The following is a 57671-nucleotide window of genomic DNA, read 5'->3' as shown; positions in this document are numbered from 1 at the left end:
GTCCCCCAATAAAAGTTGGCTTTGAAACCATTGGAAATGCTGTTGATTCTTCAGCAATAGTTTGAACATCAGGAAATGATTTATAAACTTCTTCGTTTAATTCTTTTAAAAAAGAAACAGCATCTAAATTCTCGTTTCCTCCATACTGATTTGGCTCCCACTCGCCTTCTTCTCTTGAATAATCTAAAAACAACATAGATGCTACCGCATCAACCCGTAAACCATCAGCATGAAATTGGTCTAACCAAAATATTGCATTACTTATTAAAAAAGCACGTACTTCATTTCTACTGTAATTAAAAATCAAACTTTTCCAATCAGGATGATAACCTTTTCTAGAATCGGGATGTTCATATAAATAAGAGCCGTCAAATAACCCTAAACCATGTACATCTTCAGGAAAATGCGATGGTACCCAGTCTAAAATTATACCTATACCATTTTGATGCAATTTATCTACTAGATATTTAAATTCATGTGGATAGCCAAAACGAGATGTTGGAGCAAAATATCCTGTAATTTGATATCCCCAAGAAGGATCGTAAGGAAATTCCATAACAGGCATTAATTCTACATGAGTAAAATTCATTTCCTTCACATAGCTAACTAACTCATCAGCAAGTTCTAAATAAGATAAAAATCTATTTTCTTCAATCTTTCTTTTCCATGAACCCAAATGTACTTCATAAACAGAATAAGGAGCGTCAAGTGCATTATTCTTCTTTCTGTTTTTCATCCAATTTGAATCTTCCCACTCATAATCATCTTCCCAAACAACAGATGCAGTTTTGGGCGGATGTTCAGATCTTCGGGCAAAAGGATCAGCTTTTTCAGTAACTATATTATCATGAAAACTTTGAATTTTATATTTGTAATGTGTTCCTTTTCCAACATTTGGAATAAAACCTTCCCAAATACCACTTTCATCCCACCTAACATTTAGCACATGTTCACCTTCTGTCCAATAATTAAAGTCTCCTATTACAGAAACTGATTTGGCGCTTGGAGCCCAAACTGAAAAATAAGTACCTTTTACACCATCTAATGTAATAATGTGTGCTCCAAACTTTTCATAAAGTCTAAAATGTTTTCCTGATTTAAATAGGTTTATATCAAAGTCTGTAAACAGACTGTAAACTTTTACTTTCGTCATATATTATATCATAAACCCATCTGGGATTACGGCTCCTTTTTTAATTATTACAATACCGTCTCTAACTGTATATGTATCGGTATCAATATCTTTTAAATGTTTTCCACCATGAATTTTAACATCATCTCCTATGCAGCAATTTTTATCTAAAATAGCATTTTTTATAAAACAACGAGACCCAATTCCAATTGGTATTATATTTTCATCTATAACTTGTTCTAATTTTTGATAAAAATCTGCTCCCATCATATAGGTATTAAATACTTTTGAATCTTTACCAATTCTAGAGCGGATTCCAATAACAGAGCGTACAATTTCGGCTGCATTAATTATACAACCTTCAGCAATCACAGTTTTTTCCAATAAAGTGCCCTCTATTTTTGTAGTGGCTAACATACGAGCTCTTGTATAAATTCGCTTATCTCTACTATACAAATCAAACTTTGGAATATCATCTGTTAAACCAATATTTGCTTCAAAAAATGAATGAATAGTTCCTATATCTGTCCAATAACCTTCATATTGATAACTTACAACACGATGCTTATTTATTGATTGTGGAATTATTTCTTTTCCAAAATCGATAGTATTTGGGTCATTCATTAATTCAATTAATAAATCTCTATTAAAAATATAAATTCCCATAGACCCCAAATAATTTCTGTTTTCAGCTTTCATTTCATCACTAACTTCAGATGTCCAGTCGGGTAATAAATCACTCGAAGGTTTTTCGATAAAAGAAGTAATTACATTATCTTCATTACTTTTTAAAATACCAAATGATGTAGCGTCTTTTGCATTTACAGGAATTGTAGCTAAAGTAATATCCGCTTTACTTTCAATATGAGCTTCAATCATTTCATTATAATCCATTTGATACAATTGATCTCCTGATAAAATTAACGCATACTCAAAATTATAACGTGAAAAATGATGCATACTTTGACGAACTGCGTCTGCAGTACCTTGAAACCAAGTGTGATTTCCCGGTGTTTGTTCTGCTGCAAGAACATCTACAAATGCTGAACTAAAAAAACTAAAGTGATATGTATTTTTAATATGACGATTTAAGGAGGCTGAATTAAATTGTGTTAAAACAAACATACGCTTAATATCCGAATTTAAACAGTTCGAAATTGGTATGTCTACTAATCTGTATTTCCCGGCAATTGCAACGGCAGGCTTAGATCTTGCCTGTGTTAGCGGGTATAATCTTGATCCTTGTCCACCTCCTAATATTATTGCCAGAACGTTATTGTTAACCATAATTATGAATTTATTGTTTTGTATAAATTAATGTATTCTTGAGCAGATTTATTCCATGAATGGTCTAAACCCATTATATATTTTCTTAGTTCTTTAAATTTTGATTGATCTTGATAAAGTTCTACCGCTCTTTCAATTGCATGAGTTATATCTGAAACAGTTACACTATCAAAACAAATTCCATAACCATTTTCTTCCGAAATATCAATAACTGTATCTTTTAAACCGCCTATACTTCTTACAACAGGAATTGTTCCATATCTCAAAGCATACATCTGATTTAAACCGCATGGCTCAACACGAGATGGCATTAATAAAAAATCTGCACCTCCGTAAACTACATGAGCCAATTCTTCATCATACCCAATAAATGAATTGTATGTTCCTTTATATTGAATGCAAAGTTCATTCAATTGATTTTCAATAATTTCTAAACCAGACCCTAACAAAAGGATAGCACACTCATTCTTTTGTAATGTTTTTTTAAATGATTCCGGTAATTTATCAACTCCTTTTTCTCCAACTAATCTTCCAATAAAAGTAAACAGAGGTTTATCAAACTCCAAATCAAATTTATCACACAACCATTTTTTATTATTTAAGTGCCCTTGAAATACATCATCTGCATTAAAATTATCTATCAAAAAACTATCTGTTTCCGGATTCCAAATTTCACTATCAATACCATTTAAAATACCAACACATTTTGCGCTTTCATGGCTAAGTAAAACTTCTAAACCATTGGCCGAACTTTTCAATTCTTCCATATAAGTTGGAGAAACTGTTGTAACTCTCCATGCGCATTTTATAGCTGCAGCTAACGGATTTATAACTCCTCCCCAATCTAACAAACCTACATTATTAAAATTAAATTCAGGAACCATATACACCTTATCATGTGAGAACCAGCCCTGATATTGTGCATTATGAATAGTTAAAACAGATGATACCTTTTTTAATGCATTATATTTATATGCCTCTTGCATCATAAAAGGTATAAGCCCTGTATGATGATCATGGCAATGAACTACCGTTGGTTTGTCTTCCCAAGTCAATATCCAATCTAATACAGCAATTTGAAATGCTAAAAATCGATCTGTATCATCAGAAGAGTACACATAATTTTTAAATAATAGTTGCGGTACATCAACTAAAAATAAATCGAATCCTAACGATGAAGCTTTATAGTTTACAATTCGAAAATCATAGGTTGTTTTTCCTAAATTTAAGGATGATTCAAATACTACCGAAAATTCGTTATTACGTGTAAATTTATTATCATAAAAAGGCATTATAACCTGAGCTAAGCAATTTAGATTATTTTGATATTTAGGTAAAGAACCTACAACATCAGCCAATCCTCCAACCTTTGCAACAGGGTAACATTCTGCACTAATATGAAGTATTTTCATGGTTTTTTATTTAAATAGAAATTTACAAAAAATAATTCATAAATCTTATGATTTAAACGTTTAAATTTCTGTTAATTCCCAATAAAATAGCAATGCTTGAATATGTTTCAAAAAAAAGAGGAGCTTTAAATAACTCCTCTTTTTTAACATTCTAATTTTCAGTATCTCAAAATAAAAAAATAATATTCTTAATTAAAATTATCTATGTTTTTAGCTTTTTATTTCTAAACACTTTTTATTCAACATCTAAATAAACCCAACAGCCTTATTTTATAATTATCTATTTTTTTATTGCATAAATACTACAGGACAATTAACTGTTGCTATACCACTTGCTAAAATATTTGACGAAGTAGCCGAAGATAAATCATTTACATTATTAAAGTCAGCATTATCATAAACATTCACCGACCATAAAGGTGAATAGAAATCATCTACCGGTACCGATGCAATAACATTATGTGTTTGAGCTGTTCCCATTTCAGTCATAAAGCCAGAAGCTGGCCCACTATTTGCATTATTATCGTCAGGATTCACATTAAAACTTACAAAAATTGGAGAAATCGGAGTCATACCATTATTGGCTTCTAATATTTTTTCAAAGAATGAAAAGTAAAATACAACTTTATCTTTGTACCAACCTCTATTCAATTCATTACTTTCAGTACCTAGTCTTTTTAAAGCAATAGATCCTTCTGGAACAATTGGACAATTTACAATTGTTGTTGTAGTTTCTACCAAATAGCCAGAAGATATAATATCATCCATACTGGTGATGGTATTAGGCACATATTTCTCTGGAACTGTAACCATGTTTACTTGCCAAAAATCATTATACCCAACATCACCCGGAATAACATTAACCACATTTATCTGACCTTCAACACTATTACCATCACTATCAATAAACAAGAAAATAGGTGCTGGAGTTGTGGTTTGTACGTCAAAGTTGTAATATTGAACTACAGAACCATCAGGTGAAAAACCTTGAGTTATAAAAGGTTCACCACTATCATAATCAATAGGCTGATTTTCTTCTGGCAATCCATTTGAACTTGTTCTAACCATTAATGTTCCTGAGCTAGAACTAAATCTATCAATACTGGCTCTTTCAGCAGTATCAGGATTCAACGGTAAATTTCTTGGATTATCATCTTCATTACACGAAACTGTAAAAAAACCTAAAGTAAACACTGCAAATAAATAAACTTTTTTCTTCATAATTATAATTTTAAAATTAATATTACGACAAATATAAAGTTGACAATATGCAGAAAATGTTAGGAAGCTAACACTTCAAATTATTTTTTAAAAAGTTTGATACTCTTTCTATCAAAATCAATGATTCCATCTTCTTTTAACTCATTCATAATAATGTTTAAAGTTGGTCTAGAGGTACCTATTAAAGTAGACATATCTTTCTGTGTGTAAGGATGTTGAATAAGTATGTAGTTCGTTTTATTTGGTGTTATTCCAAATTCTTCACTTAATTCATTGATAAACTCTAAAAAACGTGTCTTAGTATCTTTAAATAATAATAATTGTAACTGGCGTTCTAGCTTTTTTATTCGAAAATTAATAAACTTATAAAAACCAAGAGCAAATTTTTTATTATCTAAAATTAAATTCTGCAATGTGTTTGAATCAATTGGACAAATAGAAGTGTTGTTATTTATAGATTGTGCAAACTCGTTCCGTTTTACCTCTCCTAAAATTGCTTTTTCTCCAAAAACTTCTCCTTTAGAAAGTATTGCTTTTACAATTTCTTCTCCACTTTCAGTATAGTAACCCAATTTAACTTTTCCTTCATTAATTAAGTATACTTTATTAGCTGTATCATCAGTAAAGTAAATATAATCAGTTTTATTATAGGTGTTAAAAGCATGAGTAGCTTTATATTCCGAAAATTTATGCGGACATAAAATCTTAAAAAGATTTACACTCTCTAGATACCAAATACTACTCATAAAAAAATCTTTTGTATAAAAATAAAAAAACTCACAATAAGAATTGTGAGTTTTAATAAATTATATTTTAAAATATTAAGAAACATTTTCCTTTTTAATTAAATTTAATGCCGAACCTTCATTAAACCAATCTATTTGACTTTGATTATATGTGTGATTTAATTTAATGATGTCCTTTGAACCATCAGCATGAACAATTTCTAGAGTTAATTGCTTACCCGGTGCAAATTCATTTAAATCCAAGAAGTTAAAAGTATCGTCTTCTAAAATTAAATCATAATCTGCTTCATTAGCAAATGTTAAACCTAACATTCCTTGTTTTTTAAGATTTGTTTCGTGAATACGTGCAAATGATTTTACAATTACGGCAGCAACTCCTAAATGACGTGGTTCCATTGCAGCATGCTCACGTGAAGAACCTTCTCCATAATTATGATCACCAACAACAATTGAATAAATCCCTGCTGCTTTATAAGCTCTTGCAGTATCCGGTACAGCACCAAACTCTCCTGTTAATTGATTTTTAACTTTATTAGTTTCTTTACCAAAGGCGTTAACAGCACCAATTAAACAGTTGTTGGAAATATTGTCTAAATGACCTCGAAAACGTAACCAAGGTCCTGCCATTGAAATATGGTCGGTAGTACATTTACCATAAGCTTTAATTAGTAGTTTAGCTCCTTTTATTTCATTACCAATAGGTGTAAATGGTGTTAATAACTGTAATCTTTCAGATTCAGGACTTACAATTACTTCTACTCCAGATCCATCTTCAACAGGGGCATCGTACCCTGCGTCTTCTACATCAAATCCTTTAGGTGGTAACTCAAAACCAGTAGGTTCTTCTAACATTACTTCTTCTCCATTTTCATTTATTAATTTATCCGTTATTGGATTAAAATCTAACCTTCCTGCAATTGCTATAGCCGCAACCATTTCAGGTGAAGCTACAAATGCGTGTGTATTTGGATTACCATCAGCTCTTTTTGAGAAGTTACGGTTAAATGAGTGGATAATTGTATTCTTTTCTTGTTTATCTGCTCCTTCTCTGGCCCATTGTCCTATACAAGGTCCACATGCATTAGTAAATATTTTAGCATCTAAATCTTCAAATATTTCTAAAAGACCATCTCGTTCTGCAGTATACCTAACCTGTTCTGAACCTGGATTAATTCCAAATTCAGCTTTTGCTGTTAATTTTTTATCAACCGCTTGTTTTGCTACTGAAGCTGCCCTTGATAAATCTTCATAAGAAGAGTTAGTACAAGAACCTATTAATCCCCATTCTACTTTTAATGGCCAATCATTTTTTGTAGCTTTTTCAGTCATTTCTCCAACCGGCGTAGCTAAATCAGGTGTAAAAGGTCCGTTTAAATGAGGCTTTAATTCCGATAAATTAATTTCAATAACCTGATCAAAATATTTTTCAGGATTTGCGTATACTTCATCATCTCCAGTTAAATAGGAAGCTATTTTATTTGCCTCTTCAGCAACTTCATTTCTACCTGTGGCACGTAAATAACGCTCCATAGATTCATCATACCCAAAAGTTGAAGTTGTAGCACCTATCTCTGCTCCCATATTACAAATAGTACCTTTACCTGTTGCCGACATAGATTTTGCTCCTTCTCCAAAATATTCTACAATAGCACCGGTTCCGCCTTTTACAGTTAAAATATCTGCAACTTTTAAAATAACATCTTTAGGAGCAGTCCAACCAGAAAGTTTACCGGTTAATTTAACACCTATCAGTTTAGGAAATTTTAGTTCCCAAGGCATCCCAGCCATAACATCAACAGCATCAGCACCACCAACACCTATTGCTACCATTCCTAAGCCACCTGCATTTACGGTATGTGAATCCGTTCCAATCATCATTCCTCCTGGAAAAGCATAATTTTCCAATACTACTTGATGAATAATTCCTGCACCCGGTTTCCAAAAACCAATTCCATATTTATTAGACACAGATGCTAAAAAATTAAAAACCTCACTACTGTTATTTAGCGCATTTTGTAAATCTTTATCAGCACCTATTTTAGCTTGGATCAAGTGATCACAGTGTACAGTTGTAGGAACAGCTACTTTTGATTTACCCGCTTGCATAAATTGCAATAAAGCCATTTGTGCAGTTGCATCTTGACAAGCAATTCTATCAGGCGCAAAATCAACATAATCTTTACCTCTTACAAAGGCAGTTTTTGCTTTTCCGTCCCATAAATGATTGTATAATATTTTTTCAGCTAAAGTTAAAGGTTTACCAACAACAGCTTTTGCAGCATCTACTCTATCTGCCATTCTGTTATACACCTCTTTAATTATTTCAATATCAAAAGCCATATCTATATAATTTTTTTTTAGTTATTTTAATTTAGCGAAGTTACAAAAAATGAAGTTTTTAACTAGCATACAATACCCTATCAAATGTATTTTTAAATATATAAATGTGATTGACAACTATTTTTTTTAAAAACACAAATAAAGCTAGCGAAAACGTTGTAAATATTAAGAATATGATAAAAATTAAGCAGGTCTGTAAGCCGGATTTTGTATTTACCGAAGTAAATTCTTATCATTTATCTAGGCTATAAATTACTTTATAGCTCAATCTGCCTACCCCTTGAAATAGAGCGAGTAACTCTAAAATTTCAATATACATGGCATTGCACCGCATAGAGTTTACCTGTTTTCACTACAGCCGAACTGTACTTGCTTTCTGTTGCACTTGTCCTCGATTTTCACCGGACGGATGTTATCCGTTATGCTACTCTGTGGTGTCCGGACTTTCCTCTTCTTATGAAGCGATAAGACGACCTACTTAATTTTCCAAAAATAAGCTAATAATTCTGTATAAAAAAACCCACTCAAAAAATTGAGTGGGAAAATTGCTATGAAAAAGAAAAAGTGTTATCAGATATTTCTAATAACTTGAACAAAAATAAGTTAATTATATTTATTTAAAAAATATTTTAACTTTTTTTTTACGTAAACATATCTTTTACTTTTTCAAAAAATGATTTATCAAATTTTGAAGGGTTCGGTTTAAAATTTTCATCATTTTTCATCATTTCAAAAAACTCTTTTTGAGTCTTCGATAAATTTTGTGGTGTCCAAACATTTACATGAACTAATAAATCACCATTTCCATAATGATCTATACTTGGCAATCCTTTACCTCTTAATCGTAGAATTTTTCCTGATTGTGTACCCGGATCAATCTTAATTTTAACTTTTCCGGAAACTGTATCAATATTTTTTGCAGCACCTAAAACAGCTTCTGAAAAATTAATGTATAAATCGTAATGTAAATTTGTTCCTTCTCTTTTTAACGTACTATGTTCAACTTCTGAGATTACAACTAATAAATCGCCATCTAAAGAATTATTACCCGGTGCAGCATTACCTTTCCCATTTACCTTTAGTTGAACCCCTTCTGTTACACCTGCCGGTATTTTAATTGAAACGGTTTCTTCTTTTATTTCAAGACCATCACTATCTGCTCCTTTTGGTTTTCTGTCTATAACTTCTCCCGCACCATGACACGTTGGACATGTAGAAGCTGATTGCATACGGCCTAGAATAGTATTAGTTACACGCATAACCTGACCTGTTCCGTTACAACTCGAACATGTTTTATATGTAACACCTGCTGCCTTTACCTTTCTACGAACTTTTACTTTCTTTTCTACACCATTAGCTATCTCTTCAAGAGTTAATTTTACTCTAATACGTAAATTACTGCCTTTAACACGAGTTCTTCCTCTTGAGCCGCCGCCAAAGCCGCCAAAGCCACCACCACCAAATGCACTACCAAATATATCTCCAAATTGGCTAAAGATATCCTCCATATTCATACCTCCGCCACCAAAGCCTCCAGCGCCTGCACCTTCAAAAGCTGCATGACCATATTGATCATATCTCGCTTTTTTGTTTTCATCGCTTAAAACTTCATAAGCTTCTGCAGCTTTTTTGAAATTTTCTTCTGCTTCTTTATCTCCGGGATTTTTATCAGGATGATATTTTATAGCCATCTTTCGATAGGCTTTTTTTATTTCGGCAGGTGTAGCATTTTTAGAAATGCCCAATATTTCGTAATAATCTTGCTTCATTTTTTTATTGCTTATTCTTATTGTCCTACAACCACTTTAGGATATCTTATTATTTTTTCGCCTAACTTATAGCCTTGTTCTATAACATCAATAATTTTCCCCTTTAAATCATCTGATGGTGCAGGAATTTGTGTAATTGCTTCGTGCAACTCAACATCAAAAGCGTCTCCCTGATCAACTTTTATATGGTTTAGACCTTTTTGTGTTAAAGAATTTTTTAATTTATTATTAATTAATTCCATTCCTTTTAACAACTCTTTGTCCTTCGCTTTTTTTATTTCATTTAAACCTCTGTCAAAATCATCTAAAATTGGCAATAAAACTGTCATTAATTCCTCATTGGCAGTTTTAAATAGTTCAATACGCTCTCTCGAAGTACGTTTTTTATAATTTTCAAATTCAGCAAACAAACGTAAAAACCTATCTTTTTCTTGTGCTAACTCTTTTTGTAACTCCTGTTCAACGTTTACTTCCTGAATTTCCTCTTGTTTTACTTCCTGATCTTTTACTTCTTCTTTTTTACTTTCCTTCTTTTTGCTCATAATTTTTCATTAAAAAAATTTCATAATAATAGTTAGCAAAAGTATTGCCATTTTTTGAAATATGCCAATATGACACTATATAAAAAATCCCGCTTAATGCGGGATTCCATAATTATATAAATATTTTACTCAACTCTCGTAATTTTAGCACCAATTGCCTGCAATCTTTTATCAATATGCTGATATCCTCTATCGATTTGCTCAATGTTATGAATTGTACTTGTACCTTTAGCTGAGAGTGCCGCTATTAGCAATGATATTCCGGCTCTAATATCAGGTGAAGTCATAGTTGTAGCTTTTAAGCTCGATTCGTGGTTCATACCTATTACAGTTGCTCTGTGAGGATCACATAGAATTACTTTTGCGCCCATATCAATCAATTTATCAACAAAGAATAAACGACTTTCAAACATTTTTTGATGAATCAAAACACTTCCTTTTGCTTGAGTAGCAACTACCAAAACAATACTTAGCAAATCTGGAGTAAAACCCGGCCAAGGAGCATCTGATATGGTTAATATTGAGCCGTCAATAAAGTTTTGTATTTCGTAGCTGTCTTGTTCCGGCACAAAAATATCATCACCTTTTCTTTCTAAGTTTATACCTAATTTTTGAAAAACACGAGGAATTAAACCTAAATCGTCCCAACTTACATTTTTTATAGTTAATGAAGATTTTGTCATAGCAGCCATCCCAACCCAGCTACCTATTTCAATCATGTCAGGTAAAATTCTATGAGAGCAACCTTTCAACTCACTAACACCTTCAATAATTAATAAATTAGAGCCAACTCCATTAATTTTTGCTCCCATACTATTCAACATTTTACATAATTGTTGAATATATGGTTCGCAAGCAGCATTGTAAATACTTGTAATACCTTTGGCCATAACAGCTGCCATAATAATATTTGCTGTTCCGGTAACAGAGGCCTCATCTAACAACATTTTTGTTCCTGTTAGCTGTTCTGCTTCTACACCATAAAACCTTTCATCTTTATTGTATCTAAAATTAGCTCCTAATTTTATAAAACCATCAAAATGAGTATCTAACCTTCTTCTTCCTATTTTATCACCTCCCGGACGCGGAATATAACCTTTTCCAAAACGCGCTAACAATGGCCCAACTATCATTATTGAACCTCGTAAAGAACTACCATCTATTTTAAACTTTTCAGATTCTAAATATTCTAAATCTAAATCATCTGCCTGAAAAGTATAAGTATCTTCGTTTACTTTAGTTATTTTTACTCCTAATTCTCCTAAAATAAAAATCAGTTTATTAACGTCTCTTATATCAGGTATATTACTAATTGTAACTTTTTTTGCTGTTAATAAGACTGCGCAAATGACTTGTAGTGCCTCATTTTTAGCTCCTTGAGGAATAATTTCTCCACTTAATTTATGGCCTCCTTCAATTACAAATGTTGCCATTATATATTAATTATAGTTGATTATTTTTTTTTCTTTTGACGAGGCTTATTTCCTGTTGGTTTTCTTTTCCTCATTAAGTCTTTAACTTCTGATAAAGATTCTTCTTTTTTTGTTAAATCAATTTTTCCGTTAGAAAGTTCAGAAAGGTGGTTAAAAATAATTTGATCTTCAACGGTATCTTTATTCCAATTCAAATAACATTTTTTCATGTGATTTGCAATAACATAATACAATGCTTCTCGTGCTTCTCCTTCTTCCCAAGTTAAAGCAGTATCAATCATAGTTTGAATATTTCTACCGTAAAATTTATATTTTGAAGATGCTCTCGGATATGCCAAGGGCTCCGGTTTTGCTTGTAATACTTCTTTTTCCGGTTTTTCGTAAGGTGACTCTACATCTAATCTAAAATCAGACATAATAAATAATTGATCCCATAATTTATGCTTAAAATCGGGCACATCACGTAAATGAGGCTGCAAATTTCCCATAACATCAACAATTGCTTTTGCCATTTTATTGCGCTCTTCAATATCTTGTAAAGCTACGCAATGATTGACTAATTTTTGTATATGACGACCGTATTCCGGGATAATTAAATGAGGTCTTTCCGAATTGTATTCTAAATCAAATTCCATGTATCTGTTCTTCTCTTTTATTTTATGCAAATTACAACTAAAATATTGGTTTTACAATCTTATTTCAGCTTATAATTGTAAGTTTTGCAAATTGTAATAATAACTTTTTAACACCTACAGTTTCAAATTTAATTTCAGCTTTTTGGTTAACTCCTGTACCTTCTAAATTTAAAACTTCACCTTTACCAAACTTTTTATGCTCAACAATATTTCCAACTGTCAAATTTATATCGAATAAGTTTGAATTTTTAGTTGGAATATTTGGTACTTTTTTAAATTTTTTTGGTGGCTGAAATGTTATTTTTGGTTCTTCCTTTTTCTTAACTGGTGTTCGAGGTATTGGTTTTTTAAATCTTATTTTATTTTGTGGTACACTTCCAAAAATATCTTCATTTATAAATTTACTTTGTTTTGGTTGTACCATTTTCTCAGTTAAATTTTCTAAGTATTTCTCATCTATTTCTTCTAAAAATCTGCTTGGCTCACAGTCTATTAATTTTCCCCAACGATATCTGGTTTGCGCATACGTTAAATAAGCTTGTTGTTCAGCTCTTGTTAAAGCCACATAAAATAAACGACGCTCTTCTTCTAATTCGCTTCGTGTATTCATACTCATTGCTGAAGGAAATAGGTTTTCTTCTAAGCCAACAATATAAACATAAGGGAATTCCAAACCTTTTGCTAAGTGAATTGTCATTAACGAAACTCTTGGCTCATCATCTTTCTTTTCACTATCAAAATCGGTTGCTAAGGCTACATCCTCTAAAAAAAATGCTAAAGAATCATCTTCTTCTTTTTGCTTTTGTATTTCTATAAAATCCTTAATTCCATTCAGTAATTCTTGCACATTTTCTACTCTACTAACTCCTTCTGGTGTTCCATCTTTTTCTAAATCTTTAATTAACCGTGTTTGCTTCACTACAAATTCTGCAACTTCAAACGCATTTTTAGTTTGTGCTTCAATTTGAAAGTGTTGTATCATGGTTACAAAGTTGTTTAACTTTATTTTAGTGCCTGAATTCAAATTCAGATTAACTTTGTCAAGATTTAAAAGCAGTTCAAAAATTGATTTTTTATAATGATTTGCTGCAACTGTAAGCTTATCAACAGTTGAAGCTCCAATACCACGCATTGGATAATTTATAACACGTTTTAATGCTTCTTCATCTTTCGGATTGATAAGCAAACGTAAATACGCTAGAATGTCTTTGATTTCTTTCCGTTGATAAAAAGACAAACCCCCATAAATTTTATACTTTATATCTTTTTTTCGAAGCGCATCTTCAATAGCTCTCGATTGTGCATTTGTACGATATAAAATTGCAAATTCATCATTTTTAAGTTGCAAATTCATTTTATTATCAAAAATAGAATTTGCAATAAATCTACCCTCATCGGCTTCCGTAAAAGTTCTCATTACTTTTACTTTAGATCCTGCAGTGTTCTCAGTCCAAATTTGCTTATCAAGTTTTGTTTTATTTTTTTCAATAACACTATTTGCCGCTTCAACAATATTTTTAGTAGAACGGTAATTTTGTTCCAATTTAAAAATATTTACATTTTCGTAATCGCGCTGAAAGTTTAATATATTTTGAATATTTGCTCCTCTAAACCCATAAATACTTTGAGAATCATCACCTACTACACAAATATTTTGAAATCTGTCGGCCAATGCACGAACAATTAAATATTGCGAATGATTGGTATCCTGATACTCATCAACCAAAATATATTTAAATCGATCTTGATATTTTGCTAATACTTGTGGAAAACGAGTTAAAAGCTCGTTGGTTCTTAATAATAAATCATCAAAATCCATTGCTCCAGCTTTAAAACAACGCTCAACATATTGATGGTATATTTCACCCATTTTTGGACGTTGTGCCATTTTATCAGCCTCAATTAATTCCGGATTAGCGTAATAAGCTTTAACGGTAATTAAACTGTTTTTAAAGGAAGAAATTCTGCTTAAAACTTGTTTTGGCTTGTACTTTTCCTTATCCAACTCCATTTCTTTTATAATGGAAGTTAACAACCTAACAGCATCTTGCGTATCGTAAATAGTAAAATTTGAAGGAAAACCTAATTTATCACCTTCTGATCGTAAAATACGAGCAAAAACCGAGTGAAAAGTACCCATCCATAAATTTTTTGCTTCAGAAGAACCTACAACACCCGCTATACGATCTTTCATTTCACGTGCTGCTTTATTGGTAAAAGTTAATGCTAAAATATTGAACGGATCAACATTTTGATTCATTAAATGGGCTATTCTATACGTTAATACGCGTGTTTTTCCTGAACCGGCACCGGCAATAATTATCATGGGGCCATCTTTATGTAAAACGGCTTCTCGTTGAGATTCATTAAGGTTTTTTAAGTAACTAGTCACAGGAATTCTTTAAAAATTCAAAAGTACTATTACAAATTAAGTTAAGCAATAAAAGTTATTGACAATGTTTTTACACGTTATTTTTTCGGCTTAAAACAAAAAAACGGCTTCGAATTGAAGCCGTTTTTTTAGTTTTTTTTCTTTTAAACTTATTTACTAAAAGTATAAGTTACACCTACCATTGCCATATCGGTAGTCATTTCATAACCTACTTTAGTTCCAGGCATTGCTCCATAAGGGTTTTGAGGTGAAGCCATCATTGGGTTTAGCATAGGACCTTCTGTTTTGTCTCCACTATCTCCATGGTGGTATACTCCATTTAATGTAAAGTTATCATTTATGATATAGCTAAATCCAAATTGCATGGCATTTTTAATAACAGCAGTTGCAGGCATTGAAAAGAATGCTAATTCTTCATCAATAGGATTACTACTAGTAAGTATAACCAACTCTTAAAGGTAGTCTTTCAATTCCTTTATATTGAATACCAGCCGATAATACGTTTACATTTTTCCAACCAAATCCTTTTACAGAACCTGTTTGAGTCCAACCCTTTTTAATAAAACCATCTGTATTTTCATAATCAATCAATCTATAGTCAACAGCAAAATCAAAATCTTCTATAGAATATCCCAAACCAAATGATAAAATTGAAGGATAATTCATTTTAAAATCAGCTCCCGGAGCTTCAGTACCATCTAAATATTTGTTATCAAATTCTAAATCACCAAATTCTTGTTCTGTTTTATAAGAAGCTCCAATTTTAACTCCTTCTTTTGAATCATAAAATAAACCTATTTGTCCTCCAAAACCTATTGCAGATGCATTATCACTTTTTGGATAACCGGCAGCACCTGGAGATGCTATTGGGTTTGGTTCCATTTTTAAAGCTCCATAATTAATAGTTGGTTGAATACCAATTGAAAATTTTTCTGTTATCTCATACGCCCACGTTACTCCAACTTGTAATAGCATATAGTTTGATTCAAAATGCCCAAAGCCTCCCATATTTTGTGCATAGCTTATAGGGTTTGAATTCAGTGTAGGATTGAAAGTAGGACTCATTGGATTGTTTTTCTCTTCAGGAAATGTAACTCCAAAACCACTAATACCAAATACTGAAACACCAAACGTGTGTTTGCTGTCTTCTTTTCCCCAAACCATGGCTAAAGCAGGCATTGGTGAAACTCCTTTATCATCTTTTGTAATACCTGAAACTGCGGGAGAACCTTCTCCCATCATTCCGGCAGGTAAACTAGCGCTTAATTCCGGCGATGAAAAGAATAACCCAATATCAAAATTTATTATTTTATCATCAAAAACTGAAATCGCTGCAGGATTCCATTGTAAAGCACCACTTATATCTAATGGTTGCGCAGTTGCAGCTCCACCCATTGACATATTTACAGATCCAATACCCTGCATAACATGGCCAACTTGAGCAAAAGTTACTGTTGTTAAAAACAATACTGCTAATTGTAGTAATTTTTTCATAATCTTAATTTTCATTTAATATTTTGTTATTTATATTTGAATTACGGATATTTTTATCTGTTTTTCATTGACAAAAATAATTTGTTTAATACATAGAATAACTGACAATTGTCAGGAATTAGGTTTTACAAATGTAACATAGGTTACAAATAAAAGGAACAAAATTTTATTTTACTAATAAAAGTTTAAATAATTATATTTTCAATAAAATTTAATTATAAATTGTGTGTTAATTTTACAAAATATATTTTTGAACGAAATAAGTTATTTATGGACATAGAAAAAATTATAGATTTATTAAGTTACACAATACCATCAATTATAACCGGATTAGTTGCTTATTATTTTTTTGTAAATCATACCAAAAATGAAGAACGTAAGATGCAGTTGAACATACTTAAAGAAAATAGTAAACACACATTTCCTATAAAACTTCAGGCATACGAGCGTATGACATTATTTTTGGAACGGATAAACCCTTCAAACCTTTTGTTAAGGGTTACATCTGTTAATAATGATAAATTTGCTTACACACAAAGCCTTATAAACACTATTGAGCAAGAGTTTGAACATAATATAGCTCAACAAATTTATATTTCTGAAAAGTGTTGGAATGTTATTATAGCATCAAAAAATTCTACTATACATATTATAAAAAAAACTTCTGAAGATGAACTGATTACCAATGCGCAAGAACTACGAGAAGCGATATTAAAAAGAATGCTTAACAGTTCTCCTCCTTCAACCACAGCTTTAGCTTTTATAAAAGATGAAGTAAGAAACTTCATATAAAAAAAGATTAATTAAAAACTGTCATTGTAATGACAAATAAATTATGTTTTTAATTAACCTTTTTCTATTTTCTTAAAATGTAAAATCTAATCCCACTTTAAAATTTCTACCTTTTGTTGTATAACCTATAGTTTCTACGTAATCTTCATTAAAAATATTAGTCACATTTACAAAAACGGTTAGTTTATCTTTTATCAAAGTATGATTTGCATTAAAATCTACTAAATTATATGCATCTAAATTTATTGTTGAGCCTGTGCCCCACTGATCAAAATAAGTTCTTTTTGAAATATTTTTAAACAATAATGACAGGTAGGTGTTTTTGATACTATTTGTTTCCAACAAAGCTGTAAATTTATTTTTTGGAATATAATCTAAATCTGAGCTTTTGTGAGTGTATGTATGTCCTAATCTAAAAGTAAAATCTTTTAAAATATCTATTTGAACTTCTGTTTCTACACCTTTTGCATTAAGAGTTTCTTCAGAATTTACATACGTTACGTAATCAGGTAAAATAATAGCGTTATCTTCTTCTCTGTAAAAGAAAACTGAATTTATTTCAAATTGCTTATCCTGCGAAAAAACAAATCCGGCTTCAACTGTATTATTTTCTTCTGGTTCTAAATCAACATTTCCGTATTGTGAAAATAACTGGTAAGCACTTGGTGCTATAAATGCTGTACTGTAGGAAGAAATTATCCTGAAATTATCAGAAAAATTATAAGAAGGATTGATATTGTATACCCAATGATTTCCGTATTCGCTATGATTGTTTAAACGTGTACCTGCTGTAATATTAAATCCGAAAGAAGTATTGTAAACCACAGAAACATACGGATCAACAATATCATACTTAGCAATAGCATCACTTATATTGCCATAAGGTGTGTTTGTGTTGTTTTTTTGTTGCTGATAATTAATTCCTGTTATAAATTGAATTTGATCTGATAATTTATAGTTATTTACCAAATCTACATCGTAAGTTACTCCTTTATATTTATATCCATCAACAGTATTTGTCCAACTATTAAAACTATCAAATGTTCTGTCTATTTTATTATATGAAGCCACCAAAGCTAAACTTCCTTTTGCATAGATAAAATTTGAAGACACACCAAATCTAAGCTGCTCGTTTTCCCCATTATTGATATCAGAATCTGCAAAAGCACCAGCATCATAATCATACTTATTTTTATCAAAATTGCTAAATAATTGCACATTTAATTTATGGCTAAATTCATAACCAAAACGAATAAAAGAATTAGTTGCGGTAAACTTATCACTTTCAAATTTTACAGAACTATCTTTATCACTTGCTTCAGACAAACCGTTAGTATTAGTTGCATTAAACGAAGCTAAATAATTGAATTTATTTACGGTACCTGTAAGCGCAATATTTTGATTTGCATCATTTAAATTGATATCAGAATTATCTTCAGAATTATTAGTACCTAAAGACACTTGATAATTAACTGAAATAGACTTTTTTGATGATTTTTTTAATTTAATGTTGATAACGGCCGTTGCTGCACCAGAACCATACAACGTACTTGATGCACCTTTCATAACCTCAATTGATTCAACCTGACTTAAAGTGAGCAAACGCAAATCGTAGGTTGTAGTAACTCCTGACGGATCACTTACAGGAACACCATCAATCAAAACTAAAACTTGGCGGTTTCTACCTCCTCTAACATACATACTTTTGTTTTTTCCGGCAGCACTATTTGTACCATTAATTTCAATTCCGGCAATAGTATTTAACACATCTACAATGGTTTGCCCTTTAAAATTATTAATTTCTTCAGGTGAAATTTGATAAACAAGCTTACCTACTTGTTCTTTTCTAATCGCAAATTTAGTTGCCGTAACTACAACTTCGTTTAACTGCTCAATACTATTTTTTTCTTGAGCTTTTACAGTATTTTGCGCAAATAATAAACATAAAATACCCAGATAAAATGAATTTTTTTTCATTTTTTAATATGATTTAATTAATAAAATAAATCAGGTAAATTTTTAAGTATAGAAAACCATACTCAAACCTTTCGCCCGAAAGTTTGAACTATATTGATTGTGGCAGGTCTCCTGGCTTGCGTATTGTTATTTACCTTCCCATTCTATTAGAACAGTGGTTAAAAGTTTAAATAACAACCACCAAAAAATTGGCTTAGCTTACAGTTGCGGGAACAGCTTCGGATTTTAACCGAATTCCCTTTTCACTTATTTACACGAAGTATAAATAAGAACCATAATCTGAAAACAAAAGTAATTAATTTAAGAGTAATAAGTACTATTAAAATTCTAAAATATTACATTTGTCATAAATTTTTTAGATGGATACACTAAGCACAAAAATTGTAGTATTAACATTACTTTTTCTTTCATTTTTTTCATGTAAAAATGAAAAAGAGAAACATTTATTTAATACTTTTTCATCTAAAGAAAGTGCAATAAAATATGCAAAAGGTTTTGATATTCAATACAATGAGGATTATAAAAAACTAATCATCAAAACTCCTTATCAAAACGCTGAAAACACTTTTGAGTATATTTTAACAAATTCTGATTCAGTTATTGATAAAAGTCGAAAAATTATTAAAACTCCCATCAATTCAATTGTTGTTACCAGCACCACTCATATTCCAATGCTTGAACTATTACACGTTGAAAATAAGTTGGTTGGATATCCAAATACCGATTATATTTCATCCAAAAAAACACGTGAGTTGATAAATTCGGGTAAAATTATGGAGCTTGGAAATGAAGAAAATATAAATACTGAAGTTCTATTAAACTTACAACCTGATACTGTTATTGGTTTTTCAATTAATAGCAATAATAAAATGCTTGAAAACATTGATAAATTAGGAATACCTGTAATTTATAATGGTGATTGGTTAGAAGAAACTCCTTTAGGCAGAGCAGAATGGATTAAATTTTTTGGTATTCTTTTTAATAAAGAAAAAGAAGCTGACAGTATTTTTAATGCTATTGAAAAAAATTATTTTGAAGCAAAAAATATTGCCTTAAAAGCAACAAATAAACCTACTGTTATTTCGGGTGGACTATTTAAAGATATATGGAATTTGCCTGCCGGAGATAGTTTTGAAGCTGCTTTTTTAAATGATGCCAATACAAATTATCTATGGAAAAACTCCAATGGAAAAGGAAGCCTGTCATTAAATATCGAAAATGTTTTTGAAAAAGGAAAAGATGCTGATATTTGGTTATCTCCAAGTTTTTATACCTCTTTAAAACAACTTGAAAACGCAAACGATATTTATCCGAAATTCAAAGCGTTTAAAAATAAAAACATCTACTCTTTTGTAAATAATCAAGGTGAAAAAGGCGGAATTATTTATTTTGAATTAGCTCCTTCAAGACCTGATTTGGTTTTAAAAGATATTATAAAAATTGCTCATCCTGAACTACTTGAAGATTATAATTTTACATTTTATCAAAAATTATATTGATTTTTTTATTATCTTTATAAAGATGACGCAATAAATTATGAATAATAAATTTAAATACCATTTCAACAATTCATTAAAAATTTTATTTAAATATTATTATGGCCATATTACCATTAATGATATTGAGTCTTCTTGGGAATATGCATTTAAAAACAATTTAATTCCGAAAGATACAAAAGGTTTTGTATTAGATTATACAAATGCAACTCTTGACATGAAACCTGATGAACATACAGCAATAGCTGATTTTTATAAAAAACATATTGAAATTTTTAGAAATTATAAAATAGGCATTGTTACTGATAATCCTAAAGATGTTGTAATACCTATTTTAGTTAAAACTAAAGATGATGGTTACGAATCTAGCCCATTTAGTAGTATGGAAGCAGCTATTGAGTGGGTTTTACATTAAGTCTTTTATTATAAACAAATTTTGAGAAAATGAAAAAAATTCTCATTATTAACGGACATCCTGATAAAGAAAGTTTTAACTATTCTATTTCTGAAGCATATAAAACTGGAGTTATTAGTTCTGGCTCTCAACTGAAAGAAATAAATATTGGAGAGTTAAATTTCGATCCTAATTTAAAAGCCGGTTACAGAACAAGGACCGAACTTGAACCTGATCTAATTGAATCACAAGAAAAAATTAAGTGGGCACAACATATAGTATGGATTTATCCTGTTTGGTGGGGATCAATACCGGCTATAATGAAAGGTTTTATAGACAGAACATTTATTCCAGGTTTTGCCTTCAAGTACAGAGAAAATTCACATTGGTGGGATAAATGTTTAACCGGTAAAACTGCTCGGTTAATATGTACTATGGATGCTCCCGTTTGGTATTACAAATGGTTTTATGGAGCACCAAGCCACAAAGCAATGAAAAAGCTAACACTGCAATTTGTAGGTATTCAAAAAGTTAAAATAACAGCCATAGGACCTGTCAGATTATCTAAAAATGAGTTTAGAATAAAATGGTTGAAAAAAATAGAAAAATTAGGTTTCGAAAATAAATAAAAGTATTAAAATAGTGTTGTTTGCCCATCGTCTTTATTTTTATTATTTTCTTTATCCTCATTGTCATCTTTTTTAGAATTGTCAAAAATTTCTTCTTCATTTACTTCCACTTCATTTACTACAGGAGCTTCATAAGGTAATGGTTCTAACAAATTAACTTGCTTAATTTTATCAGCAGTCAATTGATTTCCTAACGCTTTAATACCTTTTATAGCAATAAATTCCTCTAAATCAACAGTTATATTTTCTAAACTTCTTTTTGAAAACACAACTTCAACCATTGGTCTGTAATCTGTAGCAACAATTTCTAATTGAGATTTTTGATGTTCTGATATAAATATTTCTTCTTTATTAGGATTGTCAATCATAAATCGTTTTACAAAGTATTTTTCCTTTTCACCATCAAAATAAATTGCTGAAATTGGTTTTTCAGGAATCCATTTTTCCAAAACAATCATATCATTTTCAAAATGCGTAGTTAACTCCGGTTTAATTGTTTTAACTATACCTTTTTGAGTAATAATCAGCAATCTGTCTTCAGCTTTAAATTCACCTAACAACTCACCTCTTCCATCAACATTTAATCTCTGCACAACATCATCAAACCAAATTTTTCGAGGTTTTAAAGTAGAAACTCCTTCCGATTTTAACTCAATTTTTTTAATAGCATATTTTGTTACTAAATTTCCTTTTACACCTCGTCCTTTAATTGCTAATTCAGAAAAATCTATATCCCATTTAAGTTTTTTAATACTTCCTACTGCACGTAAATTTATGGTAACTGTTTCAGCTTCACCGTTTGGATTAGCCGTAAAATAGTGTACAATTGATGCTTTATTTCCTGCAGTTAAATCATATTCTTTATCGCGTGTTACACCTGTTACATTAAAACGCTTCATATAACTTGGCCCACTTTTACCATCACGATAAATCATGTTATAAACCGTACGTTTGTCGTTCTTTTTAAATACTGCAACATGAATAATATCTTTTCCTACAAAAGTTTTAGCATCAACTTTTGTAACCATCATAACGCCATCTCTTCTAAAAACTATAACATCATCAATATCAGCACAATCATCAACATATTCGTCTCGTTTAAGTGAAGTTCCTACAAAACCTTCTTCTTTATTTACATACAGTTTTGTATTTCTCATTACAACTTTAGTTGCAACAATATCATCAAATAAACGCAATTCGGTTTTACGCTCTTTACCTTTACCGTATTTAGTTTTTAAGTTTTTAAAATACTCAACTGCAAAATCAATTAAATTGGCTAAATAATTTTTTACTTCAGCAATTTTATCTTCTAAGCTTTCAATAAATTGTTTTGCTTTATCTATATCAAATTTTGATATTTTTTTAATTCTGATTTCGGTTAATCGAATAATATCTTCTTCAGTAATCGCTCTTTTTAAATGTTTTATATGAGGTTTCAATCCTTCATCAATAGCTTTTATAACACCTTCCCACGTTTCTTCTTCTTCAATATCACGATAGATTCTATTTTCAATAAAAATACGTTCTAATGATGCAAAATGCCATTGCTCTTCCAGTTCATTTAATTGAATTTCTAATTCTTCTTTTAATAATTCTACTGTATGATCTGTTGAGCGTCTTAACATTTCTGACACACCAATAAATACCGGTTTATTATCATCAATAACACAACCTAAAGGAGAAATTGAATTTTCGCAATTTGTAAATGCATATAATGCATCAATGGTTTTATCGGGTGAAATTCCATTAGGCAAATGCACTAAAATTTCAACATTAGCAGCTGTATTATCTTCTATTTGTCTAATTTTAATGGTTCCTTTATCGTTTGCTTTTAATATTGAATCAATTAATGAAGTTGTTGTTGTTCCAAAAGGAATCTCAGTAATAACCAACGTTTTTTTATCAAGTTGAGATATTTTAGCTCTTACTCTAATTTTACCTCCGCGTTTTCCATCGCTATAGTTAGATACATCAGCAATACCTCCTGTTAAAAAATCTGGAACTAATGTAAAACTACGCCCTTTTAAATGTTTTATGGAAGCATCAATCAATTCGTTAAAATTATGCGGTAAAATTTTGGTTGAAAGACCAACAGCAATACCTTCAGCACCTTGAGCCAACAACATTGGAAATTTAACAGGTAAATCTACGGGTTCTTTTTTTCTACCATCGTAAGAAGCTTGCCATTCGGTAGTTTTAGGATTGAAAACAACATCTAATGCAAATTTGGATAAACGAGCTTCAATATAACGTGAGGCTGCGGCACCGTCTCCAGTTAAAATATTACCCCAGTTACCCTGCATATCAATCAATAATTCTTTTTGCCCTAATTGCACCATTGCATCGGCAATAGAAGCATCACCATGCGGATGGTATTGCATTGTATGCCCCACAATATTGGCTACTTTATTATAGCGTCCATCATCCAAATCTTTCATTGAATGCATAATTCTACGCTGTACCGGTTTAAAACCATCTTTAATTGCAGGTACTGCTCTTTCTAAAATAACGTACGAAGCATAATCCAAAAACCAATCTTTATACATTCCTGTAACTTTGGTAATGGTTTCCTGATTTCCAAATTCTTCGTTTAAATGCTCGTTGTTTTCTTCTTGCATATTATATTCCCAACCTTAATTCTTCCCAAAGGGAAGGAAACTTATTATTCTTTTTTATTATTATTCATTTTTTATAATGAAAAAATCCTTTGCCATTACTTCATCTCCGCTCAGTAACCTATTTTATTACGTAAAATTCTTATTCTTCTACTAAGTCTAATTCAACTTTTAAATTATTTATAATAAATTTTTGACGATCGGGAGTGTTTTTACCCATATAAAATTCCAACAATTTATCTATAGACATTTCTTTATCTAACATTACAGGATCTAAACGAATATCATTCCCAATAAAATGAACAAATTCATCCGGTGAAATTTCTCCTAATCCTTTAAATCGAGTAATTTCAGGTTTTCCTTTTAATTTATTAATAGCGTCTTGTTTTTCTTCCGGAGAATAACAATAAAATGTTTGTTTTTTATCTCTAACTCTAAATAAAGGTGTATCTAAAATATACAAATGTCCTTCTTTAATCAATTCAGGAAAAAACTGCAAAAAGAAAGTGATCAGTAATAAACGAATATGCATACCATCAACATCGGCATCGGTAGCTATTACAATATTATTATAACGTAAATTCTCCAATCCGTCTTCAATATCTAAAGCCGCTTGCAATAAATTAAACTCCTCGTTTTCATACACAATTTTTTTACTCATATTATATGAATTCAACGGTTTTCCACGTAAACTAAAAACTGCTTGTGTATTTACGTTTCTCGATTTTGTAATTGAGCCACTTGCCGAATCTCCCTCAGTTATAAACAAAGTGCTTTCTAAACGATCGTCTTTTTTTAAATCGTTTAAATGAATACGGCAGTCGCGTAATTTTTTATTGTGTAAACTTGCTTTTTTTGCGCGTTCACGAGCTAATTTTCGAATACCGGATAAATCTTTACGTTCCTTTTCTGCTTGTAAAATTTTTCTCTGAATTTTTTCTGCAGCATTAGGATTTTTATGGAGATAGTTATCCAAATTAGTTTTAACAAAATCAGTAATAAAAGTTCTAACAGTAGGTAAACCTCCTCCCATTTCTGTAGAACCTAATTTTGTTTTTGTTTGACTTTCAAAAACAGGTTCCATTACCTTTACACTAATAGCTGAAACTATCGATTTTCGTATATCTGAAGCATCGTAATTTTTTCCAAAAAACTCTCTTATAGTTTTAACAATAGCTTCTCTAAATGCATTTTGATGAGTACCTCCTTGTGTAGTATGTTGTCCATTTACAAATGAATGATATTCTTCACTATATTGTGCTTTACTGTAGGTTAATGCCACTTCAATATCTTCACCTTTTAAATGAATTATAGGAAATAACATAAATTCATCTGCTATATTTTCTTCTAATAAATCTTTTAAACCATTTTCAGAATAATATTTTTCTCCATTAAAAATTATGGTTAATCCTGTATTTAGATACACATAATTCTTAATCATTTTTACAATATATTCACTTCTGAATTTAAATTTGGGGAAAATAGTTTTATCGGGAACAAAGGTTACTTTGGTTCCTTTACGTAGTGAAGACTCTTGAACTTTTTCTTCAAGAGTTAAATCTCCTGCGGAAAATTCGGCAAAAACTGTTTGACCATCACGAATTGATTGTACTTTAAAATAAGACGACAACGCATTAACAGCTTTTGTACCAACACCATTAAGCCCTACTGATTTTTTAAACGCACGAGAATCGTATTTACCACCAGTATTCATTTTAGAAACCACATCTACTACTTTTCCTAAAGGAATGCCTCTTCCATAATCTCTAATGGTAACTATTTCTTCTTTTACCGAAACTTCAATGGTTTTTCCAGCTCCCATTACATATTCGTCAATAGAATTATCTAATACCTCCTTAATAAGAATGTAAATACCATCATCAGGAGATGATCCATCACCTAATTTACCGATATACATTCCGGGACGCATTCTAATATGTTCTTTCCAATCGAGTGAACGGATATTATCCTCTGTATACGTTGTTTGTTCTGCCATTTATATAGTAAAATTCTTGAAGAAATGCTAAAGTACTATTTTGCCTCAAAAAATAAAAAAGTCTGCTAATTTAGTTATTAACAGACTTTCAAAAGAATTTTTATCTAAAAAATTGTTTAAACATTGAATCTAAAATGCATAACATCTCCATCGTGTACAACGTATTCTTTACCTTCAACACGCATTCTTCCGGCTTCTTTTACTTTTAATTCGCTTCCGTAATTAACAAAATCAGTATAGCTAATAACTTCAGCTCTAATAAAACCTTTCTCAAAATCACTGTGAATTACACCTGCTGCTTGAGGTGCAGTATCACCAATATGTATAGTCCAGGCTCTAACTTCTTTAACACCGGCTGTAAAATAGGTTTGTAAATTTAATAATTTATAAGCCGCTCTAATTAAAACCGATGCTCCGGGTTCTTCTAAACCTAAATCTTCTAAAAATAACTTACGTTCTTCATAAGTTTCCAATTCTGTAATATCGGCTTCAGTACCTACAGCTAAAATAATAACTTCAGCATTTTCATTTTTTACAGCGTCTTTTACCGCATCAACATAACTATTACCGGTAACTGCTGAATTTTCATCAACATTACAAACGTACAATACCGGCTTATCTGTAATAAACTGAATAGGCTTTATGTATTCTTCTCTTTCTTTATCTGTTAAATCTATTGCTCTAACTGAAATTGCCGCTTCTAATCCAACTTTAACTTTTTCTAAAACCTCTAATTCTTTTTGCGCTTCTTTGTTACCAGTTCTCGCCGTTTTTCTAACACGTTCTAATCTTTTATCTAAAGTTTCAAGGTCTTTTAACTGTAACTCAATATCAATTGTTTCTTTATCTCTAACAGGATCTACAGTTGTGTCAACGTGAACTATATTATCATTATCAAAACAACGCAACACGTGAATGATAGCATCTGTTTCTCTGATATTTGCCAAAAATTTATTCCCTAATCCTTCGCCTTTACTTGCACCTTTTACCAATCCTGCTATATCAACTATATCAACTGTTGCAGGTAAAACACGCTCCGGTTTTACCAATTCTTCAAGTTTGGTTAATCGATTATCGGGTACATTTACCACACCTATATTTGGCTCAATAGTACAAAATGGAAAGTTTGCGCTTTGTGCTTTTGCATTCGACAAACAATTAAATAAAGTAGATTTACCTACGTTTGGTAATCCAACAATTCCTGCTTTCATCTAAATATTTTTAATGCTACAAATATAGTATTAAGTTTTGGTTATTTAAATTTGATTTTTAGAATACTAATTAGCATATATTTTTTATCTTTATTTCTTCTAATAAATAAAATATTTTCTTTTGAATTCTTCCAAAAATTACAATAAAGCATTTGCTTTATTAACCTCGCTTTTTTTTATGTGGGGATTTATTACTGTATTAGTAGATTCTCTTATTCCAAGGCTTAAAGAAGTTTTTGAGCTTACTTATTTTCAGGCAGGATTAGTACAATTCGCTTTTTTTATGGCTTATGGTTTACTCTCTATACCTTCTGGTTTTATTTTATCAAAAATAGGCTATAAAAAAGGTATTCTCTTAGGATTATCTGTTATGGGTATAGGATGTTTATTATTCTATCCGGCAGCTTCATATCGAATATTTCCTCTTTTTATGCTTGGCTATTTTGTTTTAGCAGGCGGAATGACCGTATTACAAGTAGCTGCAAATCCTTATGTTGCAGTTTTAGGACCCGAAGAAACAGCATCAAGCCGTTTAAATTTATCACAAGCATTTAACTCATTAGGAACTGCAATTGCACCGGCTTTTGGAGCAATGTTTATATTAAGCGACTCCATAAAAAATAGTGAAGAAATAAATAATTTATTACCTGCAGAAAAAGAAACATATTTAATTGGAGAAGCATCTGCTGTTCAAAATCCATTTTTAGTATTGGCAGGTTCCTTATTATTACTCGCATTTATAATTTCATTTATAAAACTTCCTAATATTTTAAAGAAAAAAGAAGGTTTTGGATACAAAAATGCATTAAAACACAACATACTAAAAATGGGTGCTGTTGGCATTTTTTTATATGTTGGTGCTGAAGTTGCAATTGGAAGTTACTTAGTAAACTATTTTTTAAATATGAATATGCCTGAATTGATTAGAAATAGTGAATTTATGTCTAAAATTTCTGAATTTGTATTGAATAAAAATCTTGAAAGTGTAGATAATAAAGCTATTGTTGGAGCATTTGTAATTTTTTACTGGTCTGGTGCAATGGTTGGCAGATTTATTGGAGCCTATTTAACACGAATTGTAGCTCCTTCAAAAATATTGGCAATATTTGCAATTATGGCCATTACCTTATTGGCAATTTCAATGAATACTAATGGTTTTGTTGCAATGTGGAGTATTTTATTGGTTGGGTTATTTAACTCAATTATGTTTCCAACAATTTTTACATTATCATTAACCGGTTTAGGTGAGTACAAACCACAAGCCTCAGGAATACTTTGTACTGCCATTGCAGGTGGGGCAATTATACCTCCTTTATATGGCTTTTTTACTGATAAGTTTGATTTTAAACCAGCTTTATTAGTTATGATTTTATGTTACTTCTATATCTTTTATTTTGCTAAAAAAAGTAATTCATATATAGAACAAAAAGGGTAAAAAAGTAAGTTTGGTTTAAAAATATCTGAAATTAATTAAATTTTTTAATTAATCGAACTCACTTTAAAACAAAAAAACTCCAATAATTTGGAGTTTTTTGTAATTTATTAGCATTAGCTATTCGTCATGTAAAAAACGTTGTTTAGAAAGTAATTCTTCTTCTGTTTCTTCATTATCTTCATCGGGCACACAACAATCTACCGGACAAACAGCTGCACATTGCGGCTCATCATGAAATCCTTTACACTCAGTACATTTATCGGTCACTATAAAATAATATTCATCACTTTTCGGTTCTTGCGATTCATCAGCATCAAATTCACCACCATTAGGTAATATTATTTTTCCTGAAAGTGAAGTTCCGTCAGAGAATCTCCAATCTTCAGCTGCTTCATAAATAGCGTTATTTGGGCATTCCGGCTCACAAGCCCCACAATTTATACATTCATCAGTTATTTTTATTGCCATAATTTTATTTAGATTAATTTTGCAGTAAATATAAAACTTTAATTTTAAGATTATCATTAATGAATTTAAACCAGCGAATTGAAGCATTTACAGAATTAGGTCGTTTTTTTAAGCAATTCACAACCAAAGGAATAGAAAAAAAAGAAATATCAGAATTTAATGATCTATTTTTTGATGTATTTAAAATGCAAATTGAAAGAGCACAAGAATACAACGGTTGGTTTACAAAAGATAACGTTTTAAAAGCATTTGAAAGTTGGAGTGAAACGCTAACTAATGAAAATCTACAAAAATGGACTTCTACCTATAATTTTAACGAACTGAAACAGCCCAAAAATGTTGCCATTATTATGGCCGGTAATATTCCTTTAGTTGGCTTTCACGATTTTTTATCCGTATTAATATGTGGACATAATGCTATGGTAAAACTATCGTCAAACGATAAACATTTTTTACCGCTAATCGCAAAATTTTTAGAATATTACAATCCTTCCTTTAAAAATAAAATAACTTTTACTGAAGATAAATTAACTGATTTTGATGCTGTTATTGCAACAGGAAGCAATAATACAGCACGCTATTTTGAGCATTATTTTGGGAAATTTCCAAACATAATTAGAAAAAACAGAAATTCAGTTGCAATTATAACCGGTAAAGAAACTAAAGAAGAATTAGAAGCTTTAGGTGAAGATATTTTTCAATATTTTGGATTAGGTTGCCGAAGCGTTTCAAAAATATTTGTTCCCCCAAATTATAATTTCGATTTACTTTTTAATGCCTTGTATAAATTCAAAGATATTATAAACTACAAAAAATACGAAAATAACTACGATTATAACAAAGCAGTTTATTTAATGAGTTTATATAAACTTAGAGAAAATGGTTTTATAATGCTAAAAGAAGATACTAGCTACTCCTCTCCTATTGCAACTCTGTTTTACGAGTATTATACGTCATTTAACAACTTAACACAAAGGCTAAATAGCGAACAGTCAGCCATTCAATGTGTTGCATGTAACGAAAACGTTTTCGATTTTGTGAAGTTTGGAAAAACTCAGCAACCTGAATTATGGAATTATGCGGATAATGTTGATACTGTTGATTTTTTGTTAAGAATTTAATCTTTTTTTTGTAAAAATATATAGCCTTTTTTACCTTTTTTTAACGAAATTTGTTTTATATTAATTTCATACTTCATAAAATGAAAAAACATAATTTTAGTGCAGGTCCTTGCATTTTACCTCAAGAAGTCTTAAAAAAAGCATCTGAAGCGGTAGTAAATTTTAATGGTATCGATTTATCTTTAATCGAAATATCGCATAGAAGCAAAGAGTTTATTGAGGTTATGGAAAATGCTCGTAATTTAGTTAAAGAACTTTTAAACCTTCCTGAAGGTTACTCCGTTTTGTTTTTACAAGGTGGTGCCAGTTTAGAATTTTTAATGGCTGCCTACAATCTTTTAAAAGTTGGCGGAAAAGCCGGGTACTTAGATACAGGTACTTGGAGTTCAAAAGCAATTAAAGAAGCAAAATTGTTAGGCGAAGTTGAAGTATTTGCCTCCTCGAAAGACCAAAGCTATAATTATATTCCTAAAAATTATACCGTACCAACTGATGTTGATTATGTACATTGTACATCTAACAATACAATTTTTGGAACTCAACTAAAAGAATTTCCTAAAACTGACAGCTTACTGGTTTGTGATATGAGTTCTGATATATTTTCACGTCAATTAGACTTTAACAAATTCGATTTAATTTATGCCGGTGCTCAAAAAAACATGGGCCCTGCAGGTACAACTTTAGTTGTTGTGAAAGATGAAATTTTAGGAAAAACAGGCCGTACCATCCCTTCAATGTTAGATTACCAAGTTCATATTAGTAAAGACAGTATGTTTAACACGCCTCCTGTTTTTGCGGTTTATGTTTCAATGTTAACATTACAATGGCTAAAAGATTTAGGAGGAATTTCTGCTATCGAAAAAATAAACCAAGAAAAAGCAACTTTACTTTATAATGAAATAGATAGAAATTCTCTATTTATTGGTTTTGCTGAAAAAGAAGACCGCTCGTTAATGAATGTTACTTTTAACCTTATAGATGAAGCTTATAAAGAAGCTTTTGACAAACTTTGGAATGATGCCGGAATAAGTGGGTTAAAAGGTCATCGTTCGGTTGGAGGATATAGAGCCAGTATTTATAATGCTATGCCAATAGAAAGCATCCAAGTATTAGTTGATGTAATGCAACAACTAGAAAAAAACTATAAAACAAAAAATCAAAAAGATGAAAGTATTAGCAAATGACGGAATAGCAACTAGTGGCGTTATTGCATTAGAACAAGCCGGATTTAAAGTAGACCTGGCAAAAGTAGCTCAAGAACAACTGGTAGATTATATTAATAAAAATGAGATATCTGTATTACTTGTAAGAAGCGCTACAAAAGTTAGAAAAGATATAATAGATAACTGCCCTTCACTTAAAATTATTGGTCGTGGTGGTGTTGGAATGGACAATATAGATGTTGAGTATGCGCGTGAAAAAGGACTGAATGTAATAAATACACCTGCTGCATCTTCTCATTCTGTTGCAGAATTAGTGTTTGCTCATTTATTTGGTATGGTTCGTTTTTTACATGAATCTAACAGAAATATGCCATTAGAGGGTGATTCAAAGTTCAATACTTTAAAAAAATCTTATGCTAAAGGTGTAGAGTTAAAAGGAAAAACAATTGGTATTATCGGTTTTGGTAGAATTGGACAAGCAACAGCAAAAATTGCCCTTGGTTTAGGAATGAAAGTTGTAGCGTATGATCCTTTTATTGAACAGGTAAATCTTGAAATAGAATTTTTTGATCATCAAGCAGTTTTTTTCCAAATCAATACAATTTCTAAAGAAGAAGTTTTAAAACAGTCCGACTTTATTTCATTACATGTTCCGGCACAAAAAGAGTACGTGATTTCTGAAAAAGAATTTAAATTAATGAAAGATGGTGTATTTATTGTAAATGCAGCTCGTGGTGGTGTAATTAATGAAATTGAACTGATAAAAGCCATTGAAAGTGGCAAAGTTTCAAAAGCTGCACTTGACGTGTTTGAAAAAGAGCCAACACCTGAAATTCAATTGTTAATGAACCCTAATCTGTCACTTACACCTCATATTGGAGCTGCAACAGGCGAAGCTCAAAATAGAATTGGTACAGAATTAGCTGAACAAATTATTGAAATATTAAAATAATTTTCACAATAAAATAAATCCTTAAAAGGCTGTTGTTTTAACAGCCTTTTTTAGTTTAAAACTTCTAAAAATTGTAACTTTGATTTAGCTTATTATTTAAACTAAATTATGGCTATAATCAAACCATTCAAAGCAATAAGGCCTACAAGAGATAAAGCTGCATTAGCAACATCAAGATCTTATGATGAATATTCAAAAAAAGAGCTTAAAACTCAATTAAAATACAACCCTTTTTCGTTTTTACATATAATTGAACCCGGTTACAATTTACATCAAAGAATTACTGGAAAAGAACGCTTCAAAATGGTTTATAAAACCTATGAAGATTTTAAATATGCCAATATTTATACAAAAGATAAAAAACCTTGTTATTACCTACATCAAAAATCTTTCGAAAATGATGTTTTTTGGGGAATAATTGCTATAGCACACGTTAACGATTATCAAAATAACATAATAAAAAAACACGAGGATACTTTAAAAAAACGTGAGGAATTGTTTGGAAATTATTTAGGCATTACAAGATTTAATGCAGAGCCGGTACTACTCACGTATCCTGAAAATACAATTTTAAATACTATTTATAAAAAGTATTCCAAAAAGCGTTCAGAATACGAGTTTTCAACACATACAAAAAGATTGCATAAACTCTGGATTATTGATAATGATATTGATATTGAACTTATCGAAAAAGAATTTTCTAAAATGAACGCTCTTTATATTGCTGATGGGCATCACAGAACAGCATCTTCAAACTATTTAGCAAAAAAGTACAAGAAACTCAATAAAAATCATACCGGAAATGAAGGTTATAATTATTTTATGAGCTATTTGATTTCAGATTCTAACTTGAAAATTTCTGAATTTAACCGATTTATAAAAGATTTAAATGGATTAACTAAAGAAGATTTTTTAGATAAACTAAGTGAATTTTATACAGTAAAAAATAGAGGTCAAAAATTTTATAAACCAACAAAAAAGCATCATTTTAATATGTATTTAGACGGAGATTATTATTCTCTATATTTAAAAAATACAAACTATAAAATAAACAACGCACTTTCAGATTTAGATACACATATTATATATAAAACTATATTAAAACCTATTTTAGGAATTAAAAATTTAAAAACCGATTCCCGAATTAAATGTATTCCTGCAGTTTACAACAAAAAACAATTAAAAAAAATTGTAGATTCTGAAAATTACAAAGTTGGTTTTGGAATGTTTCCTATAACAGTAGAACAATTAAAGGCCGTAGTAAATGAAAATTTAAAAATGCCTCCAAAAAGCACTTATATTGAACCTAAATTAAGAAGTGGATTAACCATATTTGAAATAAATGATTAATTATATTTCAATTACATTTGTACTTTATTTTAACAATTATAATGAGTATAGCAGAAAGTCTACAAAAAATAAAAAACACAATTCCCGCAAACGTTACATTAATTGCGGTATCTAAAACAAAACCAGTTTCTGATATTTTAGAAGCCTATAATGCCGGACAAAGAGCTTTTGGTGAAAATAAAATTCAGGAAATGGTTCAAAAATATGAAGATTTGCCTAAAGACATTGAGTGGCATATGATTGGCCATTTACAAAGTAATAAGGTAAAGTATATGGCACATTTTGTACATTTAATACATGGTGTAGATAGTTTTAAAACATTAAAAGAAATTAACAAACAAGCCATAAAACATAAAAGAATTATAAACTGTTTACTTCAAATTAAAATTGCCCGTGAAGAAACAAAATTTGGATTATCTGCCTTAGAAGCTGAAAATTTTATAACTTCAGAAGAATTAAAAAGTTTAAAAAATATCCATATATTAGGATTCATGGGAATGGCAAGTTTTACTGATGACCTAAATATTATTAAAAACGAATTTAAAACACTAAAAAACATTTTTAACTCATTAAAAAAATATAAATCGTTTAATTTCACACCTACTAAATTATCTATGGGAATGAGTGGAGATTATCAAATTGCTATTGAAGAAGGTAGCAATATGGTTAGAGTTGGAAGTGCTATTTTTGGAGAAAGAAACTATAATTAATTTGTACGCAATATTAGACATAGAAACCACAGGAGGTAAATACAATGAAGAAGGTATTACCGAAATAGCAATCTATAAATTTGATGGACACGATATTGTTGATCAATTTGTTAGCTTAATAAATCCGGAACGAGAAATACAACCGTTTGTAGTAAACTTAACCGGAATAAACAACGGAATGTTAAAAAATGCCCCAAAGTTTTTTGAAGTTGCTAAACGTATTATTGAAATTACAACAGATTGTGTTATAGTTGCACATAATGCCAATTTTGACAGTAGAATTTTAGCCACTGAATTTAGACGATTAGGTTATGATTTTGAACGAAAAACACTCTGTACCGTTGAATTAAGTAAAAAACTAATTCCTGATTTACCTTCTTATAAATTAGGTAGATTATGCAGGTCTTTAGGAATTCCTGTTTCGAGTCGTCACAGAGCTGAAGGCGATGCTATTGCAACAGTTCAACTATTTAAATTATTGTTAAATAAAGATACTACAAAAACAATAGTTAAAAATGCTGTTAAAACTGAAAACCCACGAAATTTAGCTCCTAAACTACTCTCTATTTTAGATGAACTACCTTCAAAAACAGGTTTGTTTTATGTGCATAATTGTACAAGTAATATCCTATATATAGGAAAAGGTAAAAACATAAAAAAAGCTGTAAATCAATTGTTTTTACGTACATCAAAAAATGCTAAAATAATACAAGATAAAGTTGTTTCAGTTAGTTATGAAGAAACCGGTAATGAACTGATTGCAAATTTAAAATATGTTGAAGAAGTTAAAATAAACAAACCAATTTACAATTATATAAAGAAGCCTAAAATCTCGGTTTCAAAACTCAATAACGAAAATTTATTGATAATTGATAAAGGGAGGCACAGTAGTGAAAAATCGGTTGTTCTAATTGAAAATAATGAGTTTAAGGGTTTTTGTTTTACCGATTTAAGCTATCAAATAACTAATATTGATGTATTGCGAAATCTGATCTCTCCTATGGAAAACTCAATACATAACAGATATATTATTAAAAATTACTTACAAAAAAATAATATAGAAAAATTAATTCGTTTTTAAAAAAATAATTGCTTAATGAAAAAAATTGCAACCCTACTCATTTTATTATTGGTTTTAAATAGTTATTCCCAAAATAAAACCAATTATACTTTTGGTGAAATTTCACAAGAAGAACTTAATTTAAAAAGATATGAGTTAGACACTACTGCAAATGCATTAGTTTTATTTGAATCTGGAAATTCATTTTTCGAATTAAAAAACAGAAGAATTTATATATATACAAAATTTTATAAAAAAATTAAAATTTTTAACTCAGAAGGTTTTGAATATGCAACATTTAGAATACCACTTTATAATAATAAAGAGAATAAAGAAAATATAATTGGTATTAAAGCAGTAACTCATAATAATTTGAATAAAACATTTTTAAAAAAATCGGATATTTTTGAGGAAAGGGTTACTGAAAACTGGCGTGAAACAAAATTTACAATGCCTAATATAAATGAGGGCAGTATTATAGAAGTTGAATACACTTTAGAAACTCCTTTTAAATTTAATTTAACAGGATGGGAATTTCAATCTGAAATACCAAAACTAGTAAGTAATTATAAGGCCCTAATTCCTGGTAACTACTTTTATAACAGATCTTTAAATGGCTATTTAAAACTAACAAAAAATTCTTCATCAATTACAAAGAAATGTTTTGAAGTACCTGGTATAGGTTATGCCGATTGTGAAAATGTAAGTTATGGAATGAAAAACATCCCTGCTTTTAAAAATGATGAAGAATACATGACAAGTAAGGATAATTTTATTTCAAAAATGAAATTTGAACTTTCGGAGATGAAACAATTTGATGGTTCTATTGAAAAATATACTACTACTTGGGAAGCAGTTGACAAAGAATTTAAAGAAAATAAAAATGTTGGAGGTCAATTTAAAAAAACTAACTTTTTTAAAAAACAGTTGCCAAATGATATTAAATCAATTACATCAGATTTGGATAAAGCAAAAGCTGTTTATTATTTCATTCAAAATAATTTTGCATGGAATGGTAAGTATAATATATTTAAAAATATAGATGTAGTTGACGCTTATAAAAATAAATCAGGTAACGTTGGAGAAATAAATATTGCCTTAATTAATGCATTAAATGCTTCTGGATTAAATACAGAACTAATGCTAATTTCTACTAGAGATAATGGATTTCCTACAAAAATTCATCCTGTAATATCAGATTTCAATTATATAATAGCTAAAGTTAATATTGATAATACTTTTTATTTACTTGATGCAACCGACAAAGAAACTCCGTTTAGTATAGTGCCTTTTAAATGCCTTAATAGCTACGGTAGAGTTTTTGATTTTAAAAATGATAGTTATTGGTTAGATATTACACCAAATAACAGCTCACAATCAAAATTAACTGTAGATTTAAAACTTGACGAAAATGGTAGCATATCGGGTAAATTACGTAAACTTTATAAAGGTTATGATGCTATTAACAGAAGAAAATCTATTTTGAATAAAAAGAATGATGAAATAATCTCAGATTTTGAAAGCAATTTCAATAATTTGGAAGTAATAGATTATTCCCTAGAAAATAAATTGGATATTGAAAAACCTTTAATAGAAGTGTTTGAAATCTCAATGGAAGATATAAATAATAACAACACCATTTATTTAAATCCCTTTTTTGATGAAAGATATAAAATCAACCCTTTTAAACAAGAAGAAAGATCGTACCCCGTTGATTTTGGATATCCTAGAAAATCATTTGTTCTTTTTCATATAGAAATTCCTGATAACTATTCAATTGAATCAATCCCAGAATCTATAAAAGTAAAATTAGAAAAAGAAGAAGATGGAAATTTTAATCTTTTGACAAAACAAGAAAATAATTCTAAAATTCAGTTAATAAGCAGTTTAAATATAAACAAACCTCTTTTTTACGATTTTCAATATCAAACTTTAAAAGAATTATTTAATCAAGTAATTATCAAACAAAAAACGCCAATTCTACTTAAAAAAAAGTAAGTGTTTCTAATTAAAATAAAACATTTATTTTAGTAATATTATTTAGTTATCAAATTTTGAAAGAAAACAAAAAAAACTGGAAAGAAAGGTTACATGAGATTATTTATGAAGCAGATACTCCTGAAGGAAAATGGTTTGATATAATACTGATATTCACCATATTATTAAGTATTATATTTGTAATGCTTGAAAGTGTTGAAAGCATTGACAGTAAATTTCATAACTTTTTAAATATTGCTGAATGGATAATTACAATATTGTTTACTGTTGAATATATAGCCCGTATAATTTCAATAAATAAACCAACATCGTATATATTCAGTTTTTATGGAATTATTGACTTTTTAGCAACTATTCCAAAATATTTATCAGTATTTTTTGTTGGGACACATGCATTAATAGCTTTACGAGCACTAAGATTATTAAGGGTTTTTAGAATTTTAAAATTGGCACGCTATTTAGGAGCCTCAACTAAGCTACTTTCTGCTTTAAAAGCCAGTAGAATAAAAATTTCTGTTTTTTTATTCAGCGTTATTGTATTAACTATAATTTTAGGGACTGTAATGTATCTTGTAGAAGGTCCAAAAAATGGTTTTACAAGTATTCCTCACAGCATGTATTGGGCAATAGTAACTTTAACAACCGTTGGGTATGGTGATATGTCGCCTCACACACCATTAGGTCAATTTATTGCAAGTATTGTAATGATTTTAGGGTACGGAATTATTGCTGTGCCAACAGGAATTGTAACTTCTGAAATGACACGACAAGATGCTAAAATACCTACAAATACACAGTCTTGCCCAAACTGTTCGTGTTCAAAACATTTAGATAATGCCGATTTTTGCCATCAATGTGGAGAAAAATTAAACCATGAATAATTATTTAATAACCGTTATTGGTGCCACTGCAATTGGTAAAACTGCATTAAGTATAAAATTAGCTCAACATTTTAATACTGAAATAATTTCATGCGACTCACGTCAGTTTTATAAAGAAATGAAAATTGGCACTGCTGTTCCAACTTCAGAAGAACTAGCTGCAGCACCGCATCATTTTATACAAAACCTTTCAATTTTTGATGAGTATAGTGTTGGACAATTTGAAAAAGATGCTTTAAATAAATTAGACGAATTATTTCTAAAAAATAATGTAGTTATAATGGTTGGCGGAAGCGGATTATACGCCAATGCTGTATTAGAAGGATTAGATTATTTTCCTGATGTTTTACCGGAGACAAGAAAAAACTTAACTGAAAAATTGGAAAACGAAGGTATTGAAGCACTTCAAAAACAATTACAACAATTAGATATAGAATCGTACAATACCATTGAAATTGAAAATCCGCACCGGTTAATTAGAGCCTTAGAAATTTGTATAGGAAGCGGTTTGCCTTATTCTTCTTTTAAAAATAAAAACAAATCTCAACGTAATTTTAAACCCATTAAAATTGGATTGGACGCCAATAGAGAAATTATGTACAACCGCATAAATAAACGAGTTGATATAATGATTGAAGATGGCTTAATTGAAGAAGCAAAAAAATTACATGAACACAAACAGCTAAACGCCTTACAAACTGTTGGTTATCGCGAACTTTTCAATTATTTTGAAGGCAAATACAGTTTGGATTTTGCTATTAACGAAATTAAAAAAAATACACGCCGTTTTGCCAAAAGACAGGTGACCTGGAATAAAAAAGATACTGAAATACATTGGTTTGATTTTGAAGATGATACTTCAAAAATTATTAAGAAAATTGAAAGCCTGATCCATTTTGAATAAAACAGAACTCAAAGAATTTTTAGATGAAAAAGTAATTCAATACAACAACCCAAAGTTTATTGAAAGTGATCCTATTCAAATTCCGCATCAATTCAGTTTAAAAGAAGATATTGAAATTGCAGCATTTCTAACTTCAACTATTGCTTGGGGAAACCGAAAAATGATTATCAATAATGCAAAAAAAATGATGGATTTGTTAGGGAATTCTCCTTACGATTTTGTTCTAAACCACAAATCTTATCATTTAGACAACATTGAACATTTTGTACACCGAACTTTTAATACTGCTGATTTTAAATATTTTATAACAGCTTTACAACATATTTATAAAAATTATAATGGGTTAGAAAGTGTATTTTCAAAAAATGCCATTTCAAATTCTACACAACCTGCAATAACAGCCTTTAAACAATTATTTTTTGAAATTCCTCATTTGGAACGTACTAAAAAACACGTATCTGATCCATTAAAAGGTTCGGCTGCTAAGCGTATTAACATGTTTTTACGTTGGATGGTTAGAAATGATACTACCGGAGTTGACTTTGGTATTTGGAATAACCTCTCTCCTGCCCAACTTTCGTGTCCGTTGGATGTACATTCAGGTAATGTTGCTCGTAAATTAGGCTTACTTACCCGAAAGCAAAATGATGCGAAGGCTTTGACGGAATTGGATAAAAATTTACGTAAAATGGATAAAAATGACCCTGTTAAATACGATTTTGCTTTGTTTGGTTTGGGTGTTTTTGAAAAATTTTAGGTTTTGATTCAACCAATGTTTAAAAACTACCTAAAAATAAATACTTGACTTAATATCTAAATTTTGCGTTAGGGATTGAAGCTTTGTTTGAGCTCTTTTTGTTAGTAAAAACAAAAAAGCGAGTGCGTAAAGCCCGACCCGAAAGGGTAACGCCCTAAAGAAAACTTTCTAAAGCCAACTCGTAACTTTGTAAACCGAAACCGGCAATTACACCTTTTGCATTTGGAGCTATATAGGAAATATGGCGAAAATCTTCGCGAGAATGTACGTTGGAAATATGTACTTCAACCACAGGAGTTTCTATGCCTTTAATTGCATCGCCAATGGCTATTGATGTGTGTGTGTAAGCGCCTGCATTTAAAATAATTCCATCAAAATTAAAGCCTACTTCGTGTATTTTATCAATAATTTCGCCTTCAATATTACTTTGAAAATAACTCAATTCTACATCAGCATATTTCTTCTTTAATTCTTTAAAAAAATTATCAAAAGATAAATCTCCATAAATAGTAGGTTCTCTTTTACCCAGTAAATTAAGGTTTGGGCCGTTTATTATAATTATTTTCATTTCTATATTATTTAAGTGTAAATATATTTATTTTTACTTTATGAAATGGAACAGTGCTTTACAAGATTATCAGTTTTATTTAAAAATAGAAAAAGGATTGGCTGTTAACTCAATTAACAGTTATTCTCGTGATGTAAAAAAACTAATTTCTTATTTAGAGGAAAATGAAATAAGTGTTTCTCCAATTAAAATTAAACAGGAAGAAATACAGCAGTTTATTTATACAGCTTCAAAACAAATTAATGCACGTTCACAAGCTCGTTTAATCTCAGGGTTACGAAACTTTTTTGATTATTTGATTTTTGAAGAATACAGAAAAGACAATCCGACAGATTTAATAGAATCTCCTAAAATTGGAAGAAAATTACCTGACACGCTTTCTGTTGATGAAATTGACGTTTTGATAAGTACTATTGATTTAAGCGAACCACAAGGCGAACGTAACAGAACTATTCTAGAAACATTATACAGTTGCGGACTAAGAGTTTCGGAATTAATTGATTTACAGTTATCTGACCTGTTTTTTGATGAAGGGTTTATTCGTGTGATTGGAAAAGGAAATAAACAAAGGTTTGTACCTATAAATTACCAAACACAACAATTTATTACAACATATGTTAATAACATTCGCGTTCATATAGACGTACAAAAGGGCTTTGAGGATACCGTTTTTTTAAATAGACGTGGAAAAAATTTAACAAGATTTATGATTTTTACTATCATAAAAAATTTGGCTATTAAAGCCGGAATCAAAAAGAAAATAAGTCCGCATACTTTTAGACATTCATTTGCTACTCATTTATTAGAGCGTGGAGCCGATTTAAGAGCTATACAGCAAATGTTAGGACATGAAAGCATAACTACTACCGAAATTTACATGCACTTAGATAAAAGCTTTTTAAAAGAAGTTGTGAATACTTTTCATCCCAGAAAATAAAAAATCCCGTAAAAACAGGATTTTTTTATAATATCTACTAATTTTAAATTTTTACTTACTTAGCAATATTTACAGCTCTGGTTTCTCTAATCACAGTTACACGAACTTGACCAGGATATGTCATATCATTTTGAATTTTTTGTGAGATGTTGAATGAAAGTTCAGAAGCTTTAGCATCGTTTACTTTTTCACTTTCAACAATTACACGCAGTTCTCTTCCGGCTTGAATAGCATACGCTTTTTGAACTCCCGTAAAACCAAACGCAATATCTTCCAAATCTTTTAAACGTTGTATATACGAATCTAAAACTTGACGACGAGCTCCCGGTCTTGCTCCAGAAATAGCATCACAAACCTGAACAATTGGCGCAATAAGCGATTTCATTTCTATTTCATCATGGTGGGCACCAATAGCGTTGCAAACCTCTTCATTTTCATTAAATTTTTGGGCCCATTCCATACCTAATAAAGCATGAGGTAATTCACTTTCAGTTTCAGGAACCTTACCTATATCATGCAACAATCCTGCTCTTTTAGCTAGTTTTGCATTTAATCCAAGTTCAGCAGCCATTAAACCACAAAGGTTAGCTACTTCACGAGAGTGTTGCAATAAGTTTTGTCCATAAGAAGAACGATATTTCATTCTTCCAATAGTTTTTATAAGTTCAGGATGCAAACCGTGAATACCTAAATCTATCACTGTTCTTTTACCAATTTCAATAATTTCTTGTTGAATTTGTTTCTCAGTCTTTTTTACAACTTCTTCAATACGTGCAGGATGAATTCTACCATCAGTTACCAATTTATGTAATGATAATCGGGCAATTTCTCTACGAACCGGATCAAAACAAGACAAAATAATGGCTTCAGGTGTATCATCAACAATAATTTCAACACCTGTTTCAGATTCTAAAGCACGAATATTACGCCCTTCTCTACCTATAATTCTACCTTTAACATCATCAGATTCAATATTAAATACAGAAACACAGTTCTCTACAGTTTGCTCAACACCAACACGTTGTATCGTGTTTAAAATTACTTTACGAGCCTCTTGCTGCGCAGTTAATTTAGCTTCTTCAATAGTTTCTTGAATAAAGCTCATAGCATCAGTTTTTGCTTCTTCTTTTAACGATGCAACCAATTCTTTTTTTGCATCGTCTGGAGAAAGTCCTGAAATTGCTTCAAGATGTTCAACTTGTTTGCGATGAAGTTTTATAATCTCTTCGTTTTTACGTTCTAAGAAATCAATTTTTTTATCGTAATCGCTAATCTTAAATGTAAGTTCTTGATTTAATTTTTTGTTTTTATCAAGCTCTTGAGAAACTTGAGATTCTTTATCACGAACACGCTTTTCGGCATCTGCTATTTTTTTATCACGAGCTATTATAACTTTTTCGTGTTCAGATTTTAATTCAATAAACTTTTCTTTAGCTTGTAAAATTTTATCTTTTTTTATAGCTTCTGCTTCAACTTTGGCTTCTTTAATAATTGTTAGAGCCTCTTTTTTTGTGTTTCTTAAAAGTATAGTTGCTTTATTTTTTTCTATCAATTTTGCAACAATATAGCCTATAGCTAATCCAAATCCTATACCAATAATAATCAGTATTATATTTTCTATCATAATTCAAATTTATATATAAAAAAACCTACATTAGCGAGGTTTTTGTAAACTCCTTATAAACAAGTTTAGGACTAACTAATTGTTCAAGGATCCGTTCTAAGACGGCTTGCTTTACCAATTAAGACTCATCCTTTATAAAGATATAGTGTTGAGTTTAACAAACAATAACTAATGTAGGCAGTATTATTAATTAATATTATTTAAAGAACTTATTTTTTTAAATGTTCATCTAATAAAACATTTAATTTATTTAATTTTTCAGCCGCTTCCTTCATGTCATTTTCTTTATTAATAGCATTTATTTCTATTAATGATGCAAATTGTAAAGCACACATTGCTAATACATCTTGCTTATCACTAACTGCATAGTTCTTTTCAAATTTAGTAACCAAATCATTTATTTGCTTTGCAGCTTTTCGCATCCCTTCTTCTTCATTTGCATTCTTAATACTAAGTGGATACACTCTACCTGCAATGGTTACCTTTATTTTTAGAGAATCTGCCATTTTAAAGATCCTATTCGCTTAATTGGGTTATACATGCGTCAATTTCACGAATTAAAGCATTTATTTTGAGTTTTGTTTCTCTTGTATCTTCTTTACTGCCCTCGATAGTTTTAGCAATTTTTAATAACTGATATTTATTTTCTATCTCATTAAAATTTTGCTTTTCTTTAGTAATTTGATTTTCTAAAACTGCCAATTTGCCGTATAAAAACTCATTTTCTTCTTTTAAAAATTTGTAATTTTCTAAAAGTGTTTTAAGTTTATCTTCAACTAAATTAACAACTTGTGTTATACTACTCATAATATCTAAAGATAACAAAACTATCAAACGCAAAGTTAGTGTTAGTAAGCCAATATTACAACTGTTTTTTTTTATTTTATGATAAACGATTAAATATTGATGTTAAATGACTAACTCTATTTACATTATAAAAAAATTATATTTAGTATTTTAGCCAAAACAAAATTTCGTGAAAAAATTAGTCTTATTTATTTTAATGTGCTGCTATTTTGCAGTTTATAGCCAAGGAGAAACATCTTCTAACAATTTATACCCTACAAACTATTTTAGAAAGCCTTTAGATATACCAATACTTTTATCAGGTACATTTGGCGAATTAAGATCTAATCACTTTCATGCCGGATTAGATATTAAAACGCAACAAAGAGAAGGTTTTTATGTTTATACTGCTGCCGAAGGTTATGTTTCTCGAATAAAAGTATCGTTATGGGGTTATGGCAAAGCAATCTACATAACACATCCTAACGGATACACAACCGTTTATGCACATTTAAAAAAATTTAATAAACGTATAGAAGAATATGTGAAAAATACACAATACAGTAAAGAAAATTATGAAATTGAAGTTTTTCCTTCAGCAAATGAGTTACCTGTTTCAAAAAACGAGGTTATTGCATATACAGGAAGTACAGGTGGTTTTGTTGGACCCCATTTACATTTTGAAATTAGAGATTCTAAAACTGAAAAACCTATAAATCCACTATTTTTTGGTATTGATGTGAACGATTCTAAACCACCAACAATAAATACTTTAATTGGGTATTCATTTGGTGATAGTTCACACATAAATCAAATAGGAAAACCTACTCAAATACCTCTTAAAAAATTAGCAAATGGCGATTTACTAGCTAATAAAACAGTTGCCTATGGTAAAATTGGGTTTGGAATAAATGCCTATGATCAATTAGACGGAGCTTACAATAAAAATGGGCTTTACAGTTTAGAAATGTTTGTGAATGCTGAAAAAGTGCATGAGTTTAAAGCTACTACTTTTTCTTTTTACGAAACTAGGTATATTAATCTATTAATTGATTATGAAAGATACGGTAATTTAAATCAACGTATTCAAAAATGCTTTATTGAACCTTTAAATAAACTTAGCATGTATAATAATTCTATCGATAATGGTTATTTAACAATTAAAGATAGTTTAAATTATAATGTCGAAATTATTGCTAAAGATTATAAAGGCAATCAACAAAAAATAATTATTCCTGTTATTGGTAAAAAAGACAGTATTTTAGTGAAGGACAAAATTCTTAAAACTCCTTATCCTATTAAGTACAATGTATTTCAAAAATATGCTGAAAACGGTGTAACTGTTACTTTTCCAGCGTTTACTTTTTACAACGACTTTTATCTCGATTTTAAGGTAGCAGATTCTATAGCGCATATTCACACACCTACACTGCCATTACATAAAAAATTTACTATTGCTTTTGATGTTTCAAAGTATACTGAAAAAGAACAAAAGCATTTATACATTGCATCAATTAACAAAAAAGGAAAGACAAGTTATCAAACAACAGTTAAAAAAGATAACACATTTTATACTTCTACAAAAAATTTAGGTAATTATACATTATTATTTGATAATAAAGAACCTACAATTAATTTACATAATTTTAAAAACGAACAATGGGTAACTAATTTTTCTACTTTAAGAGTTAAAATTTTCGATAATGAATCGGGTATTAAATCGTTTAGAGGTGAAATTGATGGCGAGTGGATTTTAATGGAGTACAATATAAAAACCAATACTCTAAACTATAATTTAAGCGATAAAAGTTTTAGTGAAGCAAAACACAATTTAAAAGTTATTGTAACCGATAATGTTGGAAATACAAGTACTTTAAACGCTACCTTTTATAGAAAAAAATAGTTTCACTTAAAAAAACACAACATTCATATTACTTATATTTAGGTATTACAAATTAACCCAAAATTTGATTGGTATGTTCTTTCGTTTTAACTTTTGTAATTATATCTTCAATAATTCCGTTTTCATCAATAATAAAAGTAGTTCGGTGAATTCCGTCATATTCTCGTCCCATAAATTTTTTAGGTCCCCAAACGCCAAAAGCATTAATAACCTTTTTATCTTCATCTGCTAAAAGAGGAAAAGGCAATTCATTTTTTTCTATAAAATTCTGTTGTCTTTTAGCAGAATCGGCACTTACGCCCAATACATCAAATCCTTTAGCCAAAAAAGATTGATAATTATCACGTAAATTACAAGCTTCCATAGTACAACCCGGTGTACTAGCTTTTGGGTAAAAAAACAATACTAACTTTTTACCTCTATAATCCGATAATTTTATACTGTTTCCTTGTTGGTCAAGCGATTCAAAATTTGGTGCTATATCTCCTATTTTTAATGTTGTCATAATTTATTTTTGTTATAAAGTTCAAAGTTAACAAGTTTAAAAGTTATAAACTAATTCCATTTTTAATTAAAAATAAAATATTTTTACGTTAATACTTGTGCAGTCAACTTTTGACTTTTAACTTTCGCCTTCAAATTTTATTAAAGAATGACAAAACAACAAAAAGTACAATTTGTAATTGATACCCTTGAAAAATTATATCCTGAGACGCCAATTCCATTAAACCATAAAGATCCTTATACCCTACTAATAGCCGTTTTATTATCAGCTCAAAGTACCGACGTTGGTGTAAACAAAATAACACCCCTATTATTTGCAAAAGCCGATAATCCGTACGATATGATTAAACTTTCGGTAGATGAGATACGTGAAATTATCAAACCAGTAGGTTTATCACCCATGAAATCAAAAGGAATTTATGGCCTTTCTAAAATTTTAATTGAAAAACACAATGGTAAAGTACCTCAAAACTATAAAGACTTGGAAGCTTTACCTGCTGTTGGACATAAAACTGCAAGTGTTGTTATGAGCCAGGCATTTGGAATTCCTGCTTTTCCTGTAGATACGCACATACACAGGTTAATGTATAGATGGGGATTAAGTAATGGTAAAAATGTTACGCAAACCGAAAAAGACGCTAAAAGACTATTTCCTAAGGAATTATGGAACAAGCTCCATTTGCAAATTATTTATTACGGAAGAGAATATTCGCCTGCAAGAAGTTGGAATATTGAAAAAGATATAATTACTAAAACAATAGGAAGAAAATCGTTATTGAAATAAAAAAACCCATTTTAGGTTATAAAATGGGTTTAAGAACATTAATTCAAATGTAATTCAATATGGTTGTTTTTGTTGGTTTTTACTACTCTTAACTGCCTTGAGTAGTCTAGCAAATATTGAATTATTTCAGGTCTAGGTTGCTCTTTCATAAGAGACTTTTGTGAGTAAAGTTTCATCATATATATCATTTTTATATATTTTGAACGATGAAATTTTACTTTTATTATTTAACTTACTAAAATAATATTATGTTTTTCAATTAGTTTTCTCAAATTAATTAAAGCATATCGCATTCTACCTAATGCAGTATTAATACTTACACCTGTATTTTCTGCAATTTCTTTAAAACTCATATCTTTATACATACGCATAATTAACACTTCTTTTTGATCTTCAGGCAATTCTAAAATCAAACCTCTAACGTCATCTAATATTTGAGACTTAATAAGCTGTTTTTCAACATTTAAAACTTCATCACTTATTACAGTAAAAATATCAAACTCTTCAGTATTATTAAATATTGGTATTCTTTTATTTCTTCTGAAATGATCTATAATCAAGTTATGAGCAATTCTCATAACCCAAGGTAAAAATTTACCTTCCTCATTATAAGCTCCTCTTTTTAAGGTATTTATAACTTTAATAAACGTATCTTGGAAAATGTCTTCTGCTATTTCTTTATCTAGTACTTTAGACAAAATAAAGCTGAATATTCGTTGTTTATGACGAATAATTAAAATCTCTAAAGATTTTTCATTTCCACTAATGTAATTGCTGACCAAAACGCCATCAGATAAGATAGATTTACTTTCCATAATTTGAATACAATGTAGGGATTAGTTGTTTGTATTTTTATTTTTTATAAAAAGTAAAGTTGTTGTATAAGCGTTTTATTTTTGAATTATGCATCAAATATTAAAAAAAAAATTAACAATTACAAATTTTAAATAACCTATTAATAAAAAGTCATTTTTTAAAATAATTGATATTTCCCTTTATTTTTACTTTCAATTATTGTAGCTATCTTTGCAATTATTCCTTTTTTATAAAAAATGACCAACAATATTGCAACATTAAATCCCAAAGAAAATATCCTTATTAAAGGAGCTAAACTTCATAATTTAAAAAATATTGATGTTGCTATCCCAAGAAATAAATTAGTGGTAATAACAGGTTTGTCAGGTTCGGGAAAATCGAGTCTTGCTTTTGATACTCTATTTGCTGAAGGGCAACGCAGATATGTTGAAAGTTTATCATCTTATGCTCGTCAATTCTTAGGAAGATTAGACAAACCAAAAGTTGACTATATAAAAGGTATTGCTCCGGCAATTGCTATTGAGCAAAAAGTAAATTCAACCAACCCACGATCAACTGTAGGCACTTCAACAGAAATTTACGATTATTTAAAATTACTATTTGCCAGAATTGGTAAAACTTACTCTCCTGTTTCGGGTAAAGAAGTTAAAAAACATACGGTTACAGATGTTATAAATTTTATTAAAAGTTTAGAAATTGATACAAAGTTACTTTTGCTTTCTCCAGTTCATATTCCTTCTAAAAGAAGTGTGTTGCAAACCTTAAAAATTTTGGCGCAACAAGGTTATTCAAGAATAAAATATAAAGATGAAGTACTTAGAATTGAAGATATTGATACAGAAATTGACCATGATTTCTATATTGTTATAGACAGAATTGTTGTTAAAAATGATGAAGATTTCTATAACCGTTTAGGTGATGCCGTACAAATTGCTTTTTTTGAAGGCAAGGGTGAGTGTTTAATTGAAGAGTTAAAAACCAACAAACAAACATTATTCAATAATAAATTTGAATTAGACGGAATACAGTTTATTGAACCTAATACACATTTATTCAGTTTTAACAATCCGTACGGTGCTTGTCCAAATTGTGAAGGTTACGGAAATGTAATAGGAATTGATGAAGAATTGGTAATTCCAAACTCCTCATTATCAGTTTACGAAAATGCTATTTTACCATGGAAATCAGATTCTTTCAAAAAGTATAAAGACAATTTAATTAACAATGCATATAAATTCGATTTTCCTATTCACAAACCTTGGTTTGAACTTACTAACGAACAAAAAGAATTAGTTTGGAAAGGAAATCAATATTTTAGTGGACTAAACCATTTTTTTAATCATTTAGAAGAAAAAAGTTATAAAATTCAGTACAGAGTTATGCTTTCTCGCTATCGCGGAAAAACAAAGTGTACTACTTGCAATGGCAAACGATTACGTTATGAAGCAAATAACGTAAAAATAAAAGATAAAAGTATAAGCGAGCTGGTTGACCTTCCTTTGAATGAATTAAGCGTGTTTTTTAATACTCTTGAACTTAGTGAATACGAAAATAACGTTGCCAAACGCATTTTAATTGAAATAAAAAACAGATTACAATTTTTAAACGATGTGGGTTTAAATTACCTTACACTTAACCGAACTTCAAATACGTTATCCGGCGGAGAAAGTCAGCGAATTAATTTAGCAACATCATTAGGCAGTAGTTTGGTTGGTTCTATGTATATTTTAGATGAACCAAGTATTGGACTTCATCCTAAAGACACACAACGTTTAATAAAAGTATTAAAAGATTTAAGAGATTTAGGCAATACCGTAATTGTGGTAGAACATGATGAAGACATTATGAAAGCTTCCGATTTTATTATTGATATTGGCCCGGAAGCCGGTACTTACGGTGGTGAAGTTGTAGCTGAAGGAACTTACAATCAAATTTTAAAGTCAAACTCATTAACAGCACACTATTTAAATCATCAATTAAAAATAGAAGTTCCTAAAATACGAAGAAAACCTAAAAAACTCGTTCAAATTATTGGAGCTCGAGAAAATAACCTGAAAAATATCAATGTAAACTTCCCTTTAAACAGTTTAACTGTTGTTACAGGTGTATCGGGCAGTGGTAAAAGTACATTGGTAAGTAAAATATTATATCCGGCAATTCAAAAAAAATTAAATGGATATAGCGAAAAAGTTGGTCAGTTTACCGAGTTAACCGGCGATATTTCATCCATAGAACATATCGAGTTTATCAATCAAAATCCTATCGGGCGTTCAAGCAGATCAAATCCGGTAACGTATATAAAAGCGTATGATGATATAAGAACTTTATTCGCTTCAGAAAAATTATCAAAAATCAGAAATTATCAGGCTAAACACTTCTCCTTCAATGTAGAAGGTGGTCGATGCGAAGTTTGTAAAGGTGATGGTGAAGTAACTATAGAAATGCAATTTATGGCCGATGTGCATTTAGAATGTGAGGCTTGTAAAGGAAAACGATTTAAAAAAGAAATTTTAGAAGTTAAATTTCATGACAAATCGATCAACGATATACTTGACTGCACAATTGATGATGCCATAACCTTTTTTACCGAACACAAAGAAACTAAAATTGTAAAAAAAATAAAACCTTTGCAAGATGTTGGTTTAGGGTATGTTACTTTAGGTCAATCCTCTTCTACCCTTTCAGGCGGCGAGGCACAACGCATTAAATTAGCTTCATTTTTAGTAAAAGGCAGCCGCCAAAGCAAATCGTTATTCATTTTTGACGAACCAACAACCGGCTTACATTTTCACGATATCAAAAAACTGTTAAGCTCCTTTAATGCGCTTATCAAAAACGGACATTCAATTATTGTAATTGAACACAATATCGATTTAATTAAATGCGCCGATTACATCATCGATTTGGGAAAAGAAGGCGGAAAACAAGGAGGTGAACTTATTTTTCAAGGAACACCGGAAGAGTTAGTAAAATGTAAAGATTCTTATACAGCACCTTTTTTGGCTGAAAAATTAAACTAATTTCTTTGGCATTCCCTTTGGGCCGGGCTTTACGCACTCGCTTTTTTGTTAAACAAAAAGAGCTCAAACAAAGCTTCAATCCCTAATGCAAACTATATTGTAAGTTTGTAAATACTCTAGTTATAAAATACCGAAGATTAAATTATTATTTCTGTCTGGTTACTGAGCGAAATCAAAATAAAATCGAACAAAAAACACACCTTCTTTTATACTATAAAAACTTAGTGAATAATAACTACTTTTACAGTAGCCGTTTCATAACATTCATATTATAAAATGAAAAACGAGAAAATATTAGGACTAGAGAAAAATGCTTTTTTTACAGGGCTAACAAGTTTTTTTACCGATACATCAACTAAAATGGTCTATAGTATTATGCCTTTATTTTTGTTATCAATAGGAGCATCCAAAACAACTATAGCCTTAATTGAAGGAATTGCAGAGAGCACTGCATCCTTATTAAAAGTAATTTCAGGATATTGGAGCGATAAAATAGGAAAAAACAAACCATTCATGATTATTGGCTATGGTATAACTGCCATCATAACACCCTTTTATGCATTAGCAAAAATACCTGTTCAAATTTTATTTTTCCGTTTTTTTGAACGTATTGGAAAAGGTTTAAGAACTGCTCCGCGCGACAGTCTTATAAGTGCTTCAGTACAAAAAAACGAGGCTGGTAAAACATTCGGATTCCAAAAAGCTATGGATAACAGTGGTGCTATTATTGGACCTTTGATTGCATTTTTACTTTTATATTTTTTTCCTTTAAATTATAGAAATATTTTTCTTTTCGCTACAATTCCGGCAATTTTTGGAGTTTTAACAATTGTTATTTTTATAAAAGAAGTAAAGTCAGAAAAAAATGGAGAAACTAATAAAATTTCCCTAAAACAATTACCAAAAAAATTCTATTTTTTTCTCATTATAATTTTTGTGTTTACACTTGGTAATTCTGCTGATGCTTTATTACTCGTAAAAACAACTGAAACCGGCATAGATAAATCATACATTCCTTTTATGTATATGATCTTTAACACAATATCTGTATTAATTGCAATACCTATTGGTAAACTATCCGATAAAATTGGTCGTGAAAAATTAATCACTCTTGGGTTTTTAGTATATGCAATTACGTATTACTTTTTTGGCAAGTTTAATAATATCCAAATTTTTATTTTCTTATTTATGCTGTATGGATTTTATAGTGCATTAACTGACAGTAGTCAAAAAGCAATGATTTCAGATATAATAAGTAAAGATTTAAAAGGAACCGGTTATGGACTCTATCACGCTATACTTGGTATTACACTCCTCCCTGCAAGTTTAATTGCCGGATTATTATATGATAAGATAAATTCGAGTGCTCCATTTTATTTTGGTTCTATAATGGCATTGATTGCTACTTTATTAATGGTTCTATTTACAATTTGGAATAAAAAAAATAATAAAATTAATATTACCTAACCAAAGTAATCAATAATATAGCTAATCAGTTTCAAAGAAAAGTAAGATATGTATAATTCTAACTTTTACAATAATATTGAAAGGTAAAATATACTACTTTAATTAAAAAAATAAAGTAAGTTGTTGCAAGTAATTAGAAAACTAAATCAGAAAAATATGGATGATATAGAAGAATTAGAAAAACATTTTATAAACCGAAGTAATTGGTTAAGAGCAGCTGTATTGGGAGCAAACGACGGAATTTTATCAACTGCAAGTATTGCTATCGGTGTAGCTGCCGCAAGTGATATTAGAGATCAAATTGTTTTAGCCTCATTAGCAGGATTGGTTGCCGGAGCATTATCAATGGCAGCCGGAGAATATGTATCTGTAAGCTCTCAAACCGATGTGGAGAATGCAGACATTGAAAGAGAAAAAGAAGAATTAGAACAAATGCCGGAAGTAGAGTTAAAAGAACTTGCCAAAATTTATGAAAGAAGAGGTGTAAAAAAGGAAACAGCTTTAGAAGTAGCTAAACAATTAACTGAACATAATGCATTAGAAGCTCATATGATAGATGAATTAGGGATAAATGAAATTAGTCAGGCAAAACCACTCCAAGCTGCATTTGTTTCCGGAGCTTCTTTCACATTTGGAGGATTATTACCTTTTCTCGTTTCCTATTTTTTACCTGTAAAACAAATGATTTTCTATCAATATGGTTTTGCAATTCTATTTCTTGTTATTTTAGGCGGGTTATCTGCAAAAATAGGAGGTGCACCCATCTGGAAAGCAATTTCTAGAATCACATTTTGGGGAACGGTTGCTATGGGCCTTACAGCATTAATAGGGTATTTATTTAACATTAATGTTAATTAATAAAAGTTTTAATGCAATTTGAAAAATAATATAATGAAGTTCTCAATAAATGTTTAGAGATACTAACTCAATTAAAACAAATAAGTTAACAATAAAACAGGGTTGTATAAAATATTAAAAAACAAAAAAAGGTCTGAAAATTCAGACCTTTTATTTTGGGTGGAAGACCGGGTTCGAACCGGCGACCTCCGGAACCACAATCCGGCGCTCTAACCAGCTGAGCTACAACCACCATTTAATGCGGATGCAAATGTAATACATTTCTTATTTTCTGCAAACATTTTTTTAAATTAAATTCTCTAAAGATTTCACGGCAACATAACGTTCAACATTAAAGCCTTCTGCATAATCAACTCCTATTATTCTGCCTAAATCCTGTGCTCTATATGTTACACTATCTAAAAAGTTTTTACTTGAAATTGGAGAAACCGGCTCTTTGCTTTTAGGATCGTAAAATTGAGAACTATATGCTTTAACGGCTTTTAATTTAATATCCATAAAATCAGAAATATCAACTACAAAATCGGGTTCTAAATTCTTCCATTGTATATAATGATACACCAGTTTTGGTCTCCAAGCTTCTTGCTTACTGCCATTTAATTCGGTCTCAACTTTAATTAAACCCGACAAAAAACAGGCATCAGAAACCAATTTACTTCCTTTAGAATGATCAATATGCCTGTCCTCAACAGCATTACACAAAATAATTTCGGGTTTATATTTTCTAATAATTTTAATTATTTCAATTTGATGTGCTTTATCATTTATAAAAAAACCATCGGCAAAAGCTACATTTTCTCTAACAGAAATTCCTAAAATTTCACCTGCTTTAGCGGCTTCATTATCTCTTATTTCGGCTGAGCCTCTAGTACCTAATTCACCTCTTGTTAAATCTAAAATACCTACTTTTTTCCCCAACGAAATTTCTTTTGCAATTGTTGCTCCACAACCCAATTCAACATCATCAGGATGAGCTCCAATTGCTAAAATATCTAGTTTCATATAAAATAATTGTTAAAATGTTGCAACAAATATATAACATTTTTAATGTAACCTATATTACTTAGAACACTTGTAAACTATACCGTTATAAATATTTTACCAAACCTTAAAAAATGACAAAAAATTAATAAATGGTAAAATAAACACAATAAATGGTAGTATTTATTTGGTAAATTGAAAATAATAATTTACTTTAGCTATAGGATTTTGCAAAACATGAACCCCTTAAATCCAAAACATTATGAAAAAAATAACCTCATTAATCATTTTTTTAATAGCAATTTCCCCTCTTTGCTATTCTCAAATCTCAGATTTGGAAAAAAATGCTTTAGTTGATTTATATAGATCTACTGATGGAGAAAATTGGAATACTTCATGGAATTTGAATACTGATGTTAGTACTTGGAACGGTGTAACTATTGAAAACAATACAGTTACAGAACTGAACCTAAGCATGAATAATTTAAGAGGTACAATACCATCTTCTATTGGAAATCTTAAATCATTAAAACATTTAAATTTAGGTTTCAATAAATTAAATGGTGAAATTCCTTCTGAAATAACAATTATAGAATCGCTTGAAACATTACAGTTATATATGAATCAACTTGAAGGAGATATTCCTTCTAATATTGGTGCATTAATTAACCTAAAAAAAATAGTATTATTCAATAATATGCTAACAGGAAATTTGCCAAATTCTTTATATGAGTTAACCAATTTAGAAGTATTGCAATTAAGTAGTAATGAATTAATTGGTACTATATCTCCAGATATTAAAAATTTGAATAAACTTGAAACTTTAAGTTTATTTGACAATTCAATGTTTGGTTTTATACCAAGTGAAATTAGCAATTTAACTCAGTTAAAAGAACTTGCTTTAGCAAACAACGTATTTGAAGGAGAAATTCCAAATGAGTTGAGCAAATTAACTAACCTAGAAACTTTATTACTTACTAATAATAAATTTGTAGGATCAATAGATAATTCTATCATTAACTTACCACTTTTAACAAATTTTGACTATAAAAAATCAAATACAATAAGTTTAACTAATATTGCAATAACACAAACCACATTTGAACCAGAATAATTTTATTTAAATTAAAGTTTTCGTTAAAAATCACTCTTTTTGAGTGATTTTTTTATTTATTTTTTACAAAATCTAAAGAAAATTTATCATCACCCAAACTAATTAAATATCATTATATTTAATGATTTATTTTAAAATTCAGCACTTTCTGTAAATTTATTTCATAAACCTTAAAAAATAATTAGTAACCGGTATATTGTAACTAAAGTTACGTTAAGCACCCGTAAACATAGTGTTTTTTTGATTTTAAAATTTTAAATTAAAACTGTTTTAAATTAATAAATGGTTAAGAAAACACTATAAATGGTTCGATATTTTGTTTTTTTGAAAATCTTTCTTTAATTTAGATAAGTGTCATAGAAAATTATAACCTGAAAATCTATAATTAAGATGAAAAAAACAGTTGCTTTAATTTTGTTTTTGATAGCATTTTCTTCACTTTCATTTTCACAGATTTCTGATGTTGAAAAAACTGCTTTAATAGATTTTTACAAATCAACCAATGGTAAAAATTGGAATATTTCATGGAATTTAAAAAAAGATGTTACCTCTTGGTATGGTGTAACTATTGAAAATAATTCTGTTACAGGAATAAACCTAAGTATGAATAATTTAAAAGGTTCAATACCTTCATCAATTGGAAATTTAAAATCTTTAAAACATCTAAATTTAGGATTTAATAAAATTGACGGTGTAATACCTGCTGAATTAACAACTATATCCTCTTTAGAAACATTACAGCTTTATATGAATCAGATTGGAGGAGATATTCCTTCCAATATTGGTGCTTTAAAAAACTTGAAAAAATTAGTATTGTATAACAATAATATTACAGGTAATTTACCAAACTCTATTTACAATCTGGCTAAATTAGAAGTTTTACATTTAAGTAGTAATAAGCTAATTGGCATCATATCTCCTGAAATAAAAAGTTTAAAGAATTTAAAAGTATTAAGTTTGCTTGATAATTCAATGTTTGGTTTTATTCCTGATGAACTAAGCGATTTATCAAATTTAAAAGTACTTGCTTTAGCAAATAATGTATTTGAAGGTGAAATTCCGAGCAAACTAGGCAAATTAACAAGTTTAGAAGTTTTACTTTTAAATAATAATAAATTTGTTGGAAATATTGATAGTTCTATTAATAATTTACCTTTGTTAACCAATTTTGAGTATAAAAATGCAGGAGTAACTAATTTAAAAAATACTACAGTTTCACAAGCAACTTATAAACCGGAATAAAATTCTTATATAAAGATATTCATTAAAAAATCACTCTTTTGAGTGTTTTTTTTTTGTTAAATATTTAATAATTTAAAACAAACTTGTAATCGTTTCCAAAATTATTTGTCATATTTAGCATAATATTATATTTGCAAAATTAAAATTCATGTTAGATGAGAAAAACAATAGGAATAGCATTATCAATATTACTTTTAGCTGGTTCATTTTTTTTGGCAAAATATTTAATAGATAATAAGAAAAAAACGAAGCAAGTAACTAATAGAATTGTTAAAACTGTTTATACCGAAACAGTTACAAATAAACCTATCCCAATTGTTATAACTACTAATGGAAATTTAATTGCTAAAAATAAAATTGAATTATATTCTGAAGTACAAGGTGTATTAATAAATGGCACAAAAGATTTTAAATCAGGCACAACATATTCTAAAGGCGAAACATTAATAAAAATTAATAGCGACGAGTTTTATGCGAACCTACAAGCTCAAAAAAGCAACTTATTTAATGCAATAACTTCTATTATGCCCGATATTCGTTTAGATTTTCCAAATGAATATACTAAATGGCAATCTTATTTAACGTGAGTTCGACATAAAAAAGTTGATTTATTTACAAGAAAAAAGCGAAATAATTAGTAAATTAAAGTATTGAAATTCAATTTTATAACTAAATATTTCGCTTATGATTTCTGCTATTAAAATTACTCAAATTTTTTGTTCTATAGATGATTTTTGTTTAGAATTTGTTCCTTT

Annotated in this window: 49 protein-coding genes, 1 tRNA gene, 2 other RNA genes and 1 riboswitch (1 of these 53 running past the window's edge); of the genes, 24 read left to right on the top strand and 28 right to left on the bottom strand. The window is 29.7% G+C overall.

The window, feature by feature from the left end; genetic code table 11:
* From glgB to HGB55_RS11210, 14 genes are all read right to left on the bottom strand, one after another.
* Positions 1–1153, bottom strand: the 5' portion of a protein-coding gene (gene glgB, locus HGB55_RS11270; RefSeq protein ID WP_168816999.1) for a 1,4-alpha-glucan branching protein GlgB. It extends 755 nt beyond the left edge of the window; the window shows 1153 of its 1908 coding nt (coding positions 1–1153); the start codon lies at positions 1151–1153; its stop codon lies beyond the left edge, outside the window.
* Between the two features lie 3 nt (positions 1154–1156).
* Complete coding sequence (locus tag HGB55_RS11265) at positions 1157–2419, bottom strand: glucose-1-phosphate adenylyltransferase (RefSeq protein WP_168816998.1); 1263 nt, start codon at positions 2417–2419, stop codon at positions 1157–1159.
* A 2-nt stretch (positions 2420–2421) separates the two neighbouring features.
* A complete protein-coding gene (locus tag HGB55_RS11260; protein WP_168816997.1) occupies positions 2422–3831 on the bottom strand; it encodes a glycogen synthase in 1410 nt (469 codons plus the stop codon).
* Between the two features lie 288 nt (positions 3832–4119).
* Positions 4120–5052: a hypothetical protein gene (locus tag HGB55_RS11255; RefSeq protein ID WP_168816996.1), complete on the bottom strand. Its 933-nt coding sequence runs from the start codon at positions 5050–5052 to the stop codon at positions 4120–4122.
* Between the two features lie 80 nt (positions 5053–5132).
* On the bottom strand, positions 5133–5798 hold the full coding sequence (locus HGB55_RS11250; RefSeq protein ID WP_168816995.1) for a Crp/Fnr family transcriptional regulator: 666 nt from the start codon (positions 5796–5798) through the stop codon (positions 5133–5135).
* Positions 5799–5873: 75 nt separating this feature from the next.
* On the bottom strand, positions 5874–8138 hold the full coding sequence (locus HGB55_RS11245) for an aconitate hydratase (protein WP_168816994.1): 2265 nt from the start codon (positions 8136–8138) through the stop codon (positions 5874–5876).
* Between the two features lie 180 nt (positions 8139–8318).
* Positions 8319–8619, bottom strand: an RNA gene (gene rnpB / locus HGB55_RS11240) — RNase P RNA component class A.
* A 160-nt stretch (positions 8620–8779) separates the two neighbouring features.
* Positions 8780–9907, bottom strand: coding sequence for a molecular chaperone DnaJ (dnaJ, locus tag HGB55_RS11235; RefSeq protein ID WP_168816993.1), 1128 nt, complete (start codon positions 9905–9907; stop codon positions 8780–8782).
* Positions 9908–9924: 17 nt separating this feature from the next.
* Entirely contained in the window at positions 9925–10449 is a 525-nt protein-coding gene (locus HGB55_RS11230) for a nucleotide exchange factor GrpE (RefSeq protein WP_168816992.1), read from the bottom strand.
* 125 nt (positions 10450–10574) lie between these two features.
* The gene (gene murA / locus HGB55_RS11225) at positions 10575–11882 is read right to left on the bottom strand and encodes a UDP-N-acetylglucosamine 1-carboxyvinyltransferase (protein ID WP_168816991.1); all 1308 of its coding nucleotides are present in this window, start codon (positions 11880–11882) and stop codon (positions 10575–10577) included.
* Between the two features lie 20 nt (positions 11883–11902).
* Positions 11903–12517, bottom strand: coding sequence for a DUF4290 domain-containing protein (locus HGB55_RS11220; protein ID WP_168816990.1), 615 nt, complete (start codon positions 12515–12517; stop codon positions 11903–11905).
* 64 nt (positions 12518–12581) lie between these two features.
* Positions 12582–14909, bottom strand: coding sequence for a UvrD-helicase domain-containing protein (locus HGB55_RS11215; protein ID WP_168816989.1), 2328 nt, complete (start codon positions 14907–14909; stop codon positions 12582–12584).
* Between the two features lie 149 nt (positions 14910–15058).
* Entirely contained in the window at positions 15059–15358 is a 300-nt protein-coding gene (locus HGB55_RS15520; protein ID WP_247649210.1) for a hypothetical protein, read from the bottom strand.
* On the bottom strand, positions 15342–16403 hold the full coding sequence (locus HGB55_RS11210) for an OmpP1/FadL family transporter (protein ID WP_247649209.1): 1062 nt from the start codon (positions 16401–16403) through the stop codon (positions 15342–15344). The genes HGB55_RS15520 and HGB55_RS11210 overlap by 17 nt, the downstream gene beginning before the upstream one ends.
* A gap of 270 nt (positions 16404–16673) precedes the next feature.
* On the opposite strand from HGB55_RS11210, the gene HGB55_RS11205 reads away from it, so the two are divergent.
* On the top strand, positions 16674–17195 hold the full coding sequence (locus HGB55_RS11205) for a hypothetical protein (RefSeq protein WP_168816988.1): 522 nt from the start codon (positions 16674–16676) through the stop codon (positions 17193–17195).
* Positions 17196–17267: 72 nt separating this feature from the next.
* Here the strand turns inward: HGB55_RS11205 and HGB55_RS11200 are convergent, their stop codons facing one another.
* Positions 17268–19172 carry a TonB-dependent siderophore receptor gene (locus HGB55_RS11200; RefSeq protein ID WP_168816987.1) on the bottom strand — a complete coding sequence of 635 codons (1905 nt, stop codon included), beginning with the start codon at positions 19170–19172 and terminating at the stop codon, positions 17268–17270.
* Positions 19173–19255: 83 nt separating this feature from the next.
* Positions 19256–19464, bottom strand: a riboswitch (cobalamin riboswitch).
* A gap of 67 nt (positions 19465–19531) precedes the next feature.
* Between HGB55_RS11200 and HGB55_RS11195 the strand changes: the two genes are divergently transcribed.
* The 3 genes from HGB55_RS11195 to HGB55_RS11185 are packed head-to-tail and all read left to right on the top strand — an operon-like array spanning position 19532 to position 21691.
* On the top strand, positions 19532–20671 hold the full coding sequence (locus tag HGB55_RS11195) for an ABC transporter substrate-binding protein (RefSeq protein WP_168816986.1): 1140 nt from the start codon (positions 19532–19534) through the stop codon (positions 20669–20671).
* A gap of 37 nt (positions 20672–20708) precedes the next feature.
* A complete protein-coding gene (locus HGB55_RS11190) occupies positions 20709–21083 on the top strand; it encodes a hypothetical protein (protein ID WP_168816985.1) in 375 nt (124 codons plus the stop codon).
* Between the two features lie 29 nt (positions 21084–21112).
* Positions 21113–21691: an NAD(P)H-dependent oxidoreductase gene (locus tag HGB55_RS11185; protein WP_168816984.1), complete on the top strand. Its 579-nt coding sequence runs from the start codon at positions 21113–21115 to the stop codon at positions 21689–21691.
* Between the two features lie 5 nt (positions 21692–21696).
* Here the strand turns inward: HGB55_RS11185 and HGB55_RS11180 are convergent, their stop codons facing one another.
* The 3 genes from HGB55_RS11180 to ychF all read right to left on the bottom strand — a co-directional run bounded on the left by HGB55_RS11180 (position 21697) and on the right by ychF (position 27513).
* Positions 21697–24309 (bottom strand): DNA gyrase/topoisomerase IV subunit A, encoded by a 2613-nt coding sequence (locus HGB55_RS11180; protein ID WP_168816983.1) that lies wholly within the window; start codon positions 24307–24309, stop codon positions 21697–21699.
* Between the two features lie 139 nt (positions 24310–24448).
* Complete coding sequence (locus HGB55_RS11175; protein ID WP_168816982.1) at positions 24449–26302, bottom strand: DNA topoisomerase IV subunit B; 1854 nt, start codon at positions 26300–26302, stop codon at positions 24449–24451.
* Between the two features lie 116 nt (positions 26303–26418).
* Complete coding sequence (gene ychF, locus HGB55_RS11170) at positions 26419–27513, bottom strand: redox-regulated ATPase YchF (protein ID WP_168816981.1); 1095 nt, start codon at positions 27511–27513, stop codon at positions 26419–26421.
* A gap of 121 nt (positions 27514–27634) precedes the next feature.
* Here ychF and HGB55_RS11165 point away from each other — a divergent pair, with 121 nt between their 5' ends.
* Positions 27635–28948, top strand: a complete 1314-nt coding sequence (locus tag HGB55_RS11165) for a sugar MFS transporter (RefSeq protein ID WP_247649208.1) — start codon at positions 27635–27637, stop codon at positions 28946–28948.
* A gap of 117 nt (positions 28949–29065) precedes the next feature.
* Here HGB55_RS11165 and HGB55_RS11160 read toward each other — a convergent pair whose 3' ends face one another.
* Positions 29066–29416: a 4Fe-4S dicluster domain-containing protein gene (locus HGB55_RS11160; RefSeq protein WP_168816980.1), complete on the bottom strand. Its 351-nt coding sequence runs from the start codon at positions 29414–29416 to the stop codon at positions 29066–29068.
* A gap of 59 nt (positions 29417–29475) precedes the next feature.
* Here HGB55_RS11160 and HGB55_RS11155 point away from each other — a divergent pair, with 59 nt between their 5' ends.
* From HGB55_RS11155 to HGB55_RS11110, 10 genes are all read left to right on the top strand, one after another.
* A complete protein-coding gene (locus HGB55_RS11155) occupies positions 29476–30537 on the top strand; it encodes an acyl-CoA reductase (RefSeq protein WP_168816979.1) in 1062 nt (353 codons plus the stop codon).
* Between the two features lie 80 nt (positions 30538–30617).
* The gene (serC, locus tag HGB55_RS11150) at positions 30618–31721 is read left to right on the top strand and encodes a 3-phosphoserine/phosphohydroxythreonine transaminase (RefSeq protein WP_168816978.1); all 1104 of its coding nucleotides are present in this window, start codon (positions 30618–30620) and stop codon (positions 31719–31721) included.
* Positions 31702–32652, top strand: a complete 951-nt coding sequence (locus HGB55_RS11145; RefSeq protein ID WP_168816977.1) for a D-2-hydroxyacid dehydrogenase — start codon at positions 31702–31704, stop codon at positions 32650–32652. The genes serC and HGB55_RS11145 overlap by 20 nt, the downstream gene beginning before the upstream one ends.
* A gap of 108 nt (positions 32653–32760) precedes the next feature.
* Positions 32761–34002: a DUF1015 domain-containing protein gene (locus tag HGB55_RS11140; protein ID WP_168816976.1), complete on the top strand. Its 1242-nt coding sequence runs from the start codon at positions 32761–32763 to the stop codon at positions 34000–34002.
* A gap of 41 nt (positions 34003–34043) precedes the next feature.
* Positions 34044–34712, top strand: coding sequence for a YggS family pyridoxal phosphate-dependent enzyme (locus HGB55_RS11135; protein ID WP_168816975.1), 669 nt, complete (start codon positions 34044–34046; stop codon positions 34710–34712).
* 1 nt (position 34713) lies between these two features.
* A complete protein-coding gene (locus tag HGB55_RS11130; protein WP_168816974.1) occupies positions 34714–35793 on the top strand; it encodes an exonuclease domain-containing protein in 1080 nt (359 codons plus the stop codon).
* A gap of 15 nt (positions 35794–35808) precedes the next feature.
* Positions 35809–37770 (top strand): DUF3857 domain-containing protein, encoded by a 1962-nt coding sequence (locus HGB55_RS11125; protein WP_168816973.1) that lies wholly within the window; start codon positions 35809–35811, stop codon positions 37768–37770.
* Between the two features lie 53 nt (positions 37771–37823).
* Entirely contained in the window at positions 37824–38651 is an 828-nt protein-coding gene (locus HGB55_RS11120) for an ion transporter (RefSeq protein WP_168817013.1), read from the top strand.
* Positions 38644–39555 (top strand): tRNA (adenosine(37)-N6)-dimethylallyltransferase MiaA, encoded by a 912-nt coding sequence (miaA, locus tag HGB55_RS11115; protein ID WP_168816972.1) that lies wholly within the window; start codon positions 38644–38646, stop codon positions 39553–39555. Before HGB55_RS11120 ends, miaA begins: the two co-directional genes overlap by 8 nt.
* Positions 39548–40312: a TIGR02757 family protein gene (locus HGB55_RS11110; protein WP_168816971.1), complete on the top strand. Its 765-nt coding sequence runs from the start codon at positions 39548–39550 to the stop codon at positions 40310–40312. Before miaA ends, HGB55_RS11110 begins: the two co-directional genes overlap by 8 nt.
* Positions 40313–40466: 154 nt before the next feature.
* On the opposite strand, the gene aroQ is transcribed toward HGB55_RS11110, so the two are convergent.
* The gene (aroQ, locus tag HGB55_RS11105; protein ID WP_168816970.1) at positions 40467–40880 is read right to left on the bottom strand and encodes a type II 3-dehydroquinate dehydratase; all 414 of its coding nucleotides are present in this window, start codon (positions 40878–40880) and stop codon (positions 40467–40469) included.
* A 40-nt stretch (positions 40881–40920) separates the two neighbouring features.
* On the opposite strand from aroQ, the gene xerD reads away from it, so the two are divergent.
* Positions 40921–41817 carry a site-specific tyrosine recombinase XerD gene (xerD, locus tag HGB55_RS11100; protein ID WP_168816969.1) on the top strand — a complete coding sequence of 299 codons (897 nt, stop codon included), beginning with the start codon at positions 40921–40923 and terminating at the stop codon, positions 41815–41817.
* Between the two features lie 55 nt (positions 41818–41872).
* On the opposite strand, the gene rny is transcribed toward xerD, so the two are convergent.
* The 4 genes from rny to HGB55_RS11080 form a co-directional block, all read right to left on the bottom strand.
* Positions 41873–43441 carry a ribonuclease Y gene (gene rny / locus HGB55_RS11095; RefSeq protein WP_168816968.1) on the bottom strand — a complete coding sequence of 523 codons (1569 nt, stop codon included), beginning with the start codon at positions 43439–43441 and terminating at the stop codon, positions 41873–41875.
* Between the two features lie 46 nt (positions 43442–43487).
* Positions 43488–43595, bottom strand: a non-coding RNA gene (gene ssrS / locus HGB55_RS11090) — 6S RNA.
* Positions 43596–43650: 55 nt separating this feature from the next.
* On the bottom strand, positions 43651–43947 hold the full coding sequence (locus tag HGB55_RS11085) for a cell division protein ZapA (protein WP_168816967.1): 297 nt from the start codon (positions 43945–43947) through the stop codon (positions 43651–43653).
* A 10-nt stretch (positions 43948–43957) separates the two neighbouring features.
* On the bottom strand, positions 43958–44248 hold the full coding sequence (locus tag HGB55_RS11080; protein ID WP_168816966.1) for a hypothetical protein: 291 nt from the start codon (positions 44246–44248) through the stop codon (positions 43958–43960).
* A gap of 169 nt (positions 44249–44417) precedes the next feature.
* Here HGB55_RS11080 and HGB55_RS11075 point away from each other — a divergent pair, with 169 nt between their 5' ends.
* Positions 44418–46130 carry a M23 family metallopeptidase gene (locus HGB55_RS11075; RefSeq protein ID WP_371807816.1) on the top strand — a complete coding sequence of 571 codons (1713 nt, stop codon included), beginning with the start codon at positions 44418–44420 and terminating at the stop codon, positions 46128–46130.
* A gap of 52 nt (positions 46131–46182) precedes the next feature.
* On the opposite strand, the gene bcp is transcribed toward HGB55_RS11075, so the two are convergent.
* A complete protein-coding gene (gene bcp / locus HGB55_RS11070) occupies positions 46183–46635 on the bottom strand; it encodes a thioredoxin-dependent thiol peroxidase (RefSeq protein WP_168816965.1) in 453 nt (150 codons plus the stop codon).
* Positions 46636–46782: 147 nt separating this feature from the next.
* Between bcp and nth the strand changes: the two genes are divergently transcribed.
* On the top strand, positions 46783–47418 hold the full coding sequence (gene nth, locus HGB55_RS11065) for an endonuclease III (protein WP_168816964.1): 636 nt from the start codon (positions 46783–46785) through the stop codon (positions 47416–47418).
* Between the two features lie 227 nt (positions 47419–47645).
* On the opposite strand, the gene HGB55_RS11060 is transcribed toward nth, so the two are convergent.
* Entirely contained in the window at positions 47646–48233 is a 588-nt protein-coding gene (locus tag HGB55_RS11060) for an RNA polymerase sigma factor (protein ID WP_168816963.1), read from the bottom strand.
* A 237-nt stretch (positions 48234–48470) separates the two neighbouring features.
* Between HGB55_RS11060 and uvrA the strand changes: the two genes are divergently transcribed.
* From uvrA to HGB55_RS11045, 3 genes are all read left to right on the top strand, one after another.
* Complete coding sequence (gene uvrA, locus HGB55_RS11055; RefSeq protein WP_168816962.1) at positions 48471–51254, top strand: excinuclease ABC subunit UvrA; 2784 nt, start codon at positions 48471–48473, stop codon at positions 51252–51254.
* A gap of 276 nt (positions 51255–51530) precedes the next feature.
* A complete protein-coding gene (locus HGB55_RS11050; protein ID WP_168816961.1) occupies positions 51531–52721 on the top strand; it encodes an MFS transporter in 1191 nt (396 codons plus the stop codon).
* A gap of 156 nt (positions 52722–52877) precedes the next feature.
* Positions 52878–53579, top strand: a complete 702-nt coding sequence (locus HGB55_RS11045; protein WP_168816960.1) for a VIT family protein — start codon at positions 52878–52880, stop codon at positions 53577–53579.
* A gap of 157 nt (positions 53580–53736) precedes the next feature.
* Here the strand turns inward: HGB55_RS11045 and HGB55_RS11040 are convergent.
* Together HGB55_RS11040 and bshB1 are read right to left on the bottom strand one after the other, a co-directional pair.
* A tRNA-His gene (locus tag HGB55_RS11040) sits at positions 53737–53812 on the bottom strand.
* Between the two features lie 52 nt (positions 53813–53864).
* The gene (gene bshB1 / locus HGB55_RS11035) at positions 53865–54581 is read right to left on the bottom strand and encodes a bacillithiol biosynthesis deacetylase BshB1 (RefSeq protein ID WP_168816959.1); all 717 of its coding nucleotides are present in this window, start codon (positions 54579–54581) and stop codon (positions 53865–53867) included.
* A 241-nt stretch (positions 54582–54822) separates the two neighbouring features.
* Between bshB1 and HGB55_RS11030 the strand changes: the two genes are divergently transcribed.
* The 3 genes from HGB55_RS11030 to HGB55_RS11020 all read left to right on the top strand — a co-directional run bounded on the left by HGB55_RS11030 (position 54823) and on the right by HGB55_RS11020 (position 57503).
* Positions 54823–55674, top strand: coding sequence for a Two component regulator three Y domain protein (locus HGB55_RS11030; RefSeq protein WP_168816958.1), 852 nt, complete (start codon positions 54823–54825; stop codon positions 55672–55674).
* Between the two features lie 390 nt (positions 55675–56064).
* On the top strand, positions 56065–56916 hold the full coding sequence (locus tag HGB55_RS11025) for a Two component regulator three Y domain protein (RefSeq protein WP_168816957.1): 852 nt from the start codon (positions 56065–56067) through the stop codon (positions 56914–56916).
* A 155-nt stretch (positions 56917–57071) separates the two neighbouring features.
* Positions 57072–57503, top strand: a complete 432-nt coding sequence (locus HGB55_RS11020; protein ID WP_168816956.1) for a hypothetical protein — start codon at positions 57072–57074, stop codon at positions 57501–57503.
* Positions 57504–57671 lie beyond the last annotated feature (168 nt).

Source organism: Lutibacter sp. B1, assembly GCF_012524075.1.
In the GTDB taxonomy this organism is placed as follows: Bacteria; Bacteroidota; Bacteroidia; order Flavobacteriales; family Flavobacteriaceae; genus Lutibacter.
Note: the sequence above shows the minus strand (reverse complement) of the source record. Positions and strands in the feature narration are given on the sequence as shown.

Coding starts and splice junctions, on each gene's coding strand:
- HGB55_RS11080 (WP_168816966.1), bottom strand. CDS start 44,248: ATGAGTAGTATAACACAAGTTGTTAATTTAGTTGAAGATAAACTTAAA.
- murA (WP_168816991.1), bottom strand. CDS start 11,882: ATGGCAACATTTGTAATTGAAGGAGGCCATAAATTAAGTGGAGAAATT.
- HGB55_RS11020 (WP_168816956.1), top strand. CDS start 57,072: ATGAGAAAAACAATAGGAATAGCATTATCAATATTACTTTTAGCTGGT.
- HGB55_RS11230 (WP_168816992.1), bottom strand. CDS start 10,449: ATGAGCAAAAAGAAGGAAAGTAAAAAAGAAGAAGTAAAAGATCAGGAA.
- HGB55_RS11155 (WP_168816979.1), top strand. CDS start 29,476: ATGAATTTAAACCAGCGAATTGAAGCATTTACAGAATTAGGTCGTTTT.
- HGB55_RS11125 (WP_168816973.1), top strand. CDS start 35,809: ATGAAAAAAATTGCAACCCTACTCATTTTATTATTGGTTTTAAATAGT.
- nth (WP_168816964.1), top strand. CDS start 46,783: ATGACAAAACAACAAAAAGTACAATTTGTAATTGATACCCTTGAAAAA.
- HGB55_RS11085 (WP_168816967.1), bottom strand. CDS start 43,947: ATGGCAGATTCTCTAAAAATAAAGGTAACCATTGCAGGTAGAGTGTAT.
- aroQ (WP_168816970.1), bottom strand. CDS start 40,880: ATGAAAATAATTATAATAAACGGCCCAAACCTTAATTTACTGGGTAAA.
- HGB55_RS11185 (WP_168816984.1), top strand. CDS start 21,113: ATGAAAAAAATTCTCATTATTAACGGACATCCTGATAAAGAAAGTTTT.
- HGB55_RS11030 (WP_168816958.1), top strand. CDS start 54,823: ATGAAAAAAATAACCTCATTAATCATTTTTTTAATAGCAATTTCCCCT.
- HGB55_RS11160 (WP_168816980.1), bottom strand. CDS start 29,416: ATGGCAATAAAAATAACTGATGAATGTATAAATTGTGGGGCTTGTGAG.
- HGB55_RS11025 (WP_168816957.1), top strand. CDS start 56,065: ATGAAAAAAACAGTTGCTTTAATTTTGTTTTTGATAGCATTTTCTTCA.
- HGB55_RS11180 (WP_168816983.1), bottom strand. CDS start 24,309: ATGCAAGAAGAAAACAACGAGCATTTAAACGAAGAATTTGGAAATCAG.
- ychF (WP_168816981.1), bottom strand. CDS start 27,513: ATGAAAGCAGGAATTGTTGGATTACCAAACGTAGGTAAATCTACTTTA.
- HGB55_RS11210 (WP_247649209.1), bottom strand. CDS start 16,403: ATGAAAAAATTACTACAATTAGCAGTATTGTTTTTAACAACAGTAACT.
- serC (WP_168816978.1), top strand. CDS start 30,618: ATGAAAAAACATAATTTTAGTGCAGGTCCTTGCATTTTACCTCAAGAA.
- bshB1 (WP_168816959.1), bottom strand. CDS start 54,581: ATGAAACTAGATATTTTAGCAATTGGAGCTCATCCTGATGATGTTGAA.
- dnaJ (WP_168816993.1), bottom strand. CDS start 9,907: ATGAAGCAAGATTATTACGAAATATTGGGCATTTCTAAAAATGCTACA.
- HGB55_RS11140 (WP_168816976.1), top strand. CDS start 32,761: ATGGCTATAATCAAACCATTCAAAGCAATAAGGCCTACAAGAGATAAA.
- HGB55_RS11245 (WP_168816994.1), bottom strand. CDS start 8,138: ATGGCTTTTGATATTGAAATAATTAAAGAGGTGTATAACAGAATGGCA.
- HGB55_RS11255 (WP_168816996.1), bottom strand. CDS start 5,052: ATGAAGAAAAAAGTTTATTTATTTGCAGTGTTTACTTTAGGTTTTTTT.
- HGB55_RS11205 (WP_168816988.1), top strand. CDS start 16,674: ATGGACATAGAAAAAATTATAGATTTATTAAGTTACACAATACCATCA.
- HGB55_RS11175 (WP_168816982.1), bottom strand. CDS start 26,302: ATGGCAGAACAAACAACGTATACAGAGGATAATATCCGTTCACTCGAT.
- xerD (WP_168816969.1), top strand. CDS start 40,921: ATGAAATGGAACAGTGCTTTACAAGATTATCAGTTTTATTTAAAAATA.
- HGB55_RS11200 (WP_168816987.1), bottom strand. CDS start 19,172: ATGAAAAAAAATTCATTTTATCTGGGTATTTTATGTTTATTATTTGCG.
- HGB55_RS11265 (WP_168816998.1), bottom strand. CDS start 2,419: ATGGTTAACAATAACGTTCTGGCAATAATATTAGGAGGTGGACAAGGA.
- uvrA (WP_168816962.1), top strand. CDS start 48,471: ATGACCAACAATATTGCAACATTAAATCCCAAAGAAAATATCCTTATT.
- rny (WP_168816968.1), bottom strand. CDS start 43,441: ATGATAGAAAATATAATACTGATTATTATTGGTATAGGATTTGGATTA.
- HGB55_RS11195 (WP_168816986.1), top strand. CDS start 19,532: ATGGATACACTAAGCACAAAAATTGTAGTATTAACATTACTTTTTCTT.
- HGB55_RS11220 (WP_168816990.1), bottom strand. CDS start 12,517: ATGGAATTTGATTTAGAATACAATTCGGAAAGACCTCATTTAATTATC.
- HGB55_RS11135 (WP_168816975.1), top strand. CDS start 34,044: ATGAGTATAGCAGAAAGTCTACAAAAAATAAAAAACACAATTCCCGCA.
- HGB55_RS11060 (WP_168816963.1), bottom strand. CDS start 48,233: ATGGAAAGTAAATCTATCTTATCTGATGGCGTTTTGGTCAGCAATTAC.
- miaA (WP_168816972.1), top strand. CDS start 38,644: ATGAATAATTATTTAATAACCGTTATTGGTGCCACTGCAATTGGTAAA.
- HGB55_RS11190 (WP_168816985.1), top strand. CDS start 20,709: ATGAATAATAAATTTAAATACCATTTCAACAATTCATTAAAAATTTTA.
- HGB55_RS11045 (WP_168816960.1), top strand. CDS start 52,878: ATGGATGATATAGAAGAATTAGAAAAACATTTTATAAACCGAAGTAAT.
- HGB55_RS11250 (WP_168816995.1), bottom strand. CDS start 5,798: ATGAGTAGTATTTGGTATCTAGAGAGTGTAAATCTTTTTAAGATTTTA.
- HGB55_RS11145 (WP_168816977.1), top strand. CDS start 31,702: ATGAAAGTATTAGCAAATGACGGAATAGCAACTAGTGGCGTTATTGCA.
- HGB55_RS11260 (WP_168816997.1), bottom strand. CDS start 3,831: ATGAAAATACTTCATATTAGTGCAGAATGTTACCCTGTTGCAAAGGTT.
- bcp (WP_168816965.1), bottom strand. CDS start 46,635: ATGACAACATTAAAAATAGGAGATATAGCACCAAATTTTGAATCGCTT.
- HGB55_RS11050 (WP_168816961.1), top strand. CDS start 51,531: ATGAAAAACGAGAAAATATTAGGACTAGAGAAAAATGCTTTTTTTACA.